Origin of the sequence: Gottfriedia solisilvae (assembly GCF_002128405.1) — a bacterium.
GTDB classification, from domain to species: Bacteria; Bacillota; Bacilli; order Bacillales; family Bacillaceae_G; genus Gottfriedia; species Gottfriedia solisilvae.
On the sequence record NZ_NETJ01000002.1, the window covers coordinates 461,151 to 516,654 of the forward strand.

Consider the following 55,504-nt stretch of genomic DNA (forward strand, 5'->3'; position numbering starts at 1 on the left):
GAAGGCATAGTGAAATGGTTTAAAGAGGAAAAAGGATATGGTCGAATAATGCTTGATGGAAAAGATGGTATTCATGTCTTTGTTCATTTTAGTTCTATAATGCCAGACCTTATTCGTTTTCCTGATGGATATCGATTTCTTAAACAAGGTCAAAGGGTATTATTTGATTTAATTGAAATACCGACCTCAACAGACCAGTCTTTAGTTGCAGGAAATGTTGTAATTATTAGTGATTAAAAGGATTTCTTATTCAAAATAACGCTCAGCTTTAGTTTAATAATACAATTTCTTTATAAGAGCTGATGATCGATTAGCTCTTATTTAAGTATTTAGGAAGTATAGTTGAATACAAAATTGAATTGTTACATAAAGAGAGGGGCAATCAAATTGTCAGTTTTTAAAAAAATAGTGATTGTTTTAGCTATAGTTATTTTATTAATTTTGATAGGAATCAAACCTATTATGAAGCGAAACCCACCATTAGAAATTGGTACTATCGCTTGGCTTGAAAAGAAAAATGGAGTAGTTATTCAAGTAGGTAATAAAGGTTGGAAAAAAATTGATATTACAGAAGTATCAGTAAATACCAATGAACGTCCTTTAAATGTAAAAATTCAAGTAAATAATGCACTCAAACCATTGATTGTAACAGATTCATTCATTAACAAAGAAGCGAAAAATTATGTATTTAAGAATATAAACTCAATAAGTATTGAACCTAATACGTCACCATCTTATATTTTAGAAAAAGAAAACAATGGTACTTTAACAGGAAAAGATAAGATTTATGGTATTAGTGTTTTACATGACGAATCAATAAATAAAATAATTATTAAATATCGTTATTTGAGTTTGCAATTTGAAAAAGAACTTTCTGTTAGATGATATAAAAATTTACATTTCCTAATGTAACTAACTGGCGCGTTAGTTACATAACAGTTCGGCCGCCTTCGCAGTCTTCTTTGTTTTGGAAGGAAGTTTAATATAACTATCGAACAGAGGTATAAATTTCCAGTGTTTATCATGTAATAAATTCTTTATGATTGAAATACTGAAAAGGTTAATTTTAAAATGGAGGAAAATCTGTAATGATAAAAAGAAGTAAATTATATATTATAGGAATTTCTGCATTAATAATTCTATCAACATATATCTCACCTAGTTTATCAATAAGAAGTTACATGTTTATAAAGGGACACCCTATTGTTGCCTTTAGCAAACTGGAATATATAGGTAATGATAAAATGTATGGTAAGGGTTATTACTCTGAGGGTTGGGAAGATAGACTTACTGGAAGTGGCGTAAGTTACTTTTACGCTAAGAGATCAATTATTGGAATGTACTGGGTTTCTTCTGGTTCAGGTCCATAATTAATGAATTAATCTAATATGTAAAAGAATATACTAAAGAATCCTATTTAACTAACGAGAGCATTAGTTACACAAGAGATATATTTTTTGTAAAAGTTTGTAGGTGGTGGGAAGATGACTTTAAAAGAGTTTATTGAATTCCAAGAAGGTATAGCAATTGGGGAAGAATACTCCTTTACATATCAAAATGAAGAATATTGGGTAAGCCAAAATCCTGGAGCATATTATTTTACGAGAGTTAGGGATTCTTATACTCAGGAGTTTGAAACCTCTGAGGCTCTATTTAAAATTGGAAAAATCGAAGGAAGACTTCTTTCAGAAATTTATATGGATATTGAATGGTAATATACATCTTTAAATATAATCTTCTTCAACTAACTGGCGCGTTAGTTCAACATCGGTCGACTGCTTCGGTGGTTTTTTTTATTGCACAAAATGTCAGAAATAGAATGTAAAACTACATTACATCTAAAGGGGAGTCTAATTTGAAAAATTGGATTGAGCTAAACGATAAAGAAAGAAGAAATGTATGGGATAATTTTGATAAAAAATTCAATTTTGAACCAAGTATGAAGAAGTTTCCTTCTTATAGCCCATCAAGACCTTTTATTACTTATGATATTTCCTCAATTTGGGGAGCAATTGATCATGAAGAATTATACTTTGATTTAGAAACAAAATTTTTAGAATGTTTTAAGTTGTTAACTAAGCCAAATGAATATTTCTATGCTTTAGATTGGCAACATGATTGTTACTCGGTTAATGCATTTTTAGAATTTCCAAGAGATGAATTAAATAGATGGATAATCCCAGCAATCCCCGATGGAGATTATTATTTCTTTATTCAAGAAAATTTTAAATGGGGAGTCTTGACTCACCCTTGGGAACAGACAATTACTGTTTTTGGGAAAGAAATAATTGAGGTAATAAAAGATAACAAACCGAAAATTTTTCATACAGTTTTACGTGAAAAATAAGGGAAGTTATTCAACTAACGGATGCGTTAGTTCAATATGAGATCGAGTCGCAATTGCGGCTCTTTTTTTATTAACTGAGAGTTTAGTTGTTGAAGGTTATAAGTATGAAAGAGGAGAATTAGTACTTATCCGATTAAGTAAGAAAGTCAAAATTCTCTTTATGCTTAAAAATAATGTCTCTATTTTTGAAAGGAAGTATGTTATGAGTGAAGTAACGAGTACGATTTTAATAAATCAATCAAATCTAAGAACAAAAGATATTGAAAAAATTATAACTAAAAAAGGATTTATATTTCCTGTTAACGATAAATGGACAGCAGTAGTTATCCAAAAAGGTTTGAAATTCAATAAAGAGTGTTGTGAGAAATTATCCTCCCATCTAAATAACACTGGCATTGTTTTTGAATATAACGCGGATTATTTCTGCCGAATAAGTGTATATATCAAAGGCGATATTAAAAGCTATTTTGAGGTTCATTTTGAAGAAGACGAAATTCTGTATAAAAATTTAGAAGAACTACGTGACTTAGCAACAAATCCAAAGAAATTGCAGTTGTTTTATCAAGCAATAGAACAAGAAGGATACTATGAAGCACTGGATTTATTTAAAGAGGCATTTGAATTCAATAAAGTAGAATGGATTACATATGAATATTTAAATGAATGGTCAAGTGATGATTACTTAACTTGGCACATAGAGATGATTAACCAGAAAAAAAGGAGAAAGAAAAGTTTAAGAGATTCAATTTATAGTGAGCTCAATGAATTGTTAGAAAGTAACGGATTTAAGTTAGATAGCGAATCAGATGAGGAAAATGTGTCATATTCTAAAATGTACCGTAGTTTTATATATAAGCTAGTATTTAGAAAAGAAAATAAAAATCAATTATATCTAGGCGTGAGTATGCCATTTAGGAATGAAGAAATTAGTGATGAATTAAGGATTAAAAAAAATGTTTTATTAACATTAGAATATAAAAATCAAAAGGACTTGAAGACATTACTAAATACTAAGGTAAAGGAATTTATCTTTCAGGCATATGAATTTATAAAAAAATACACGATAGATATACCAAAGGGTAGTTTATATGGAGAGAAATCGGACCCACTTTTCAAGGCCGTTAATTTAAATAAAATATATGTAGATCATGAGATAGAGCAAGGTGGTCGTGCTGTTTTTGAAAATGACTTGTATAAAGTAAGCTTTTATCATAACAAAGGTCGAGCAAGTATTGCTAGAGTTTATATACTGAACAAAGAAAACAATGAAGAAGTTGAATTAACAGATTTAGTATATTGTAACACTCGATACTTTGGATATTCAGACATTAGATATGTGACTTTTTCCTTTAGTAATTTTATGCAATTTCAATCTATTTTAGAAAAAATCTTAAGTTTTTATCAACAATACATTAATGAAAAAGAATACATATTTAAAAGATGACTATCTAATTATAAAATTAGCTTATACAACTAACTGGCGCGTTAGTTGAACAACCACGAACTGCTTCGGCAGTTCTTTTTTAATGCACTAAATGGCAGTTTAGTTCAATAAGAAATAAACAATTTTTATGAATAATTGTATAATTTATTTGAGGTGAACTAATGAAATATGAATATAAAATAGTAGACATATTTAATGATACATTAAATAATACGTGTTATTTTGTGCCTTATAGTGACACTGATTATGGCATAGTGCAAATGGATGTTATTTTAGAACTAAAATCACCATATTCTGAACAAGAGTTAGAAGAATATGCCATTAAAGCCTTAAATTTATGTCATACAGCTGAACCTAGTCAAGATTCGAAAACCCCATTACAAAAATTATTAAAAATAAAAAGTTATAAAAAATCTACTGAAAATATGAAATGTATCTCTTTTATTTGGAGAAAAAAATCAGGTTATTTTATTGGAGTTATGGAAAGAGAAAAAGGTGGAGGTTACTCTCTTTTAGAAGAAATTCCTTTAGGTAAAAAATTAACTACTGAAGTTTTATCAAAAGGAATTGAAACAGGGTTCGAAAAGGCAACTGTTTAAATTATAAGTCCTTATGTAACTAACTGGCGCGTTAGTTACATAAAATCAAGAGTCGCAGATGCGACTTTTTTAATTTTGATAAGGGTCGTTGTCCGATTAATGAATACTATAAAGGTATTTAATGAAGGTTGTAGAATAAAATTCATTAAAGAGATTCTATTCACATTTAGTAAGGAGGGTTCACTTGAATACCAATGAAAGTATTACATTTGCAGGGAAATTAACATTTGATGAATTTAAAAAATATAATTTCTATCATACAAAACGTAAACTAGTTTATTCATTTTTAGTTGTTTTAATTTATCTCACTGTATGTTTTAAATTTATCTTTCCACAATTTAGATTAGTTGTCTTATTTATTGTATGCGTGATCTTAGCAATATTAATAACTGCGTTATTTCGTTTTATTATTTACCTTCGTGTACGAAAAGAGTTTAAGAGTGATAATCTGATTAAAAACGAGATTAATTTCGTCGCTGATAATGAGGGGATACATCAGAAAGTAAAAAGCTCAAATTTATGCATTGAATGGGATGACATTATTTCAGCTTTTGAAAATGAAGATTTGTTTAGGCTGTACATATCGAGAAACAAGGCGATAGTTATTCCTAAAAGATACTTTTGTTCTGAGGATGACGTAACTACATTCAAGAAACTTATTAATGAAAAATTAGCTATAAAACAAGTAAGTTTATTATAGTTATAAAAAATTTGCTTATATACTAACTGGCGCTTTAGTTGAATAACTGGAGTCACTTATGTGGCTCTTTTTTTTATTAAAGTAGAAGGCAGTATAGTTCAAAAAGAAAGTGCTATTTTTATGAAATGAAAGAATATAAAATTCTTCCAATTTACTGAAAATTAAAAAATAGGTACACTAATAACATAGAATTCTTTAAGAATTAAATTGCAAAAGATAAAGGAGTTTGTATGATTAATTACAAAGGCGCACCAATGATTGAAACAAAAAGACTTATTTTAAGGAAAATGGAAATGAATGATGCAAATAGAATGTTTGACGTCATATTCTCAGACCATCGCGTAATGGATAATTTAATCAAAGGACCACATAAAACGATTTCCGAAACAATCAATCGACTGACTGAAATTACTAAACAATATGTAAGCGATAAGTTTTGTTATTGGGGAATTGTCCTAAAGGAAAGTGGTGAATTAATCGGAACGATTGACCTTTATAATATCAATGAAGATACCGAAAATTGTGAGGTTGGATACGACATAGGTTTTAATTGGTGGAATCAGGGTTATGGTACAGAAGCATTGCATGCAGTTGTTGAATTTGCATTCCGCTTTATGAATATTCATAAGATATCGGCTACACATGGTATCGATAACCCTGCATCAGGTAAAATTATGTTAAAAGTAGGGATGAAACGAGAAGGCATTATTAGAGATATGATTCGGAAAAATAATCAATACAAGGATTGTGGAATCTACGGCATTCTTCAACAGGAGTACTTAGAAATGAATTTGCCTAATCAAATATCAATATTAAACAAAATAGAATAAACGTCTATTCCACGAAATTTCCGTTTCAGGCGAAGTAGCAACTTAATACTATTGAGGAATTCTTATTGAACTAACTGGCGCGTTAGTTGAAGATATGAGCTGCTATGTTGCGGCTTTTTTTTATGAAGTTATTGTAGCTTTAAAATAGAATATAAATATGGTTTATAAATCAAATAACATCACAAGGAGCAATTGAAATGACACTAAGGGAAGTTGAACAAGAAGTAAAGAAACTAATAAAGGATATTAAATTGTATGATCTTCAAGCAATTATTGAAGAAAACAACGATAATCAACCTGAAGACGAGGATGGCTTTATTTATCATGTCAAAGTACATTTGTATGTTGACGGTAAATTACAAGAAAGTTATTATTTAGAAAGTCTTGAAGACGAATTTGTTGCAAAATTACGACTTAAACACGTACAGAGTAAAATTTCAAAATGGTGAAAGAAACTTACTGAACTATATTTGTGGTTGTTTAGAAAAGTCAACCGATTTATGCAACTAACTGGCGCGTTAGTTCAATAACATGATCGACTTTTTAGTCGGTTTTTTTATTGCGCTAAATGGCAGTATAGTTCAACTAGGATTTAAATGGAAACAAAGAAAAATGGTATATCCTCTAACAATTAATTTTTTATTATAGTGTAATATAAAAATATATATAAGATATCAAAACCTTGTTTAAAGGAGAAATGTAATGAGCCTTGCGACGTATCTTGGGTGTAATTTTAATGTAGAAATAACGGACAAAGTAACTAATGAACCAATTGAAATTGGTTACATTTTTTCAGAAGAAAATAACAGAAGAGATGTTCAAAGTAAGCACTTTTCTACTCAAAATGTTTATGAAATTGAATTACCGAATCCAATTTGGCAGATCAATCATTATCAAAAAAAGAACTATCCACGAAATTATAAAAAATCACAAAGAGATTTTATTTCTTTATGTGACCTTCTAAAACAGTATCTTAAGCCAGGGGAGTATTGTGAAATCTATCCCTGCTGGCTAGGTGAAGAGCTTGAGCCAAATGAAAGTGAATGTACAATTCAATTAGACAATTATAATATCGATAAAATTACAATTTATGAAAAATGTCTAGTTAGAATAGAGAAATAGTAAATAGCACCAATTCTATATGGAACTACAAGTTTTCTTATTGAACTAACTGGCGCTTTAGTTAAATAAGATAACGAGTCGCAAATGCGACTTTTTTTTAATGAATTAAATGTCAGTTTATTTGAATAGATTAGTAAAATTAGTAGCAAAGAATGTCTTATGGGGTGGGTTATATGGAACAAGTAAGTTTCTCTGACAACAGTCTTTTTTTCGAAAAGGTAGAGAAAACTTTTCTCTTACACAAAAAGTTAATCAAGAAACTTTTACCAGAAGCTGATGTCCAGCACGTTGGAAGTACGGCTGTCCCTAATAGCCTTACAAAGGGTGATTTAGATATACAAGTTCGTGTTACTTCTGAACAATTCTCAATATCTGTTCAGACTCTTTCAGCCTTATATGAACTAAATGAAGGCAGTGTCAAAACTGACAGTTTTAGGGCATTTAAAGACGATTCAACTGATCCTCCAATAGGTGTACAATTAACAATAATAAACTCTGAATTTGATTTCTTTTGGAAATTCCGAGATGTCCTACTAATAAATGATAAATATCGAAAAGAATACGATGATTTAAAGAGGAATTTTGAAGGTAAAAAAATGCATGAATACAGAGAAGCCAAAAATGAGTTTTTTCAAAGAATTATTGAAACTCCAGAGTTTAAAAAACTATGAACCTTATTGAACTAACTGGCGCGTTAGTTGAAGGTCATGAACAGTTAAAGTTGAGGGGTAATAAAGCTAAATGAAAAAAATAAGACTATTATTAGAATATAAATGTTACCCATTGTGGATCTATGATGAAAATGGTGAACTCCTTGACAATGACTTAGTTGACGAGTTAAGAAGTGAAAAAGAGATAGTTGAAAAGCTTATGGAAATTCAAAGAGTGCATGACTCATTGTTTATAGATGACTCTATAACCTTTGAGTATAAAGGCTTTGCTGAAGATTCAATAAGAGCATCATACATAGAGAAAATAGAAAACGTTCTAATTTTATTAAAGGAAAAATTAGGAGAAAGATATATTATTGAAAATGATATTGCCATCTAGAGTAGTAATGCAACTAAATGGCGCATTAGTTCAATAGCATAATCTTAAGTATGGGGGATGATGAAGATACTATTTAGAGATGTTTGGAATCCTACTTCATTAGAAATAAGTGAATGGGCATATAGTAATGAGAAAATTCCTGATCAAGATTGGGAATTAGCTGTAAATAATTACGAAAACATACCAATGATTTGTACATTTATAGAAGATGAAAAATGTTGCCATACTGCATTTTTTCTTAGCAGCCTTTACGTTTTCACAGGTGATATCGTAAGGTCAAATGACGTCAAAGAAATAGAAAAGCTTTCCGTTTTACTAAGTAAATTAGAGATGCGTGCTAAATCAGAAAAACTTAAAGATTGGATCAAGCGTTCAAAGTATCTTTTACAACATCCAAAGAGCTATGATTATGCCTATTGGGGTCTTAGCTCAAAATATGTTTATTAAACTAACTGGCGCGTTAGTTCTATAGCACGAAAGGAAAATAGCAAAAATGAGTTTAGAATTCTGTATTTCAAATACAATTAATGGAGCAGCTTATGCTGATAGATACGTAGCTTTTGAAGATGAACTACACGATTACCTAATTAAAGAAGAGAAGTTTTATGTTAGACAAAAGATTAAAGAATTTAAAAGAATAGATTTGATTCTTGGACTAGACCCGTATGGAGATAAAATATTTAATGAACAAGAAATCATAGAATTGATAAAAATATGTGAATATATAACTAATAATTACAAGAAGGACTGTAATGATTTAAAAATTTTTTCGAAGGAATTAAAGGAACTTTGCCTAGATGCCTTAGAAACAGGGAAAAAAATTGTTGCAGCAGGAGATTAATAAACAAAATTAATTTTAATTGTGATATTTAAAAATATTAGATTTTACATAATAAGGAAAAGTAGCAATTGAACATGGCCTAAGTAATAATGTTTGAAAAATAAAGGTATTTTGTCCTTTCTGTCGAAATATGAAATATCATAAAACAGGGATGTGAAAAATACAAGTGAACTATAACGCAAAAGCAGTTTATGATTCCGCAAACAATTTTCTTGTTGCCTCTAATGCTTTGAATGAAAAATTATCAGAAACAAATGATATTGGCACTTATATTGCACCAATAATTGTGAACACCGCATTCAGTATTGAATTGTATTTAAAATGTATATATATGATTGAAAATGGCCAACCAATACAAGGTCACTTTCTTGATAAGCTATATCGTAAATTAAGCAAAGAAAGTAGAGAAATGATTGAGGCAATTTATGATATGCTAGTACCACAAAGTCCAACTGTAATGATTTTAAAGCAGAAAATACCTGATATGAAGACGGACTTGGATACTGTGTTAAAAGACATGAGTAGTGCTTTTATAAAATGGAGGTATAATTTCGAAGGCAGCATAACTGGTTTTCCGGCAAGTGGCCCAATAATTGATGCTTTAAAAGCTAGAATTAAAATCTTAAAACCAGAATGGTGAGCCAACTAATAAAAGTTGGTTTTTTTATTTCAAAAAGTTACGATAGGCATTTATACGCTAGGTTTATCAGATATTTAGAATGAATTAGATAATGATAAGATAATGATAAGATAATGATAATTGAGTATTGTTTTTATAGATTCTCTTATTCAACAAACGAGAGCGTTAGTTGCAGATTACAAGCTTTAGCTGGAGGGTGAAAATGGATAATCCTATAGAATTGGATGGTGCTAGGGTAATTTTACACACGATAAATTCCGAAGCCAATAACTATGGATCGGTTGGCATACTAGGTGATGATAATGAAATAATCGATGAATTGCCAATTACTGCAATGGCTATATGCCATTATGAAGGAAGTAGTGAATATTATTTATTTTCTTGCGACTTGAATTGGGAAGTAATTGGTGATTTTGATCACGATTCTTTAGAAGATGCAAAAGAAAGTGCAAAGATTAATCACAATGTAAAAGATGAAGATTGGAAGATTGTATAATCTTGTTGAACTAACTGGCGCGTTAGTTGAAGAACTTATGTCTGTTTAATCAGTCATTTTCTATTTGGTTAACGGTTAATAATGTGAAAACGAGAAAGGTTGTATCAGTGTTCATATAGAATCTTATTTATGAGATTATTCAAAGAATACTTTTTATCATTTAATCTTATTTAATGATACATCTTAATATATATAGTTAGTAAAAATACATGGGTCGGTGGAATGTATGAATGTTTTTATATTATTTCCAATTTTATTTATTATTTGGGGAGTTATAGGAGTACTTTTCCCAAGAATTTGGTGGTATGTGGGTGAAGGGTGGAAATTCAAAAATGTTGAGCCAAGCTCTGCAGCACTAATAATGGCCCGAATAGGTGGTATTTTAGCCCTTATTGTAGGATATTTCCTATATAATTTTATTGCGACATCATTTGTTTATTACATATAGTTTATTGAAAAACATTTAAATAGATAAAGTTTGATTTAATTAATTCATTTAACTAACTGGAGCGTTTGTTTAATAAAAATAAAAATAAAAATATGGAGGTAGTATTTTGGGAGCAGGAACGGGGATAAGTTGGTCAACTACTTTATTTGAAGTCATAGGCTTTTGGTTAATAATATTATTAGTAATCTTTTTATTTATTAAAGGTATTCTAAAAGGTACTGCACAAAAGCGATATGATAAATTAATAGAACTTGAAAAGAGAATTGAAATGCTTGAGAAGCAGATTGATAAAGAATAAAAATAAATTTTGAAATTATTCCTTAAGCAACTAACTAGCGCGTTAGTTGAAGATCATTAAGTAAACAAATATTTAAGGAGTCATAATTTGAAACGAATTATTGTAAGAGTCCATTTGAATTTTTAGGTATTTTGTATAATATTTGGAAATTCCTATTGAATGGTAAATGAGAACACATTACTATTAAATACCAAATAGATTGATATGTAACTAACTGGCGCGTTAGTTGAATACTTAGGAAGAAATTTATAGAACTCTATAAAAGAGTTTTTTTAAACAATAGAAATGTCATTTGTTTGAGGAGAAAGCAATTATGAAAGAAACAAAGATTGAGAATAAAATAAATGAATTATGCAATTTAGCAACCGAGTATGCAAGTTCATTTAATAAAACTTTAAACTACTCTGTTGAGAGTATTACTGATTTAGAAGATATACTAGACTTCTATTCAAAAGACCTTAATGGGAATATTTTAAACAAGATTATTAGGAGGGTAAAAAAATCTGGACCAACTGAAAATCAAATTAATTCAATGGCTCATATCTGGGGTGCTTACTTAGGAGAAGTAATTATTAGAAATTCTGATTGTAAAATTATATGGTGTAATGAAAATGTTTTCGGAGATGGTGAAATAATTCATTTAATACAAGATGAAACTAGACTGTTTCCAATAGACAAAGTCTATAAAAGATTGATAAATGGTAAAGAAGACAATGTTGTTTTCTTTTATGAAATTGCAGTAGGGAGTCTTTAATAAAATATTTCATATATAAAAAGTTACTATTCAACTAACTGGCGCTTTAGTTGAACAACGATCGACGGATTCGTCGGTCTTTTTTATTGTTCTAAATGCCAGGATAGATCAAAAAAAGGAAGGTTTGTTATTTATATAGAATAAATTAGTAAATAAATGAATTGTAATTAAAAAGGGAGAAACTTAATGAAGAAATTTTTAAAAGGAAAAATGAGTATTTCTCATATATTCTTTATGGCCGCCTTTTCAGCGATTGTAAATACGATAATAAGTCATAATGTTAATTGGGACAATCGATATATTACTGGTTTAATTGCCGGATTAGTCACTTTTATAGGAGGAATTTTAGCTATATTTATTATTAAAAATGACTAGTACCTTAATCAACTAACGGATGCGTTAGTTCAACAACGATAGACTGCCTCGGTAGTCTATTTTTTTGTTCAAGTAACTGGCAAAATAGTTCAATAATGAAGGGTTAATTTTTATAATTAATGTTAGATGAATTATGTTACAATTCAGATAAATACAAACATCCTAGGAGACTCTCATGCGAACTTTTTTAACAAAATAAGGAAACAATTTTTAAAAAATGGATTAAAACCATTTGTCATTATAGGAATAATATTTGCCATTCTATTATTAAGTGGAAATGACATTAATATAAAAGACTCATTTTTTTATTTAGTGGTGTATTTTATTGGAAAGAACACTATTCATTACTTTGAATCCAAAAAGATAAATTTGAAGCAAAATTTTAAAGATATTTCTATATTTATTTTTTTAGCATATTTATATCACATTATTTATCTAACTTTAGTGGCAATTGGTTATAAGCCTATTAAATTTTTATCAAATGGAATTGGATTTATGGTGACGACTTTAGTAGTTATATCATTATTTTACATTACATTTGTAGTTCCTTTTGAAATTCTTAAGCAAAAGAGAAGGAGTAGTGAAAATTAATCGGTCATTAACTGTTATGAGACTCTTTTAATTTAATTAAAAGAAGAAACTCTTCTGCAACTAACTGGCGCGTTAGTTAAACAACAAAAAGAGGATGATCACTATTCGATCATCCTCTTTTTGCTAACAGGCAGTTTGGTTTAATAAGGGATGTTATAATATTAGTAATAAATTTAAGAGAAGAGGTCTATTTGAATTGATAATAAGGATTTTTGCATTTGTAGCAATCGTTTATGTTGAATATAAAATTTTAGCGTATATAAGTCAGATTTTTTATAGTAGTGTACCTATCAATTTATTATTATTGTTAATACTTGTAATCCTCATTTTCATCTCGTATCTTAAAGTTTTTCCTGATAAGAATAAGTATAAAAATTACTAAATGATATTCAACTAACTGGCGCGTTAGTTATATAGCTTGAGTTACTTCGGTGACTCTTTTTTTGTTTCACTAAATGGCAGTTTAATTCAATAAGAAATTAAATATGAAATAGAAAAAAATTGTAAATATATCTGCTAAAATGATATTAGGAACCCAGAAGAAGGTGAAAGAATGAAGTTTTCAATTAGGTATAAAATCATAGAAGATAAAGAATTAGAAGATATCCAAAATTTAACTCAATTAAAGAAAGAGGATGTTTTTGATATCCATGGCATTATTGAGGTGACATATAACGATTATACTTTTGGCTACTATTTTGAAGATTGGGAATGGGGAGACGAGTGGTTATTAAATAACTTTATTCTGCTAAATCAAGTACGTATATATTTGCAAGAACATAATCAAGTCTTCTTGGCTGTGCCTGAGAGTGCTCAAGAAAAATGGATTGAATTTAATAAAGTGGGAACTATTTTGCATATTAATATTTTCAAAATTGAAACAGTATATACAAAAATAAGTGAAGATATATCTTATGCACCATTAGTTGATGACATATTACTTAACCCATTAAATGAATTCTTAGGTAGAAAAATAATTCATCAAACTCAAATTCATTTTAGTGCTTTTCAGTTAAGTACTAAAAATGAAGCTCTAAAATTACTAAACGATATAAAAAAATTAAATCCTATATTATGTAATATAGATAGGTATATTGTTCTTGAAAAATTACTGTAAATAAAGAAGTCTTGTACAACTAACTGGCGCGTTAGTTGAAGAAAAAGAGTTACCAAAGATCAAGAACAGCTATCGGCTGTTCTTTTTTATTGAAGTATTGGCAGTTTAGATGACAAGGAAAGGACTTTATTAACTATTAATCGAATACATAATTACAAATAATATTTGAGGTATAAATAATGTATAACTTTGAAAATGAGATTAAACAAATTAATAATAAACAATTGGATGATTTTTTTGGAAATGACTATTTTCATGATGGATTTATTCTTTTCCTTGATTTAACTGAAGATAATATACTAAAAATGAAATTTGCTTGTGAAAGAGAAAAGAGTAACGTACAGGATAAAGCTGAACATTGGTATTTAAACGAGGATTACCAATATAATGTTTTCTTTAAGGACTGTACCTATTTAAATATGGAAATTATTGATTATCCAGTTGAATATATAAATGGTAGATTTAAGAATAGTGTTAAATTGAAACAAATGAATAAAGAAAGTGGTAAATCAAATTATCACTTAAGAATGCAAGTAGCAGGTGGTGGCTTTATTGATATTATTTTTAGAGATTTTTTAATTCAAAAATTGACGGGTAGCCTCCCAAAATTTGAATATAGTACATTAAGTCATTTTGAACATATTTCTAAACGTTTTGAACATTCATTAGATATTTCAGAAATTCAAAAGTTAAGTGTTGATGAGGATAATATTAGTAGAGATTGGGCTATTGTACATCTTTTTATTTTAAAGGATACTTTTACATATGAAGCAGCAGTTAAAGCATTGGATTCTACTGAAGACGATGTAGTAATTGCTTCAGTTTTTGTTTTAGGAGAAATTGCTGGTACTGAATTAATTTCTAATTTATTTACGCTTTGGTCAAATAACGATTTTCCAATAATGAAAAGACACATATTAGATTCAATTGAGAAGATTATTGAACGAAGTAAATAGAAATCCTTATTGAACTAACTGGCGCGTTAGTTATATAAGTTCAAAAGACGGCATGAATTCATACCGTCTTTTTTATTTGGTAATTTCATAATGATCTGAGAATGTGTAAAACCTATTGGTTGAGGTGATTTTAAAAAATGTTATTATTAAAAATATTTCTATCTTTAGGTTTATTCACAGATTACGCAACACTTATTAACCAAGAATATTCAAAAGTGCCGAATATAAAAAACTTAAAAACAAATTATCCAAAAGAAGGTACCTGGGTAAAAATCCCAAAAGGAGCAAAGATAGTAACGTTGCAGGTTGAAGCAGAAAATACCGAAACAGTTTTATTCTGGATCATACCGACTGGAACACAGACCTGGACCGAAAGAAAACTAATTGGCTATGATATAAAGGAAGGTGAAAATGATACTAATTTTTCACTAACATGGAAAATAAATAAACCCTATTTACATGACCATATATATATTCAAGCATTAGGTGATGGTATTGCAAATGAGTTAATAAATTTATCAATGAATTGAAGTCAAAATAGAATTCTTATTTTCGTTCAATAAAAAAAGAACTGCGGTAGCAGTCCATTGTTGATCAACTAAAACATTCAATATGTTTTTATTCATTACACACCCATAGCAGCCATAACAGCTATTGGCCATACAATAAAAATGAATGATATTGTTAACCAAAACGAGTTTGTAGCAATAGGTAAATCATCTTTAATTTTCTTCATTATTTCAACAAGATTAACACAAAAAATAGTTGCTAAAATCGGCATTAATAAAAAACTAATAATGAAAAAGATAGTTTCCACTGAAATTCACATCCGTCTAATATTTACATTATGTTTTCTAAAATTTTCTATGACCTTTTAAAAGATACACAAATACAAATATAACTTAGAAACTAAAAGTATACAATGGCTGAATATTGAAATTCTTAATTAACTAACTGGCGCGTTAGTTCAATAAGACATTAACTTTGATTATAAATAGTTGGAGGATTTTACTTGGAAAGTATAAGAAAAAAAGCATACAAAGTATTAGTTCACCAATCATTATTAGATATAAAAAATTGCAATGATTCTGCTGATGAGATTTTTCATATAGCCCATACTTTTCATCACCTTACAGAGGCTTTGGTTGAAGATTTTAAAGGATATAATGAAGAAGAGTTTTGGAGAAGAATAAGTTTCCTCGAAGAAAAGTTTGGATTAATACATTATAAAAGTATATTTAAAGATGCAGTTAAAAGAGATATTTAAAGATTTTTTATGTTCCTCATTCAACTAACTGGCGCTTTAGTTGAATAGGAATAGTAATCGAAAGACATCTACATGAAATAGATAACCAAGGAGACTAAATTTGAAGAACAAACTAAAACTTCAACCATTAAGAATACCATCTGGTTGGGAAGTAACATATAATACATTTTTAGAAATAGGCCCTTCAAATATAAAACAAGATGAAGAGTGGTTAATGATTTTTACTGAAAGTTTATTCCAAGCAATTCATAAGAGTAGAAATATACTAATTGATTTAGGGTGGTACCCAGAAGGTGATCCTAAAGGTAATTTTGGTATAGAATTAATCAAGAATTATGAATGGGAAAAGCCTCTAGAATCAATTAATTCGAAAGATAAGGATGAAATTATAGAAAAGCTTGAATTATTAATGTCAATGGTTGAAGAAGGAGACATCTGCTAGTAATTGTTTGATTTGAAGAAATTAGTTATTGAACTAACTGGCGCGTTAGTGAACAAAACTTGGAGCTGAATGATCGGCTCCTTTTAACCATTGGGAGTATATCAAAATAAGATTAAAGGATATGAATCTACTTTGTTGAAATAAATACGAATAACGTACAATGATATTCTGAGGTGAAAATATTGAATTATAAAATGACAAGGTTTATGTTTTTGTGTGTAGTACTTTTAATTTCAAATGGTTGTAATAAAGTAGAAGTTTCTAAAGAAATTAAAAAGAAAGAATCTTCTGCTTCACTAATAAGTTTAAATACATTTGAAAAGAAATCATTAAGATATACTGAGCAACAAGATATCCTTTCACAATCTGCAATAAATAACATAGGTTACGAAATCAAAGAATTATCAAATAAGAATACTAAGAAATATTATTATGTATTAAATTTGAGTAATAAATCATTATCTAGTTTGGATAAAAAAAATGGAATAGTTCCTTATGATGTTATTAAAATTTCAATTGGAGCAAAATCAGTAAAGAATTCTAATATATTTAGTAAATCGGCAACATCTCCAGTATTTATTAATTATAAAAACTCAAGATTAGAGGAAAATTCTTACTATCTATTTGAAAGTAAATTACCAATAAATAAAGATGATTTTAGAATAGATGCATTTTTTGTAAATGCTGAACCTTTTACATTAAAAAATAATACTGTGAAAAAAGGGTCTCAAACCTACCATTTTATTGAAGATACAAAGGATAAAAGGGGAGTTATATCAGAGTAATCTTGTTTTAAATATATATCACCTTCTTCAACTAACTGGCGCGTTAGTTGCATTCACGAGTTGTATTTTGCAACTCTTTTTTTATTGAAATTACGATAAAGAAGAAATGAAGTGTTATAATTTATATCAAAAAGCAAACTATTTTGGAGATAAAGTAGTTTTATAGTGAGGTTAAGTATTAGTGGTGAAATTAAAGAATAAGCATTTCAATAAAATGGTTTTCTTACCTTTTTTAATTGTATTTTCTATTGCGATTGGTACTTTGGGTTGGTATACAATTTACCAACGATTTTTCACCGATCAAGGAGAGGTGTACCAAAATTGGAAAGTGGACATTGGTAAACCAACGCAGTCTACCATTATCATTGATGAGCTCGGAGGCTTGGGTTTAGATGGAGAACTCTATAAACAGTACAAATACGATAGTGAATCTATAAAAAGATTAGAAAAGAAACCATATTGGATCAAAGTTACAAATAATAATATCAAAATTGTTAATCAAAAAGTCACTGATTTTACAGACTTATTTATAGAAAATGACATCCATGCTAAAAAAAATAAACGTACCTTGTTAAGACATCCAATAAATCTAAATACAAACTGTTATTACTACATAAAACAAAATAAAAAAAAACCAGATGAATATGCAATTTTTGTTCTGAATCCGATTGAGAAGAAACTTTATTTATTTGAAAATTACTTATAAGAAGTGTGAAAGTTATTCAACTAACTGGCGCGTTAGTTGAACAAATTCAGGAGTCGATTATGTTCAACTCCTGTTTAATTATTTGGCAGTTTAGTTCAGTAAGATTTATTTGAAATTCTATGGAAAAAGAAAAAACAAAACTACTGGTTACAAATATGTAGATGCTTAAGTCTACATTATTGATATGCCGGGAAAATACTAAGTTAACTAATTTTAGTATTCAATAGAAATTTGAAGTTTTGTATTTATTTATCTAAATAATAATAGACAAGGTGCAATTTATCTGAATTGCACCTTGTCTATTATTAATGAACTTAACTTTTGAGTTATGATCTTAGAACCATGAATTTACGACTTTTAACGCTTTATTATACTTAGCGATATATGAAGTAGCTTTTCCTGTTCGTTCATAACCACCAACACCTTTATTGTAAGCACTTAAAATGGCTTCTGTTAATTTTACGCCACGATATCCTTTTGCTTTATACTTCTTTTGTAAAGAAGAGAGCATATATGTACCCCATTTGATATTAATGTAAGGATCTGTTGGTTTGTTTGCAGTGTGTAGAGTTTTGGCCAGACTTTTATGGTTTACTTTTGCAATTTGGAAGTAACCGTAGCTTTCCATATTTCGAGCGTTTGCATGAAAATTACTTTCTATTTTAATGATTGTAAGTGCCGATCGATATGATAACCCACGTTGTTTACACAGATTATATAAATACTCTTGGTGAGCTTTTGGTAATGGCACTTTCGAATTATATTTAAATGCTGTATTAGTATTTGCTGATACATGTAATGTAGAAAATGAAGTAAGACTTAAAAATAGTAAACATACTGTAAGGAACCCCTTTATGATAGTGGTAAAAGGGAAATTTATGTCGGATCTGTTCATGATAGTTCCTTTCTATTCTGCTTTTATTTAACTTTGTTCAATTTATCACTTTTAACATTGATGTGGAGCAATAACATCATCTATTTATGGTTTTGTAATGAAAATATCATCTTGCAATATTTTTTGTAATAAAACAAATAGAATTAATAGATTTTGACAAAATTAAGCTGAAATGTTGGCGGAACACTATAAAATGGATGAATGTATCGAGCAAAAGATTTGTAACGGGATAATTTATAGTTTTGATTTGAAATAGTAAGTTTTCCTTATTGAACAAACGAGAGCGTTAGTTTTACAGTGATAGGCTACTTCGGTAGTCTTTTTTTAATGGGAAAAGGGGATTTTTACCAAATTATTGAATATAAAAGTAGAACCATAAAATATATTAGAAATAAATATGGTTTCTTAATTAGAGGAGGATAATTATTTGACACTATTTGGATATTTATTTTGGGGAATTGGGATTTTAGCAATCGCACTAGGCTTCTTTATGCAAAAAAAGTATGGTACAAAAGCGCCTGTTAAAAGTGATAAAGATATAATGAATGAAGAAATTGCAAGAAATACACATAGTAATGATCGTCCGAGGATTTGAAGTCATTATTGAGATAGATAAATCCTTCTTCAACTAACTGGCGCGTTAGTTGAATAGCGCGAGTCACTAATGTGGCTCTTTTTTTATTGGACTAAATGGCAGGATAGATGAACAAGGAAATCTGAAAAAAATGTCGAATATTATAAGTTGTATTAAATCTAAAGGGAGAATTTTATGATAACTAATTTATACTTTGTACGTCATGCACATTCTACTTATACTCCTGATGAATTGGGACGTCCATTATCTGAAAGAGGTTTTTCTGACGCGAAAATTGTTGCTGGACTACTTTTAAACGAAAAAATTGACTATGTTGTTTCAAGTCCATATAAACGTGCTATCCAAACAGTTGAAGGGATTGCCAAATCGTTAAACCAAGAAATTTTCATTGAAGAGAATTTTAAAGAACGCGAACTCTCAAAAAAGCCTGTTGAGGACTTTAACCATGTTATAACTCAGGTATGGAATGATTTTAACTTGTCTTGGGATGGTGGAGAATCAAACATCACTGCACAGACAAGAGGTATCGAAGCTACAAAGAAAATATTAAAAGATTTTGAAGGGAAAAACGTTGTAATAGGAACACATGGTAACATTATGGTTCTAATCATGAACTATTTCGATCAGAAGTACGATTATAATTTTTGGAATGAACTTGCTATGCCAGATATCTATAAATTAACTTTTAAAAATGAATCATTAATTGACGTAAATAGAATATGTAATTAATGCAACTAACGCATGCGCTAGTTAAAGAACACGAGTTAATTAATGTATATTAAATTTTATATAAGTGTACAATTAATAAATTTTATAAGGAGTTACTAATGGACACCTATACAAAAAAGAACCTTAAATTAGCTATTTTGGGTGAGAACGATATTGATGGATTAGTATCTTTATCTCAGTCAGTTGGTTGGGATTATGATAGAAATGAAATTAGAACAGTTATGTCTTCGGGTAAAATTTTCGGGCATAAGAATGAATTCGGTCAAATTGTATCAAGTGCAGCAATTATTCCTTATGATACTTATATAGCTTCAATAGGGATGGTAATTGTTAATCAAGATTATAGAGGACAAGGTCTTGGAAAACAAACTACTCAAGCCTGTGTTAATCTTGTATCAGATCAAACATCTATTATGCTAATTGCTACACCCGAAGGAAAACCTTTGTACGTAAAAATGGGGTTTAAAGAAGTTGGTAATGTTCATAAATTCATTTGTAATATCTATGTGTCCAATAAACTACTTTCTGAAGGTTTAGAAGTAGTGGAATTACAGGAATGTGATTTTGATAAAGTTGTTGAATTAGATAAGAATGCCTTTGGAGATTCGCGGCTTGAATTCCTTAAAAATAGAATCATACAGTCGTATCAATCACTTGTCTTAAAAGATGAAATTGGGAGTGTTATTGGTTTTGCACTTTCTATCCAAGGCCCATTGAATTTAATTTTAGGACCGATTGTTGCCCCTGATTACAAAGCAGCTGCCTATCTAATAAATCATTTAGCTATTAACTATAAAGGAAAACTAAGGATTGATATTCCAACAGAGGATGAAATATTTATAAATTGGTTAAGGGATAGAGGTTTTGAGAAAGTCAGTCAACCTCCAATTATGATAAAAAACTTGGACTCAATGCCAATTAGAAACAAAAATTTATATGCTATTGCAGCACAAATTTTTGGGTAAAGTTTATAAATGATTCTAATGTGCTACTTAAGGTAATCCTACTACCTTATTCAACTAACGGACGCTTTAGTTGTTATTTGAAAGGTTTATAATGAGATTTCTTACAAATTATGGTATAATAGATATAAATAGTTTGTGTTTTTAGCCTTGTGCTCAGCGCAGCTGGTTCGATTCCAGCAATCATATTAAGTATATTTATGATTTATTGTGCTGTTAAACTGGAGGTGTTGCCAATGCAAAATAAATATATTGGCTTTAAAACAGTGGGTGTAGGAATTTTAGTTAATTTTACATGTGACACATTAAAGATGGTGGCTCCAGCGCTGGGCTAAAAACATAAACAGATTGACTCTTTCCATATGTGGAGGGTCTTTTTTTATTCACCTTAATTTCATCTAGTATAATTACGATATATGCCATTTTTAATCAGTTATTATGAAGATTATGTAGATGAAGAGGAGTTATGAGTGAATATCTTGTTGAACTTACTGGCGCGTTAGTTAAACAATTAAAGGCTACTTTGGTGGCTTTTTTTATTGGACTAACTCGCGGTTAGTTGAATAAGAATATCTGGTAAAATAAGGGTTGATTAATAAAATCTAAGTTATAAGGTTGTAAACAGGAGGTCATTGTTATGAGAGTTAAACCAATAGAATTTTATATTCAAAATTTACGTTATACTGTAAGGTCTGCAATAGAGAAAGATGCGAAAAACTTGTCTGAAGTAAGATTACAAATAGATGGTGAAACAGAAAATTTAGACAGAGAAAAAGGCGAGGCGTACATAGATGAATCTGGTTTCAAACAGATAATTAAAGATGACACAGAAAGTATTAGTAACCTATTTTTAGTAGCTGAAGTTAATGAAAAAATTGTAGGTTTTTCAAGATGTGAAGGGAACAAATTGAAAAGAACGTCTCATAAAGTGGAATTTGGAGTCTGTGTGTTAAAAGAATATTGGGGATATAGTATAGGAAAAAACCTTTTAAAAGAATCTGTTAATTGGGCAGATTTAAATGGAATTAAGAAAATAACTTTGAATGTTCTCGAAGCCAATGATAAAGCTATTATGCTTTATAAAAAATATGGTTTTGAAGTGGAAGGTGTTTTAAAACAAGACAAAATTTTATCTGACGGGAATTACTATAATACTATCTTAATGGGAAGGTTTAACGGATAAGGTTAAAAAACAATCCATCTTATAGAACTAACTGGCGCTTTAGTTGCACAAGGTTAGGCTGCTTCGGTAGTCCATTTTTTGTTGCACTAATGGCAGTTTAGTTCAATAAAGAAAATTGTTTTGTAGATTAAAAAATATAGGAATTCGAATATTATTTGGAGAAATATATTAAAAGAGGGGGACGGAAAAATGAAAAAGTTAGATATTTTTTTAATAGCATTAGTTGCTCTCATTGGTGCAATACTCTTTACTTTTCTTCAAGGAAAAATAAGCAATAATTATATCTCATTAATAGTTTTAACTATCGGATTAGGTTTAGGCTTAATTTCTAGATACTTAACTACAAGACAAAAGAAATGAACCCTTTTCTTATTCAACTAACTGGCGCGTTAGTTAAATACGAAAGCAGCCGATGGCTGCTTTTTTAATTTAAGTATTAGGCAGTATAGTTCAATAAGGGATGTTATAATAAGGCAGTAAACTTAATGAATTGAGGTAATTTTGAGTTGAATAAGAAGATACATCTAAAGATAAGCATCCTACTAATTCTTTTCCTTTTAACATGTTATACACTTGTCGGTTGTAATAAAGTCGATAATGTAAGAGACCCTATTTCATTTAAAAAATTAGATATGGAGTATGTTAAAAATAATGATCCAAGTTTTTTTATAGATGATTTGCGTGTATATATAAATGATAAACGTATAGGAAAGCAAGTCGATTTAAGTACTACAGACTATAATTGGGTATTTGATTTATTAATGGAAGATAAAAACAAAAAAGAAATTTATGATGAAAAAAAACCAAAAACTTACAAAATAAAGCTAATATTTGCGGAATATGGATGGACATTTGAACACGATCGTAGTAAGTATAATGGAAAACAATCAATTTTTTATATTAGTGAAAATTTAAAAAATCAATTTATAAGGCAATACTTGGCTTCGCATCCTATAAATACAGTATTAACAAAAACAAAATTTAATTGGGATGAAGAGATAAAGGGGTATATAACAATAATGGAGTATGCCTCAGTCGGACAAGGAATAATGCTTGAATTAGAAGGTAATGACGGAGACCTTCCAATAAAAGTTTACGATATAATTCCCAAAAATACTGCTCCATTAAAAGCAGATAAAACTATTCCGTTTACTATTAGGCTATCTGAGTATCGTGAGAAATTAAATAATAGTAGCTATATAGCTCTTAAAACAAATAGTGGAGATGGTATGACTAGATTTGATTATGACAGAGTTCATTAATAAGAAAAAATAAGAACTTTCTTATTGTACTAACTGGCGCGTTAGTTCAACAACAGGAGTTGCTAATGCGGCTTTTTAGAATATTTATAAATAAAAATATTAAATGAATTCTATATAAAAAAAGGGAGAACTCTTATTTGGACGAGAAAAGAATATATAAACCTCTAGAAGAATATTCAAATGATCAAATTAAAGAAATTTTTAAAAGAAACAATTTTGAGGAATTAGCCAGACTTCCTCTTTCTTTAGGAATGATTCATACTAATTGGAAGTTTGCACAAGACATATGTGTTATGTTATCTATGAATGAAAGTGCATTAATAAGGGCAAATGCAGTACTAGGATTTGCCTATATTGCAAGAACTAATGGAAAATTAGAAAAACATATAATTAAACCTATCGTTTTAAAAGAACTTCGAGAAAATCATGAGTATAACTGGAGAATTATTGATGCAATAGATGACATAAACCTTTTTATGAAATGGAGAATTAGTAAAGTTCAAAAGTATTAAATTAATTTTTACTGTAAATTTTCAACTAATTGGCTCGTTAGTTCAAGATCATGAGTTGCTATGGCAGCTCTATTTTTTTTGAAGTAAATAGCTGTTTGGTGAACAAGGACTTAAAGTGATGCTTATGGAATTAATTAATAAGAGCTTGAAAAGGAGCATTTTCAATGATTAATAGATCGATTTGTGTATTTCCACAATTTGATAATATAGAAAAAATTAATGAAGTTAGGAAGAAATATGATAGTTTGCACGATTTAATCCTGCCACATATCTCACTTGTTTTCCCATTTACAAGTTCTATAGTTAAAGAGGATTTAATGAAACATATTAAAGAAGCTGTAACTGACGTGAGTCCATTTGAACTTACCTTAAAAGGAATAACAGGGAATAATAATCAATATTTATTTCTTAATGTAAAAAAAGGAAATGATGAATTAATCGAATTACATGATAGGCTATACACGGGTATATTAAAAGACTTTCTAAATCGGAATGTTAGTTATGTTCCTCATATGACAGTCGGAAGAATAAATAAAAAGGAACAGTTTGAAAAAGTTATTGATGAAACAAAAGATTTTAATTACATATTTAATACGAGAATTTCAGAATTAACGGTTGAAATAATCGAGGAAGATGAAGGTTCAAAAATCGAATTTAAAATTGAATTAATGTAGAATCCTTATGTAACTAACTGGCGCGTTAGTTCATTATTGTTTAAAAGTTGTAGGATCATCCCTATCTCACTATTTGACAGGATAGTAAAAGTAGGGTAGTTAGAATTGGTGGGGTGGAGAAATGGATATTGTAATTAAGGAAATAAATCAATTTTTTCTGACCTTAAAGTTTAATAAAGTAGTCATTAACGATAAGGAAAACTTTGAGTACAAAGGCGAATACTACATGCTCACTAGAGATGGAAATAACTATTATCTCGAATGTGCATTAACATTAGACGAAGCAAAGAAAAACTGGCATGAGGATATGGAAGCATATAATGCGGAATCTCCTCAAGAAGAATTAATAGAATATATTAAGAATGATATTATGAGGTTTGTTGTCAATACTTATTAAACTAACGGATGCGTTAGTTCATCAACGTGATCGACTAGTAAGTCGGTCTATTTTTAATTGTGCTGGCAATATAGTTCAATAAGAAGGACTAGACTAAATAAAAATAGAATTTTGAAAAAGTAAGGGGGAGATCTTATTAAATACGTTTATCATATGGTTCCAAAAAATATGAGTGGAGAGACACTCATGTCCTTAAATAAAATAAAGCTTTTGAATTCAGAACTATATAAACAGTATTCAAAAAAGTACTATGACCACCCTGAAAGACCAAAACTTTTGGAAAAAGAAATTCCAAAATTGAATTGCCTGTGGAATGATGTTATTCATTTATTACCCTTACATCCACATCTTGTATATGATGGCCTAAGTACTGTTGGTGTTAAAGTAAAAACGGATTTAATGTTTTATAAGATCCCGACTAAAAACTTAGTAAATAATAAGAATGTGGTTTATTTATACAGTAAAGAAAAATATATAGGACCTGCTGAGAAAATAAATAGCGAAGATGTTCATTTTAAAGATATAGAGGAATATGAAGAAATGTATGAGCTTCCAATAGATACCCGAAATTACTATGAGGAAGAAAATAAGAAAGGCAATAAGTTTGGGATGTTTCCATTTATTCCTCACATTTTAAGTTTAGGAGAAGTAAGTATAATAGATGCAGAAGTAATAAATTGGAGTGAGAACAAGTAATCCTAATTATTCTTTATTGAACTAACTGGCGCGTTAGTTAAACAACGATTGGCTGCTTTTGGCAGCCTTTTTAATTGTGCTAACTGGCAGTTAAGTTTAATAAGGAATGTTATAATTGATGAAGTAATTTTAGTTGTTTGAGATATAGAATATTAAATAAATTTAAAGTAAAGGAGAGTTAAAATATATGGTTGAAGAAGGAAGTATAGTTAAACGAACCTTAGATTCTTTAAAAAAACGTTTAGAGGAAAATGGAAATATTATTCAAATACAAGTTGAGGAAGGTTATCTATCAAGAGTGGAATGTACATTTAATCCACCAGCAAGTGATGAAGAAATTAAGGATTTTGAGAAGAAAACAGGTTTAATTTTACCAAATGATTATAAAGAGTTTCTTAAAATTTCTAATGGTTGTCGCTTATTTGATGATATTGAATCTGGTGGAGAAATTGAACTGTACAGTTTAGAACAAATTATTGAATATAATGAATACAATGATGAATTTGAAGGTTGCTATGATATAGCCTACATTTATCAAGATAATATAGTTATAAATTCAAAATATGTAATCGAAAAGAAAAAGAACTACCTATTTTGGAAAGGACATATTGACCAGTTTGAAGAGGCAATTCCATTAGAAATGAACTTTGAATTATGGTTGGATAGATTTATCATTAGCTCAGGTACAAAGTTTTGGTCGTGGTCAATTTATACAGCTGAAAATTACTACGAATTGTCATAGTCTAATGCAACTAACTGGCGCGTTAGTTGAATACCGATGGGCTGCTTAGGTAGTCCATTTTTTATTTTGGCAATTGGTAATCTAGTTTAACAAGGAAATGCAAGTGTTTTTGACGAATAATTGTTTAATACACTAAAGTAGATTAAAAATAAAGGAGAAAGAAATGAAGTTTTTCACAGATGATCTTAATGATATAAAAGGTTATTTAGAACAGTTAAAATTGTTAAAAAAAACGCCTTCATAATAAAGTGTTTATGTTCTTTTCAACCGATTCCTTTCACGATGCACACGTTTTTTCTTTAAATGTTAAGAATAAGTTTAATCCTAATGAGGATGAGGATGAAAAAGATCCTACTTTAATTGAAGCTCATTTATTACATAGTAGCGGTGAGGAATACTTGGTTAAATGGGTAGGTGTAAGAAAATTTCTTATGGATTATGATATCCAAAGAAATACTTATGCAGATAGTAATGAAATAGCATTTGATGGTGAAAGAGGTTTAGATGATTGGATTGTAGATGAAATAACTTCCTATGATAGTGAATACCTTTGTCACGAGATAATACTTGCTTCAGATACATCGATTTTAATTCGTTGCAAAAATATAGAAATGGAAAAGCTATAAATTTAACTTTTCTTATTCAACTAACTGGCGCGTTAGTTGAATAAAACTGGGAATCAGATGAATAAATAATTGTAAAATTTTAATAATTAATTAACTGCTTTTGATAAGTTATAATTTAATTAATTAAATTGATTTAAAGATTTTGGAGGTAACAATGGAAGTCGAATTATCACCTTGGTATGGCATTACAATAATATTAGATATTCTTTTAAAACTTGGAGGAATAGTAGCAATAATCTATTTCCTTTACTTACTTCGTAAGTTAGTCAATAAATTATAATTTTTAAAAAAAGGACAGTCATACAAAATTTGACTGTCTTATTTATTATTACTGCTTCTGCAACTAACTGGCGCGATAGTTAAAAAGGAGGATTTATGAAAATTGAAGAAAAAGATGACATAGTAATAATAGATGGTTTTGAAATTGATGGGTTCATAGATGAAAAACTATGTACGATTTGTAAAGTCAATTTAGTTTACTATGAGGATTTTGATGCTTATTTTTGTCCTAAATGTAATTGCTGGACTGAAAAAAAGTGTGGTGATCCAGACTGTCTTTATTGCTTCAAACGGCCTGAAAAACCCTTACCACATAAATAGATTAATTCAACTAACTGGCGCTTTAGTTTAACAACATAATCGACTATTTAGTCGATTTTTTTATTGCTCTAAATGGCAGTAAGTGGAATAAGGAATGATAATTTAATGATATATATCTTAAACTGAATAGCTCATATTTTGAGCCTTGTCTTTGTGTTACTTATTTATATTAATCTTAAAGGATTATCATCAATAATTGTAGAATAAATCAAAATTGAACAAGTTTTATTAAATCTAATTATTGTTATTTATGATTTTTACTCTTAGGGAGGATTAATAATTGATGGATATAGATAAATTAGATGAATGGTCTAACTTTGCTGAAAAAATGGTTCGTGCGGCTGGTAAAAAGGTCGTTGAACTAAAAAGAGAATCCCTAGTTGAAATGACTTATAAGAAGGTTGGAGAACTAGTTACATCAGCAGACTTTGCTTCTGACCAAATCATTCGTGATGCAATTGAAAAATGTTATCCTGAACATCGTATTCTGTCCGAAGAAAATATCACAAAAGAAATTAATAAAGAAACATTTAAAGGTCCTCTTTGGATTGTTGATCCATTAGATGGTACCGTAAACTATTCAAAAAACCTTCCTCATTTTGCAATCTCCTTAGCAATTGCTATTGATGGAGTCGTTTGGGTAGGAGTTGTACACTCTCCAGAACTGAATATTACTTTTATTGGAATTAGAGGTAGAGGTGCATTTTGCAATGGCGAAAAAATTTCGGTTAACGGAATAAAAGCATTATCGGATGCAGTAATTGGCACAGGTTTTCCTCATGATAAAAGCCAGATAAAAGAGGCACTTACAAGAGTAAATAAACTTGCCACTCATTGCAGAGATATTCGTCGTTTTGCTGCTCCAACATTAGATATATGTTATGTAGCATCAGGATTACTTGATGCACATACTGAAAGTTTAGCACCTTGGGATGTTGCTGCTGCCGGATTAATCGCTCGTGAGGCTGGAGCAAAAATTGGACATGTGGGAATAGTCTCAGAAAGTACTCCTTTTGAATTAAATGGCGAAGAAATTGTTTATGCTACACCTGGTATCTTTGAAGACCTCTTAATATTATTACGAAAAAAATAATAATATATCTTACCTTATTCAACTAAATGGCGCGTTAGTTGAAGATTACGAGTTGCTTGCAGCTCGTTTTTTATTGTCAGTAAATAGGATAATAGTGAAATAAGAACACTGTGAATTAGTGGATATATAATTTAAAATTGACTTATGTAACTTTCGACTAAATAAGGGAGTGAAGTTGTGAATGCAAAATGAGCTAAAGCAAATAATCAAAGAAATAATAGCACCTCTGTTTAAGCAAAATGGCTTTAAAAAGAAAGCAAATAACTTCGCAAAGATTTTTCCGGAATTTGCATGGACAGTTAACATCCAGTCCTCCAAGTGGAATTCAGAGGATGAAGTGGAGTTCACCATTAACACAGGAATATATAATGAAAAATTATTTCGAGCAATAAACGAATGGGAACCGTCGAATTTTCCAATGGAAGTAGAATCTGTATTAAGGATTCGAATTAATGAATTAAAAAATTCATCACAGAATTGGTATAAACTCTCTAAGGCTACCAATTTAGATGAAGTAAAAAAGCAGGTTGAAAAAGACATACAAAACGTGATTCTTCCGTATTTTGAACAATTTAAAACTATAGAAGATGTCATTAGAGGATTAGAAAATAAAGAGGAACTTGGATTATATGAAAATCCGCATTACCTGACAATTCTATATGAAATATACGGTGAGCATGATAGAGCCCAAAGAAGAATAAATGAAGTATATGCAAAAACAAAAGATCATTTACAAAAGGAATTCATAATTGAACTTGCTAATAGGTTAGGATTAAACGTTAATTGATTTAAATGTTCTAATTTCCTTGTACAACTAACTGGCGCGATAGTTGCATAACGATTGGGAGTCGATAATCGACAACTTTGTTTAATTAGTACACCAACTCAGGAGGATTAGTATGGATTTGAAATGGTATTTATTTGAACATAGTTATTTGACAGGCATTAATATCGATCCTGTGGGGTGTTCACTAACACTTCATATTGATGCCAAAATAACATATGATCACCCTAATGGAAGAGAAAGTAACGAAGCAAATTTTGAAGAAATAACGATCCGCTTTGTAGGTGTACAATATTTAAGAATGGTTAATAGTTTAAATTTACTTACAAATCCAAACGATGACCTTGGAAGTATTGAGGAATTTGAATTAAAAAGAACAAATTCACAAAGTAGTAGCTTAGATGTTGTTGAGAAAAAAATAATGATTTCAAATTCAAAAAAACTATCTTTTCTCAACTTTGTTTCTGAATTGATAACTTTTGAAATTGGATTTGAAAAATACATTGTTTTATTAAGAGAATAATTGTTCTAATTCAACTAACGAGGGCGTTAGTTGAATAACGATGGGCTGCTTCGGTGGTCCATTTTTTATTGCGCTAAATGGCAGGTTAAGTTGAATAAGGAATGATATAATTTATGCAAATTATGAAGATACTTTTTATAGTCGAGGCAGTTTACCAGCAGTTGTTTGTCCCTTACCAAACTAGTAACTAAAATCGGGGTGTTCGAATGAAAAAGTATAAAGGCGTTGTTAAAGATAATGTTTTTGAACAATTTTCGGAGATTTGTGGGAAAGATTTATACAATCATGCGTTTAATACATTAAGTATCGAACAATACATTTCAGTTGGGAATATTTTATGGCCAGAAGTGATAGAAATAGATGGTTATATCTTTATTTCAGAATTTTATAAATCTAACGCTAGTAATATTGAAGAGTTGGAAGAACGTTTCTCTAAAGACCGAAAGCAAATTGAAATGTACGTTAATAGTTGGTCATTAATTGAATTTGCATCAGGTACAACCGATGAATCATTAAATAATGATAATTTATTCGGAGAATTTTCTGATTTGATCAAGTTTTTTTGGACGATGAGGTTTAATCAACTCTTTCCGGATAAAGAGATTGTAGTTGAAGTCGGATACGCTATTATGGGTGAAAGTGGAGAAACAATTACTGTTTATCAAAATTAGTACGTAAAAACTTGCGATATCATTATGTAACTAACTGGCGCGTTAGTTGAACAATGTTAAAGAAAAGATTAACCGTAGAAAGCCATAACCTAAGGAGGAGTTACTTATGAAATTTATGATGGTTGTAAAGGCTTCAAAGGATTCTGAAGCAGGGACAATGCCAAGTGAGCAAATGGATCTGATGTTTGCTGCGATGAAGAAATATAATGAAGAACTGAAGAAAGCCGGAGTTCTGGTGTCAGTTGGTGGACTCCATCCAAGCTCTAACGGTATTCGTATTACTTACCCTGTTCCTGGAGAACCGCCGACCATTACAGAGGGGCCATTCCCTGAAGTCAATGAGTTGATTGCAGGATACTGTTCATAAATGTGGAATCTCGTGAGGAAGCCATCAAATGGGCGATGCGCGCGCCAGATCCACATGGTCTTGGAGAAGGACAGATTGAGCTTCGCCAAGTATTCGAATAGACCGATATGCTAAACATTGGATTATCAAGGATTCAAAAGAAGTGATTCTAATCATACATAAAGCTAGCAATTAAAGATTTAAATCAATAAGAATTACGGCTAGGGATCCTGTTGTCTGTGAAGTATTCTACTTAAACTAACTGGCGCGTTAGTTCTATAAAGTCCACCGCTTGTATAACTAAATTTAACAACTATAAACACTAATACTGATTTATAAATTAATTAAAGACCGATATAAGGGGAGAAGAAGGAGAATAAATTATGACAGAAAAATCCAAAGTAGCTTTGGCTGAAAAAATATTAAGTAAGCACAAAGAGTTGGAAGAGTTGAAAATTGGTCTTTATGGTACAGAAATTAAATATAAAGGTTCTTATACAATTGTAGACCGTATAGAAGGTTTAGATGTTAGACTGTATGTTCAAGAAGAAGATGGAGGTCTATCAAACTATATTAAGATACCGCTTCAAGACCTACTTCCATATTTAAATTGATATACCCAATTGCACTTTCGGTAATCCGTCAAAATTCGTAGGAAACGCTCCATTTAGTATTATAAGGAGATCAATATTCTTATGTAACTAACTGGCGCGTTAGTTGAAGATCAATAGCAGCCATGAGCTGCTATTTTATTTAGGAATTTGGCTGTTTAACTTTACAAGTATTAGATTGTTGTTCTAGGTCTGCGATATTATACTAAAACAAAATAATAATTGAGTCTTCGATTTATAGGGTAATAACAGGAGGATGAAATGAATAAGTACGAGGATATAAAAAGAATAATAGCTGAAGCTGGGAATTCAGTTGATTTTGCAGACTACGGAGATGGAATTTCAGAAGAATGGATAATAAAAGCGGAAGATCGTTTGGGTTTTAATCTCCCAAATTCATACAAATGGTGGTTAAGTAACTATAGCGGGGGAGAAATCTTTGGTGAGGAGATATTTAGCATTTATGAACAAGATTTTGATACCGTTGTTGGTGGAGATATAGTGTATATGTATGAATTAAATAAGAAAAACAAATATTTCGATGATGATAAAGTTGTAATATGTGAATCAAGTGATGATATTTTTTATTTTGATCTATCAATAAGTTTAGAAGAAGATGAGAACGAAATACCAATCTATTCCTTAAACAATAATAAAAAATATGCAGATGATTTTATCGAATTTTTAAAGAAAAGGATCACAGCAAATAACCAATAGATCTTTACCGTATTAATGAATGAAACTGACATTATGTCGGTTTTCCTTATTGAACTAACGGATGCGTTAGTTGAAGATTAAGAGCAGCCAATTGGCTGCTTTTTTATTTAAGTATTTCGCAGATTAGTTGGATAAGAAATGATAAACTAAATATAAAAATAAACACTAATCATATGGTGCATAGAATTAAGCAAATGAATTATTATGATTAATCCACATACATATTAAACTTAAAAGGGGTCACATATTTATGTTAGAAACTCAAATTATTATTGGAATTCCTGGTAATTGGAAGAATAGAACTGAAATAATTCAGTCAGTTGTTTCTAAAAGTGAAGGTTATTTGATGGCTGGTAATATCATTCATAACTCACAAAAAAACATTGGATTTCAAGTTGAAGTCTATGATCATGATCCAAATCTAAAGGAAGCATTTATATATGCAAGTAGAGATACTTTTCAACATACTTTACTAGATAATATTGAACACCATACCTTTACCATTTATATAATTGCAGATGCAAAAAGTATAGAGGATGTGAAAGAGGTTGTAGATGTAGGGGTTGGCTTATTAAAAGCAGGCGGATTAGCAGTTAAAATTGAGTCTTCTGGTGTTGCTTACACAAAAGAGGATTGGAACGAACTTCATTCGAATAAAGATATATTTCCTCTCTATTCACATTTTGTCACTCTCATTGGGGAAAATGAGTGTTATTTCTCATGTGGTATGAAGGCATTTGGTCTTCCAGACGTTGTAATTTCGTCTACTATTGACCCTGAAGAAGCAGCCGACATTTTAAATAATTTTAATCTCTATAATATAGTTGAGAATCCCACTTTTAATAATGGAGAAACATTTAGTGTCGGCGAAGATACACCTGTATTAAAGATAACCGCAGTTAATGATTTTAGATATGATGAAGTGGATTTGTTTTATAACCCATTTGGATTGTTAGAATTAAAGCCAATATAAATAAAATAATTAATATATTTCTTATGTAACTAACTGGCGCTTTAGTTGAACAAAATGATCGGCTGTATAGTCGATTTTTTTTTTGTACTAATGACAGTTTAGTTGTAAGAAATGATAAAATATAAAGATAAAAATATTATTAATAGGAGTAATACATGAAAAAGCATACTTGTCCGTGTTGTGGGTATAAATCATTAACGGAGCGGAATGAATATGAATCATGTCAAGTCTGTATGTGGATGGACGATGACATCCAGGAGGATAAGCCTTATACAAGTAGAGGTGCTAATCAAGAAACACTAGTAGAAGCTCAAAAGAATTTTATTGAAATAGGCAGAGCCTCTAAAACATTATTTCCTTCACATATTCCGCCATTAACAAAATATGAAAAAGATAAAAATTGGAAACCTTTAGATTAATATAAATGTGTTACCAAACATGCATATGTTATTAATTAAAGGTACAAATTTTAATAGACTTATACAACTAACTGGCGCTTTAGTTGAATAATAAAGTCTGTTTTAGGGCCTTTTTATTATACTAACTGGCAGGAGAGTTAAACAAGGAATTAAGAGAAGATTAAAGAATATATAAGTTATATGAAGCAAAAAAGATGAAAATTAGGGGAGACAAATTTATGTTTCAAACATTTGGTTTTTCTATTGTTTTTGCGATTATTTATATGCTAGTTACACTAAATTTAGGTGAAATTGCAGATAAAGATACAGTTACTCAACTAAATTTCGGATTAATAATTGGTACATTAATATGGATAGGAATAAAAATAACAAATAAATGGGATAAATCTTAGTTAACATAAAACGATTTTAATTCTACTTATTCAACTAACTGGCGCGTTAGTTGTACAATGCTGGACTACTTCTGTAGTCCTTTTTATGTTCTAACTGCGAGAATAATTTAAAAGTAAAAGTAGTAAACAGGTGTATAATAGTTTGAAATAATTTTACAAGATTGGAGAGAAACTTGACATATCATATTAGAGTAAGAGCAGGGGCCGTTATTTTAGAAAATAATTCAATTCTCTTAATTGAATATAATGATGAAAATGGATTGCATTATAATTTGCCAGGGGGTGGAGTTAATCCAAATGAAACAATTTTAGAAGCAGCTCGAAGAGAAGCAAAAGAAGAAGCCTCAATTGATGTAGAAGTAGGTTCGTTAGCTTTTGTATACGAGTATTCTCCTCATTTAAATGCAAATAAATATGGAAAGACAAATTCATTACAACTAATGTTTGAATGCAAATTAAAAGATGGTTTTATTCCAAAGATGCCTAAAAACCCCGACTCGAACCAAACTGGTGTTAAGTGGGTACCATTATCTGAATTAAATAATGTAGTATTGTATCCTAACATTCGAAAACACATAATTGATTATGCAGAAAACAAAAAAAATATCGAAATAATTGAAGAACATTCGTTAGAAGAATACGTTTTAAAATAAATTCTTATTGAACTAACTGGCGAGTTAGTTGAACAAAACTATCGAGCTGAGAGATCAGCTCCTATTTCACTATTTGGCAGTGTAGTTGAACAAGGAGTGATATAATATCAAGTAAAAAAGAAATTATAGTTTTTGTGTTATTAGCCAAATAAGTAAATAAGATGTTAATAAAATAGGGGTGTTTATATGGATTATGACGAACTGATGACTTTTCAAGGTGATATCTATTTGAATTCTATATTTGAGCCTCAAGATAACGCATTAATACTTGATATTGATCGATGTAAAGTCAATGAAACGATGGAAAGTGCTATTAAAAATTATCAAACCATTGATACAGACGAAACTCTCCCAATTCTTCGAATTGAGTTTGATTGGTATATTGCATACTCTGTTAGAAACGAAGGTTTTACTGTAATGGATGAATATGAAGTTTTTGAGGGAAATACCTTTTGTATTTATTCCAAGTCAAGATATTTAGATTTTGTAGAAGTAAGCACCATTGCTTCAGATAGCTATCCAGGACCATTCAAGCACTATGGCATTGTGGCACTAAACCACATTATTGATGTAATATCTCAGGAGCCTCCAACCATTACATTGGTCAACCGAACCTCTTCCAACACAGACATATAATACATTGCCTGGACTTAAAGACTATCCATTAGAATGTTTCCATACAAATCGGTATAAAATCGATGAAATGGCTGGTTCGTCAGAATTTTTTTAAGTATCTTATTCAACTAACTGGCGCGTTAGTTAAACAATAAATAGAGGATGATCATAATTCGATCACTCTCTATTTTGTTATATGGCAGATTAGTTCAATAGTAATCTATCCTCAAATATAGATAGATGATAAGCTAATGAATAGATTAATTATGCTCTTTTCATTGTGATTGATAGAAAGCATAAATTTTAATAAGGGGCGTTCCTACGAAAATGGAAACAGTATATTTTGTAATGTTATTACTATCGTTCTTAATAAGTTTTATTTCAATTTTTCATTCTAAAAAACATGGATTAAAAAAGAATTTTACAGTTGGAATTATTATTTCAGTTATAACTGGCTTATGTTTGATTGTGTATTTAGTTTAAATTCCACCATACGTGTATCAAATCTAAAACAACTTATTTTGGATACAATAATTAATTCTTTGCAAAATATAGAAACGGAAAAGTTATAAATTTAAACTGTTCTTTTTCAACTAACTGGCGTGTTAGTTCAATAGTAGAATTAATGAATTCAGGAATAAAGAAGTGTATTCAGGAGTATGTTATGAAAATTTTAGCACTGGTCATTAGTTTAATATGTATAATAATTCCACTTAGATTATTATATAAAGAACTAAAAGAAACGAAAAAGATAAATGATAGAATGGGAATGATCTTTGGATTCTTTTTTGAACCGTTAGAACCCTGGTCGATGCTTTTTTATGTAGGTTTTCTTGGGTTTCTGTATAGCGTGATATTTCTATAAAACTTAATTTCACTTTAATTTCTTATGCAACTAACTGGCGCGTTAGTTCAATAGAAGATTTTCAGGAGTTGCAATTAAAATGGAATATAAAAATTTAGCTTATATATTTGTTAATCAATTTAAAGAATACAATATAGTTTTACAAGAACACATTGAATTTAATGGTGAGATATTAAATCATGTATTTTTTGGTGAATGTAATGAACACTTTATTAAACTCATAAATGAGGATCAGGATAATTTTCTATTACAAGAATTATTTGATTTCTTTGAATTAATGGCAATAGATGGCGATATCGATATAAAAGATTTACTAAGTGTAACTATACTTGCTCGTTTAGGTGATTCAAAGAAAATACTAAATATTGCATATAAGTATATGAGATTTCATACAAAGCAAGCTTCAAATGAGTATGAAAAAGCTTTGGGTAGATATTAAAACCTTATTCAACTAACTGGCGCGTTAGTTGAATTAAAAGCAGCCAATGGCTGCTTTTTTATTTATGTATTAGGCAGGTCAATTGAATTAGAAATGTTATAATATTATTAAAAAAATCAACCAATAAGGAATATTTGAAAACAAACTACGGAATACGAGATAAGTTACGTATATTAAGAAAGGGATATTAATGAAGAAAGATATTTTAGGAGCTTTTTTTTGCTTAGTAAATCTTATTTTCTCCATTTGGAGATTAACAAATCTAATTTCGCGAGGTAACTTTTTTGACAATCTTTTTTCATATGTAATTTTTATCACCTTGCTATTATTAAGTATAATTTTTCTTATTCTTTTTATAAAAACAATAGCACCTTTTAAGGATTAATAAATTCCTTATATAACTAACTGGGGCGTTAGTTGAACAACCCTTGGAAACCAGTGATAGGTTGCTTTATGATTTATTAATGTAATTTTATAAGTAATTCGAACAAAGGTATCCTTAATTATTGCAGAGAATATAATGAGATATATGGATCAATGAATATGGAGGGCTAACTATGTGGGTAGGGGCTACTTTGATATTTTTATTTATAGGTCTCATTTCGATAACTCAAATAATTCTAAATAGAAAATGGGAATTAATATATACAGCATACGGTTACGAAGACTACTTTAAGTTCATCTCTAAACTAAAAAGTGAAGGTGTAAAATATAAGGTAGAATTACCAGTAAATGCTCGCAGTGATCGTTTTAATGATAATACGCAATATGATATTTATGTTAAAAAGATATAATAACAAAAACCACCACTAATGAAACTAACTGGCGCTTTAGTTGAATAGGAATAGTAATCGAAAGACATCTACATAAAATAGATAACCAAGGAGACAAAATTTGAAGAACAAACTAAAACTTCAACCATTAAGAATACCGTCTGGTTGGGAAGTAACATATAATACATTTTTAGAAATAGACCCTTCAAATATAAAACAAGATGAAGAGTGGTTCATGATTTTTACTGAAAGTTTATTCCAAGCAATTTATAAGAGTAGAAATATACTAATTGATTTAGGGTGGTACCCAGAAGGTGATCCTAATGGTAATTTTGGAATAGAATTAATCAAGAATTATGAATGGGAAAAGCCTCTAGAATCAATTAATTCGAAAGATAAGGATGAAATTATAGAAAAGCTTGAATTATTAATGTTAATGGTTGAAGAAGGAGACATCCGCTAGTAATTGTTTGATTTGAAGAAATTAGTTATGCAACTAACTGGCGCGTTAGTTGAAGATATCGAGTTACTTATGGTAACTCGTTTTTAATTAAGTAAATAACAGTTTAATTGCACGAAGGTTGTTTAAAATAGGTATAATAATTTTATTCTATTAGTGAGGTACACCATGAAATAATATGAAAAAATGTTATTAGCGATTAATGAAGAGGCTCTTAACTGTTTCGCTAATAAAGGAGAATGGTTATATATATCAAGTAAAAAGGATACAAAAAAAGGCCTATTTAGATTACCAAGTAGCTTTCATTACTTTATCTCTTTAAACGAAGAGCCTTCTAAGATTGGAGTAGTAAAGAAAAATGATGGTCATAATGAAGAAATATCCTACGATTACGGCTTTTTGAAATTATAAATACATATTCTTAAAGTATGATCTTGCTTAAAAGTCTTCCTTTAGGTGAATTTCTTGACTTTAAATTACTTTTTCCATTTCAATCTTTCAAAAGCATAGCTTAAACTAACACTTATTACTTCATCATTAATGTATGTAAATGCAAGGTCAATATTATCTTGACGATCTACATATCCAATTACATTAATAGATTGCTCTTTGTCTTCATATTTATAGTAATTCTCTCCATATGTTGAAATTACATCTTCAATAGTTGATCCATTTTTAATTCCCTTAACTGTTGAAAAATTATCGTTTTTATCAAGTGTACCAATTTGTAAAATTTCACTATTAGCTCTATCAACGCTCATAATAATATGTTCATTCCAATATTGGTCGTAATTCCTTGTTGAGGTATATTGTTTATTGTCAGGGAGAGCAGAGAATGGACCATAATTTTCGATAAAACTTTCATCATTTATAGACATACCTAATTCAATACCTTGAATGTTTTCATTAGATAAATCTGTTGATTTAACTTCTTTCATTACTTCTTCTCGACTTTCTGAAGAACATCCCGATAATAATAAATTTACCATTAAAACACATAAAACGATTCGATTTACTTTTCGCAAATTCTCCACTCCATTCATAACTACAAACTTCCATTTTTATCCATTATAGAACAATTTGAACTTTTTAGGTGTAAGTAGGTTCAGAAACGAATAAATTGGACGATCCAAAATTAATATAAATCTGCATTATTTCTTCATTAGTTCTGTACTTTTTACATTAATATGTTTCAAGAAGGTTTAAGAAAGGTGCCTATTGATATAGTCTTTACGATTGTTAAAAGACCTAGGAATAAACAAGTTAGTTATAGTGTAAACCTCATGTTTTCCATAATTTTCTAGTTATTAAGCATGAAGATGGGATTGTATTTTTATGTAGGAAAATTAGGAAATCCGGTGTATATAAAAATAACAGAATATTCTATATTATTTTTATTACACATATTTAACAGTCTCGAAATTTTCTTTCAGACAGTTATAATGTGATACCAAGATACTTGTACACAATTGGTTATTTAAATTATTTGATAGGGAGGAATTACACTGAAAAGAAGAATTTTTGTGACAACTGCTTTGGCAGGAGCATTAGTATTTTCAGGAGGAGGAGCTTCCGTTTTAGCCCATGATGAAATTGGGGGAGGAGTTGAAAAAGGCGATAACCTTGCTGGTGTGGAATTGGCTGTCCCATTGCTTGAAGGTAGTAAGAATACTGGTAATCTCAGGGAAGTTGCTGCTGTTCCATTGAAAGAAATCCGAGAAGGTGTAAAAAACTCAACAGGAGATGTATATGCCCATAAAGGCTTTGCCTATTTAGGAACGCACCGAGCTAATGGCGGAGGAGGAGGCGTCAGAGTTTTTGATATGAAGGATCCTTCTAACCCTGTTGAAGTTTCAGCCTTCGCTGATATTCAAGGTACTTGGCAAGAAAAAGTAATTGTCAAAACGGTAAACACGAAACACTTTAAAGGAGATTTGGCAGCTGTAAGTGTCCAAAAGATGGATCAAAAAGATCCAAATTCACAAGGCGGTTTTGTGCTATACGATGTAACAAATCCACGTGAACCTAAAAAGCTCGGTTTTTGGGAATCCTCTTCATCTGGAGCAAGGGGTACCCATGAGCTGTATTTAACCGTTCAAGGAGATAATGTTTATGTTCTGACAGCTGATTGCTATGCTAACTATTACTCACATGGTAAAAAAATGGATGTTTCCATTGTTGATGTATCCAACCCTACTAATCCGGATACCATTTATGAGTTTAATCCCCGTGACTACATACCTGAAGTCAGTGATGAAAATTATGATGGTTACAATTGGACAGATGAGGAAGGAGTACAACGTGTCGCATTTGCTCATAGTGTAAAAACAGATGAAACAGGAAAAACAGCTTTCCTTTCTTATTGGGATTTAGGAACCATCATGCTAGATATAAGTGATGCAAAAAATCCAGTATATCTCGGAAGAACAGACTTTGCTACTGATGTCCAAGGAGCAGCACATTCCATGGATCTTGCAAAAGGTGGAACTGTCCTTGTTGAGACGAGGGAAATATTCGGCCCAACAAGAGATGGATTCGAATCTGCTTATGGATATACAATGATTTATGATATTAAAGATAAAACCAATCCAAAGTTATTAAGCACATTTAGGACGGAATTTACCGAAACGATTCCTAATGGGGCCACTGTCCACGATCCAAAGGTGCATGGAAATACATTGTATCTTTCACATTATTCTGGTGGAGTTAGAACAGTCGATATCACCGACCCTTCTTCACCACAACAAACTGGAGTGTATATCCCAAGCAGAGCTAATATTTGGGGAGTTTTTGTAGACCGGAACTATATTTTGGCATCCGACATTGGATCTGGATTAAAGGTTTTGCAAAAAAACGGAGGGCACCCATCACCAGCATTAGAGTATTAAGAGTGCATTAGTTTAAGATCAAGAAGGCTGCTTCGGCAGTCTTTTTTCTATTCATTTAATCTGTTTGTTTGCAATTGCCATCTTACTTTTCTGCATATACTATCAGCTAAATAAGATTTGTATTGAAATTCACCAACTAGTTATTAAATAAGGCTTTAATAAGTTATAGGAAACATGCTTTAGTTAAAGATCCTAAATACATTTAGGTATAAAATTATTAATTCCATATTCAACTAACTGGCGCGTTAGTTGAGTAAAATGAACGGGGGGGAAACGATGAGGAAGGCTAGTGAATTTGAAATTTTTTATTCAATTACTTTATTATTGCTAGGATTTTTTCTAATGTTTACAGAATACAAAGAGTGGTCCTCACCAATGGTTTTTAGTGTACTAGCGATTCAGCAATCCAAAAATTATGTACATTTTAGGGGTAGTAATGTTGAAGAGTTGAAAAAGAAAGCTAAAACAAGTCTTTACAGTTCTATAATTGTTAGTTGTTCTACTGCACTAATGATAGTTGGAAACCTTTATAGCTTAACAATTCGTTAGTTAGTTTGTTCAACTAACTGGCGCTTTAGTTGAACAATATTGGGCTACTTCGGTAGTTCATTTTTATTGTGCTAACTGGCAGTTTAGTTGCAGAAGGGATTTTTATTTGAATATAGAAATAGTAACAGAATAACGGAAATGGCTCATTGATAATGGGGAGGCTGCGGTGGGAATTTTTATATGCATTTATTCAAATAAACATATTGGTGCTGAAAAATACGCTAAAAGATTTTTCGATTTAATGAACGAAAGAGGGTTTGAAATAGAAAAAATAGGGTTATTCGAACCAGTAAAAAAACCATTTACAATTAATGATGCGATTAGTATGTGGACAAAAGAAGAACCTGGCATTTATGATGTTGAAACCGACAAAATGATTGGAAAAGCAGGCGGTGTTCTTGGAAAGAGTAAAGGATTTTGGTTTGATACTCATTGGTGGTTGCACCCGACTGAGTTAAGGCTGAACCATATAACTATATACTTGAACAAAAAAATATTTAGTCAAAGAAAGAACGATATATTGCCATTGTTTGAAGAATTAGTAAACTGTTTTGAAGCTACCTATGGCTATGTCACTGAACAAGAGGCTGAGGATAGGCAACATATAACAGGAACATTGAAAGAAAGAATACCAGGTATCTTTTGGGTTAACTACTTTTCTACAGTTTTTGTAGACTACTTAAATAGCGGTAATTCATTTTATGATTTTCCTTGGAAAAAAATAAAGGAATGTAGTAATATGGGAATTTTAACTCAATTAACAGAAAATCCCTTTGATCCAACAATAGCTGATTTGGAAAAAAAGGCACACGAATTATTTGGTGTAAGCAAATTTAATGGGACTGCAAGAGATTATCCCAAGATACTGATGCCGTGATTCTTATTCAACTAACGGATGCGTTAGTTTAACAAAAAGCTGCTTAATTGTAGCTTTTTTTGTTGAAGAAGTGGCAGTAAAGTTCAATTGGAAATTAAAGAAACCGATAAATAATGTAAAGAATATAGCCTATATAGTTTTTTTGGATCCATAAGGGGGCTAGGTATGTATAATGATATAAAAGAGATTATCTTAAAATTAGAATCACACCGTCTTTGGATTGAAACCATAGGAGAACAAGGTGAAAAACTTGGTATAGATGAGATTGATTTGCGAGGTTTTAATTTGTCCCAATATCCAATAGACCAAGCATATATTACAGCTTGTGTTTTTGATGGAATGAATTTAAATCATAAGGATATCTCGTCATCTTTACTATGTTCATCTACTTTTATATCTGCAAATTTAGAAGGTGCAGATTTCTGTAAATCTAATATCTCATATGTGGACTTCACAGATGCCAATATTAAAGATGCTAGACTTGCAGATACTGAATGTATTAAAACGGTATTTGTTAAAGCTGATTTATCAGATGCCAATTTAGTAGCAGGTCTTTTTGATAAGACGGATTTTAGTAACACGATTTTAATTAATGCTGATATACGATTAGCTACCTTTGAAGGGGTATTATTAAACGGAGCTAAATTAACTGGTATTCGAGGAATAGAAGAAGCTTTTATTAAAAGTATTAACATTGGTACATTAGAACAACCTGTAATTCTAATAGGTGAAGAAGCGAGGAATTGGTTAAAGGATAACAGTTTAAATAATTAAGAGATAAACTAGTAAGTAATATAGATATCAAGTGTCAGGTTCAAGAAGCATAAATTTATGTTTGATTCTTATGCAACTAACTGGCGCGTTAGTTGAACAGTTGATATCAAAAAATCCTGTATCTATCTTTTTCAAGTAATCATAGATACAGGATTTATATTATTTTAGTTAATTTGTGCTTTGGTACTTTCTAGTGACCATTTACCATTCTTATATAGATAATTAAAAGATATTGTACGTTTATCTTCTTTATTTTTTGAACTAATAATGATCTGAAGTTCTCTACCTTCTACGAGACCGCTAACTTCAACATCATTCCATCCTTCCATTCTACTTGTCTTATTAATTTCTATTAATTTACCTTCTATATGCATTCTTTCTTCAAAAAGAGCTATCGAACGCTTTGTTAATGTCATTTTTGTTTCTTTCGTAAAATAAATTTTATTTTCGATTGGTTTGTAAACTTTAGCTGAACAAATTAAAAATAACACTATCAAAATGATTGTTCCAGTAAGAGCTAGAATGGTGTGACTACGTTTTTTAGAGTAGTATTTTCCAACAATTATAAAATAAAACCAGTAAGGAAAACAAAACAACACTATTGGAATACCAAACCAAAAAATAGAAATGAATAACCAACCTGTAACAAATTCAAGAGTTTCGGGTATTCCGCTAAAGAGCATAAGAATTACTGTTAATAGAAATGGTGCTGCGTAAAATAATATTGATTTAAACTTCATAACTACTCCTCTATTTTAAAAATTAAAAAACCTATATAAATTTTTTTATATGTTATTACCACTTGATAGGATTTATTTATGATTAACTAAAAGTTTATCAGATTCTATATAATACATATATAATTCTTAATTAACACTTAGTATAGCATTCTTTACTATACTAAACTGACAATAGGGAATCATTTGCATAGAGAAAAAACTAAAGGCTACTTCGGTGGCTTATTTTGTTGGAGTTTTTGGGATAATCAATAATTATAATATTGTAAGTCTTGATATGGATTTACCTTAGTTTATAGATGTTTCGTTTATATTAATTTTAATCCCAAGTTATTAGCTGTTTATAGTTAAGAACAAGAAGGGATTAAAAAAGAAAAATAGAAGTATTGTTGTAAGAAACTGGTTTTTAATAAGAAGGTGTATAAATGAAATATGTTGTGCGAACAGAGATAAATTCTATACTTAATGAAAATATGATTCCAAAAGAGTTACTAAGTGAAGTCGGAATACATCATTGGGAAAATATCATACAAAATTTTGAACAGACCTTTATTAAAAAGCCTCATTATACTTCTCAAATATCTTGGTATTGGCAATTTCTAAAAAATGATGGCTATTCCCTTCATTTCATAAATGATGATGCATATAAATATCTTCATAAGTTAATTGATGAAAATGAAAAAATATTTTTTATGGTAGAGGAAAATAGTGCTAAGCCCAAATTCTGGATTTATGAGGGGAACATAAAGATGATTCAAAAGGTAATTGAAGAGTCTTTTGCATTTGAGTATTATATCTTTTCAAAGAAATTTGATTGGCTTATTTGTGAAAATCACCATGGTATTCTTAGTGGAGTCGGAGAAAAGGTTATTGGAAAAATGAAATTATGCTTATTAAACTAACTGGCGCTTTAGTTGCATATCATAAAGTACTGTTAAACAGTCCTTTTGTTGTGTAAACGATTAGTTTGGTTTTTGAAGGATGGTTATTACTTACATTGAATATATAATGTATACAAAAGGAATGTTAGGAGATAAAAACAAGTGGATAATCAAAGGTTTAGAGATACAGGTGAAACGATTATAGATTTTCTTGATAGTGTTCTTGTGGAATGTCCTCGCTGCCAAGAATGTGCTAATATAACTGGAAATCCGATAAAACAAAGACCAAAATTAATTTGTTCTAAGTGTGGATTAATAAGTACTCCTGAAATAGTAAGTTATGGTGGTAGTTCAGGCGAGTATTGTGGATTCTCATTGTGGCTAAAGTCCAATTGTTGTGGCAATATCTTATGGGTTTATAATAAGAAACACCTTGATTATTTGGAAAGTTATGTTGGAGCAACTTTAAGAGAAGAATTTACTAATATAAATCAAAGTTTAGTTAGTAGGCTTCCATATTGGATAAAGAAATCTCAAAATAGGGAATCAATTTTAAAGTGTATTCTTAAACTAAGACAAAAATTGAATAATTGAGATCCTTATATAACTAACTGGCGCGTTAGTTACATAGTAAGAGCTGCATAAATTGCAGCTTTTTTATTTAACTATTTGGCAGTTTAGTTGAATAAGAAAATAGATGATTTTATAAAGATTGTAACAATCGATTATTCAATTTAGTTATTAGACAGACGAGATTTTGCAATTGTTTAAGTCTCTAATTTCATGGACAACTATATTTCACATTTTTGCAGGTTTAATGGAACCCCTAGGTGATTTGTGTAAAAGCTATAGGAGCTTCCATCAATTGCTTGGAAAGTAAAGGCTTCCATATAGACTCCATTGGTAAATTAGTATGTTAAACAATTTTATAATTTTTCCTAGATAAAATGAATGAGCCCCTAGTACACTAGGGGTTTCATTTAAAGCTTGAGAAAGGCTTATTTTAATATATTATACTTGGGGTATGAAAAATAACTTTTCAGAGGAGTTATTTAAAAAAGTTCGTGCCATTATTATTTGAGAGTGTAATTGATTAACAGAGTATTCACTTTAAGAATTTCTTTTAAAAATTTCAACTAAAGTTTTATTATTTGCATTAATCTCAACCAGTTCTGATTTTATGTGGATAAGCTCATTGTATATTTTTTCTAATAGCTCATTGTTCAGGGGCAACTCTAAATTTTCTTTTTTTGGAGCAGATTTTGGAATTGAAATTGAATTAGGTTGATTGATCTTTCCAAGATCCTGTACAGATTTCATTAGCGAATCATCTTTAAAAAGATTTTGTGCCATCCTCATAATTGAACTCATATCTATAGTAGTTTCATTTGCCGTAAGATTATTTGCTAGTTTTATAATACTTTCTTTTTTAAAATCATTAATATCACTTGATTGAGGGAGTGTTTGCTCATTATTCGATTTATCATTATTCATTTAAAAAGCCCACCTTCATATAAATTTAAAAATTTTGATTTTCCTAAAAATAACCTAGAAGATTATTAAATCATATAAAAATCTTCTAGGTGCAATCTTCTAGGTGCTTTGCCCACATTTAGATGGGCTCGTCTTTATTTTTAGTGCAATTGATTAACTGCATCCAAGTGTTTCACAGATAGCAGCTAAAATAGGTGCTTGCTCAGCACCCAGTAATGATGCTAAAAGCAATGCAACCAAAAGCACTACTACAATAAGAAAAGTTGCAAGGTTGAATGGCATTTTTTTCCCCCCTTTCATTCGAAATATGAATCAAATGATATCCTAACAGGACTATCATATTTTATACATATGTTTAATAGGACAAGCTTGTCTATGACTAAGACCTATCATTAAACTTGGTAATTTTTTACATTTATTGCTATTGATGATGAATCTATCTTTATTGTGTATATTGCTAATGTTATTTGATAGTTTTAGAACCAACTCATGCAATAGTCGATTTTTTTATTGAGCTAAATGGCAGTTTAGTTCAATAATAAAAACAGAAATTAATGTGATATATTAATAATAATTGAATATGATACAGGTATCGATGAATTATATTGTTTAGACTTTAATAAACTAAATGGAGAAAACGAACCTGCTGTTGTATCTATTAATTTGGGAATAGACTTTAGTGAACAATCAATAGAACTTATTGCAGATGATTTTGGCGATTTCTTATTAGAACTAATTCAAGAGGAATTAGAGTAATTTAAAATTTTGCTATGCAACTATACCAAAAGAATTCTCTTAAATGAACTTATAGAGCTTCATGAAGAAAAGAGCTCATGTATGGCATACGAGGTTATAGAGATTGAAGATTCTACGTTGAAGCAAATTCCTAGCATTATTAGAAGATACTAATACAAAAACTCTAGATAACTAAGGATAAGTCTAGTATTTAGAAAGAAATAGGGTAGAAAAAGGGCTATACAATAGCTCTTCTAATTCAACTAACGCATGCTTTAGTTCAAAATCGAGAGTATCTAGTGGAAGGTGGAAACATGAATAATATAGAACAAAAAAGTGTATTTAATATTTTTCACGATGGTACTATTATTCAATTCTTTGAAAGTACTAAAAAGATATCAATTGAAATCGAAATCGAATATTTAGCTGAGCTAATTAATCAGAACTTTAGATCTTTTATATGTGAGTTAATAAACTGCGAAGAAATCAACTTCAAATTTTGGGAAGAAAATAATAATACAGTTAATGATTTAGAGATACTGAAAAAGTATGAATTAGAAATTTTAGAGGCAGAAGAAATGGATGATAAAATCGTTGTAAAATGCTTAAGTAATATAAATACAGGTGGTAATCTCTACATAAAAACAGAAAGCATAAAAATATATGATAAAGATAAGCGAGAAATTTCAATTAGTAAACTTGCAGAAGTAAGTCATCAATATTGGAACACAAGATAATCAGTCCTTATGCAACTAACTGGCGCGTTAGTTGTATTACTCCTGAGAACCTTCATAGGTTCCTTTTTTATTAAGCAGATTTGCTAAATAAGAATCAATTATTTTAAAAGATAATGTTATATAATTTAAATTAATACTTAACATTTGAATGTAGGTGAGGGTTTTATGATAGAAGGTGTTGGTGGAGGATTAATAGCATATTCAGACTTGATTCTCGTTCAGTGTCCTGAATGTAGAAGTTGCGCAAGAATTACTACACCGAATAATGCAAAAGGTCTAATTAATCCAAGATATATGGGACATGAATCAAAACGCTTACAATGCATCAAATGCGGATTAACTAAAGAAGTTCATCCAAAAAGAAGGTGGGATAATCTTTGGGCTTATACCCATGAATTGTTTGATGAAAAACAGGGCTTAGATTGGTACTTTGGTTTACCATTGTATCTTCAGATTCAATGTTGTGGGCACAAAATGTGGTTCTTTAATTTTGACCATCTTTCTCTAGTCGAAAAATATATAAAAAAAAATATCAGACCTTCTGGTTTATATTATCTTAGTATTGAGAGTAGACTTCCTAAGTGGATGAAACTTTCGAAGAATAGAGAAGAAGTTCTTAAAGCAATTACAAAATTAAAACAACAATAATTTTATTTTTTTATTTCTTATTCAACTAACTGGCGCGTTAGTTGTACTACTATAGAGGATGATCATTATTCGATCATCCTCTATTTTACTAACTGGCAGGATTGTTGAACAAGGGCATATAAATTATAAATAAACAATAAATATACAAGGATGTGAACAAATGGAACAAGCTGGTTTCTATTGGGTAGGACTCGTCTTCTGGGGATTAATTGGTACTGGATTGTTTCTTTTTGCATGGGGTCTTTGGAAAAAATCTTGGAAGTCTTTTCTAGTAAGTGGAATGGCGTTATTTCTTCCAATGTTATATTTCGGTGGTGCCAATAATTGGTTTAGATTGCTTGCCCTTATTCCTTTAATTCCTTTCACACTAGCTTTTTACACAAAAAAAGAATTTAAGAATACAAAATATTGAGTGGAGTGTTGTTCAACTAACAATAGTATTATTTAAGTATTTTTCCTTCATAATATTTTATTAGAGCGAGGTAATGTATGAGAGAAAAAAAGATTAGGGGTATAAAGAGAAAATCGAATAAATTAATTAAACGAATTATAGAAAATACAGCTGTATTCCCAAAAGATTTTTATAATGAACGATACTGGCATATGCATTTACCTGTATCTCAAAGCTTTATTAATTCAAAAAAGACTCCTCTAAAAATTAAACGTTTATGCATTCAAACATTGATTGATCAAGCATCAATGTTAATTGAAAATAAACCTAATAGTTCTGAAACATTTAGAGTTGTTGTAGCGATTGATTTACCAGACCTATTTAGCTCTCAAATTATTGTGTTTAAGGGTGATAGTTATTTTAATAGTTTTTTTGATAGGGATGATGAATTTCAAAAATGGATACCACTAACAGATAATAGAAATTTGAAATCAGAATGGAATCTCGTTATTCCAAAAGAAATGCAAACCATTGGATATAACGAAATTATTTCAGATTATGTTGAAGATACAGATGATATTGATGTGACTCATGAAGGTGAGATTTGGTTTATTGGTGAATTAAATTAATAAAATCTTATTCAACTAAATGGCGCATTAGTTACAAATGAAGGAGTCGATAAAGATCGACTCTTTTTTTAGTATTTTTCAATTTGATAGATAAGAAATTAAAAAACAAAACATGGAAAACAAATGATAAAATGGAAATATATTACAATTAAGGTGGTTAGTTATTTGAAGACTAAATTTATATCTATTATGTTTTTAATTCTCTTATTATTAACGGGATGTGTGAAAGAAATTAAATTAAAGGATATCGAGAAGATAAAAGTAGTATTAGTTAAGAAAGAAACAAGACCAGGTATTATTATTTACAAAATGAAATTAATTAATGGTAGCGATTTTGTTATAAAACAAAATAATAAATATGTATCATTTCCAATCGAATTAAACGAAAACGCGCATAAGGGTAATGAATATAAAATCGAGGTTAAAGGCAACAAATTAGATATTCAGCCTGGAGAAGAATATACATTAAATGTAATAATGCCGATGGAAGGCATAGATAAATCTGTGTTGGCACTGGATACTCCAAGCTATGAATTAAAAGGATATTTAGAAAAAGTAGACAATAAACATCTTTTTAGCGTCGGTGGTGCTTTAATAAATAAGTAAAACACTTTTCAAACTAACGGATGCGTTAGTTGAATATGTAACGCTCTCTTCGAATAATAATTACTAAAAAGTAATAGAAAGAAAGGGAGAATTTAATGAATAGCAAAAATTTAATTATTGCCTCAGTAATTTTATCTTTAGGAATAATTATCGGCTGTTTACTCCTATCTCTTAAGTTTAGCTCAAGTATTAAAGTACCAAATAATAAAATAGTTGTAGAAAATAAAGTATTGATGGATATTAATGAGGCATCAAAATTTCTCGGACTATCTGTTGATGAGATAAAAGAAATTATTAATGCTGAACAAGAATCCCTCGACAAGTATGGTGGTTTTAATGGAATAAGATTACCCTTTATAGTAATAAATAGAAGTTACTTTTTTGAAAGAACTTCACTTATGATTTGGGTAAAAGATAGTTTCGATAATCATAGAATTTATAATGATGGAAAAATGAATTAATTAAAAGGAATTATTTAACTAACGCATGCGTTAATTGAAAATCACTGAGTTGCTTCGGCAGCTCTTTTTCTTGTAACTGGCAATTTAGTTGAACAACGATTGATATATTAAGGTTAACAAAACTACTTTGTTAAAGGATGAAAAGAATATAGGAACCTTTAAACTAAATTCCCCCAAGTTTATGTCTAATAGGAATTTCATATATATAAATTGAATATTTTATTAAAGATTCTGACTGATTAGTTTCTGCAAATTCTTGGCAAATTGCAATTTTAGGGGTGAGAGGTTGAAAAAAAAATCAATCATAATAATTGTATTTACTTCATTCCTATTACTTGCGGGTGTTGTTTTCTATACATTTGTTCAATACAGTAACCCAATTCAAATTGATGGGGGTTCTTGGACAACAGAAGGAAAAAAGGAAATCGTTTATCAATTTTATAACAAAGGACTTAGACGGATAACCATAAAAGAAGTTACTGTAAATCATGGGAAAAAACCAAATGGATTGGCACTAGGGATAAGTTATGGTGGACGTTTAGTGCAGCCTGTTACGGATGATCCGGATGATCAATGGGGGAGGATTAAGTTTGTGAAAATTGACGCAGTACCCGTTTATCCCAGATTAAATCCAAACGAAATAAATGAAGCGATTCATCGAAAAGATAATACACTTATTTATTATGGAATTAAAATGGAGTATAAGGAACCAATCCAAAGTATAACGGTTAAATATACGTATTTTGGGTTACCAGTTACCAAAAAAATCAAGTTAGAATCCTGGGGATTTTGGAATGTAGAAAACTAACGAGCGCGTTAGTTTAAGATCAAAAGCTGCATTTAAGCAGCTTTTTTGTATTATAAAGCAGGGTAGAAATAGATAAAAGTTGTATTTAGTAATTAGATAGAAAGTAACCAACTTTAATTGGAGGAAATTATAGAATGAATGAAAAACAACAGTTACTTTTGCAAAACTTAAAAAATATAAAGGATTACTGGACAAAAACAGCAGTTGAGAGCTTAAATCCGAGATCAGACTTAATTTGGTCTGAACATGAAGACGAGTATAAGAACTTACAGACTAAACTCACCTCTAAGGAAGATTTAAATGATTATACTAAAGTTCAAAGTGAAATCATAAAAGGTGTTATTCACTCAATTTTAGTAATGATTGATGGTGGGGATGAACTTGCGGATAATTATTTAATTGATTTAGTGGATAGAGAAACAAAAGAATCACTACAAAAAGAGTTTGCACTACACGAAGAATTTGAAAGTTTTTTACTGGATAATGAGGAGGAGTAATCTAAATTCCTTATTGAACTAACTGGCGCGTTAGTTGCATAAGATTAGGTAGAATTTTTTTCGAAATCTGTGTTCATTTTTTATTTTTAATAAGTATGTAAGTGTAATTTCTTCGAATCCCACTCTGCATAACAAACTTGTATTAACGATAGGTTTGCCTCGGAAAGCAAATTATGTACCCAATTTTCATCTTTATTTAAATCTAGAAGAGCTCGTATTCGAATCTGGCCATCACTTATTATGATTAAAGGAAGGAACTCTTCTTCTAATTTAATTTTTAAATCTTGCTTCGTAGGACTTAAAAAATTTGATTTTTTAAGTACGCTGACGGTACCATCATTTTCTAATATCGCATAGGCTACTTCATTTACCGAAAAAGTTTTCTTAGCCCTAAGTAATTGGAGAAGTTGATCAATATCTAAGCGATTTCTTTTTAGCTCCTCCCATTGTATACGTCCTTTTTTTATGAGGATAGAAGCATCTCCTTCAAAAACTTTTCTAGCAAATATCGATTTTTGTGTAATCAATAATGTTACAAAGCTTAAAGCACCCCAAGTAAAGATAGCAAAAAGTATTTTAGGCATAGTTGCTTCTCTATTAAAAATTCCACCAATTAAAATATTCCCTAGGACAAGTGAACAAACCAAATAAAATGGGGTAATCATAGTGATTTGCATTTTACCTAATACTTTAATGACAATATAAATAGCAATATACCCAAATATTAATTCAAGAAAAATTTCTTTTAAAATCATATAAAATGACTCCTCAATTTTTATTACTTATTAAATTTTCTTACAATCGTATTTATTTTATTCAATTAATAAGTAATCTCAATGTTACTTAGTTTTTTTATTTGCATTATTTTTTCAACCATTTCAATTTTAATGTTTGTTGAAAATTAAATCCTTATTCAACTAACTGACGCATTAGTTGAACAAATTGATCGACTGTATAGTCGATTTTTTTTAGTTTTACAAACTGGCAGTTTTGTTGAACAAGGATTCTAAAGAAAGGAAGGCGAACAATTATATTATGATTGGTTTTGAGGCAGAAAATTAAGGAGAGATAATTAATGATTTTAGGAACTCCAATAGCTAAAGGAAATACGGCAAAAGTCTATCTTTACAAAAACAGGATTGTAAAAGTGTTTAACGACTATTTACCTGAATCGGAATCTTCAAATGAAGCATATAAGCAAAAATATGCTTATTCGTGTGGACTTTCTGTACCTAAAATACTGGATGTCACGAAAATAGATGGGAAACAGGCTATCATAATGGAATATATTAAGGGTAGAACAATTGGTGATATTCTATCCGAAAACAAAGAACAAGTAGACTATTACATGAATATTTCCGTAGATATACAACAAAAAATTCATCAGGTTGTGGCTGATTCACTTGAACCCATGACCGAAAAATTAAAGCGCCAAATCGAATCAGCAAATAATTTAGATAATAGACATAAGTCTGCTTTAATACAAAAATTAGATACGATGAAATTTGAGAATAGGCTTTGTCATGGAGATTATCATTTGTTTAACTTGATTATGTCAGATAATAACGTGACAATAATAGATTGGGTAGATTCCAGTTCGGGGGATATACGTGCAGATGTATATCGTACATATCTTTTATATTTAGAGTTTTCAAAAGAATTAGCCGATATGTATTTGCGTCTTTATTGCGAGAAAAGCGGTTTGTTAAAAGATGAAGTTTTTCAATGGGCCCCTATAATTGCAGGTGCGAGATTGTCTGAACGTGTGTTGTCTGAGAACTCAGAGCGTCTTATTGACATAGTAAATCATTATTGTCCTTTATAGCTTTCAATTAAGGGAATGTTAATACTATCATTTCAAATAACTGGCGCGTTAATTAAATTATAATTGTTGATTTGGAGTGTTAAATCAATGAATTTGAACAGTCAGATTAAAAATATAGTAGAAGGTATGAGTGAATTATCAAAGAATGATATCCAAGCTATAAATGAACTCTTAGTGCATGATGAATGGGGAGTCGCTTTAGAACATTTATGCGCCTCCTTAATTGAAGATAACATAAATATTTCGAATGAACAGTTTATTGAAATTAGGAATATCGGAGAAAAAATGAAAATGGAAAGTTCTTTATGGGAGGAACTGAACTATTTTATAAGATAGTCCTTGTTCAACTAACTGGCGCATTAGTTGAACAAGTAAGGAGCCGATTGGCTCCTTTTTTCTATGATGCTGGATAGTTGAAGAAGGAACAATGGCAATTAAGTAGAATTTAATTCTAATTACAAAATTAATAGTTTGAAATTAGGAGTGAAAAAGGTGTTAGACCAGAAAAAATATTTATTTAATGGCTTCAATTTTAATAAATCTATTTCTAAGGAAGAAATAGAAAAGGTGGAAAAAGAATTGAACGTAAAGTTCCCAGCAGATTATGTTGAATTTATGATTATGACAAACGGTGGTGAAGGGAATATTGGAGAAGGTTATCTAAGACTGTGGAAAATCGAACAATTAGTTGGAGTTAATGAGGATTATTCAGTGAGTGAGTTCGCACCTGGGTTTTTAATTATAGGATCAGATGGTGGAGGAACTGCTTTTGGTTACGATTTTCGAGAAGAAATCCCGAATTTAGTTGAGGTTAATTATATACCAATGGATATTGAATATCCGAGTTATAGTAATAAATACTTCTATGAGTTTATTGAATACCTATACAATTACCAAAATTCCTAATGCAACTAACTGGCGCGTTAGTTCTTTAAGCAACAAAAAAAAAGGGACCTTCCAGCAATGAAGTTTTAAAACTAAAATAATATTTGGGTAGGAGAGAAAAAGATGACAACCATAAATGAATTAGTTACTAAAATCTCGTTTGCATTTTCTAAATTGGAAGAAGTGGAAGGTGTTGTTCTCTCTGGTTCTCAAACAACAAATTCTCAAGATGAACACTCTGATATTGACTTATACATCTATAGTGATGTTGAAATTCTACCAAGTATAAGAAAGGAGTTATTAGAACCTTTCTCTGATTACATGGAAATCAATAACCTGTACTGGGAAACAGAAGATGATGGTACTTTAAAAGACTCTAATATTGGTATTGAAATTATTTATCGAAATTATGAATGGATTAAAAAGGAAATGGAAAGTACCTTAATTGACTTTCAAGCTCATGTTGGTTACTCTACTTGTTTTTGGAGTAATTATTTAAATTCCAAAATTTTATATGATAAGTCTGGAAGATTACAGAATCTACAAGATCAAGTTAAAGTATCTTATCCATACGAATTAAAACAGAACATCATTGCTAAAAACTATCCATTATTAAGAAAGAGTATCACTTCCTATTTTCACCAAATTGAAAAAGCCGTAAAAAGGCAAGATTATATCAGTATTAACCATAGAATTGCTGGATTACTTGCAAGTTACTTTGATATATTGTTTGCACTTAACGATTTACCTCATCCAGGTGAAAAGAAATTACTTAAGATAGTAACTCAAAAGTGTGAATTCATTCCATTCAACATGGAAGAAAGTATTATCAAGATTTTAAATAACAATACGACTTTGCTCATGGACATTAATGATTTGGTAGACAATTTAGACGTATTATTAGAAAAGCAAAAGTTCATGGATTATTAACTAAAAAGTTAATATAGTTACCTTCTAATCCAAAGTCATTGTTTGAAATAGTAGGTAAAGTTTCTTCAACTAACTGGCGCGTTTGTTCAACAAAAGTAAGTAATAACTACAGTTTAGAATGTAGAAATTTGATTAGT

General features: G+C 29.9%; 83 protein-coding genes and 1 pseudogene (1 of these 84 running past the window's edge). 77 read left to right on the forward strand and 7 right to left on the reverse strand.

Translation table 11 applies throughout. The annotated features are described in order from the left end of the window. The 25 genes from CAB05_RS06765 to CAB05_RS06885 form a co-directional block, all read left to right on the forward strand. Positions 1-237, forward strand: the 3' portion of a protein-coding gene (locus CAB05_RS06765; protein WP_087999061.1) for a cold-shock protein. Its footprint begins 15 nt before the window's first position; the window shows 237 of its 252 coding nt (coding positions 16-252); the start codon falls outside the window, past its left edge; it ends in the stop codon at positions 235-237. A gap of 150 nt (positions 238-387) precedes the next feature. Beyond that, complete coding sequence (locus CAB05_RS06770) at positions 388-885, forward strand: hypothetical protein (RefSeq protein ID WP_087999062.1); 498 nt, start codon at positions 388-390, stop codon at positions 883-885. A 203-nt stretch (positions 886-1,088) separates the two neighbouring features. Beyond that, positions 1,089-1,370, forward strand: a complete 282-nt coding sequence (locus tag CAB05_RS06775; protein ID WP_087999063.1) for a YjcN family protein — start codon at positions 1,089-1,091, stop codon at positions 1,368-1,370. A gap of 114 nt (positions 1,371-1,484) precedes the next feature. Further along, on the forward strand, positions 1,485-1,715 hold the full coding sequence (locus tag CAB05_RS06780; protein ID WP_087999064.1) for a hypothetical protein: 231 nt from the start codon (positions 1,485-1,487) through the stop codon (positions 1,713-1,715). Positions 1,716-1,855: 140 nt separating this feature from the next. After that, positions 1,856-2,347, forward strand: a complete 492-nt coding sequence (locus CAB05_RS06785; protein ID WP_087999065.1) for a DUF2716 domain-containing protein — start codon at positions 1,856-1,858, stop codon at positions 2,345-2,347. A gap of 202 nt (positions 2,348-2,549) precedes the next feature. Then, positions 2,550-3,791 carry a hypothetical protein gene (locus tag CAB05_RS06790; protein ID WP_087999066.1) on the forward strand — a complete coding sequence of 414 codons (1,242 nt, stop codon included), beginning with the start codon at positions 2,550-2,552 and terminating at the stop codon, positions 3,789-3,791. Between the two features lie 161 nt (positions 3,792-3,952). Further along, entirely contained in the window at positions 3,953-4,390 is a 438-nt protein-coding gene (locus tag CAB05_RS06795; protein ID WP_087999067.1) for a hypothetical protein, read from the forward strand. Positions 4,391-4,574: 184 nt separating this feature from the next. Continuing rightward, complete coding sequence (locus tag CAB05_RS06800; protein ID WP_087999068.1) at positions 4,575-5,090, forward strand: YcxB family protein; 516 nt, start codon at positions 4,575-4,577, stop codon at positions 5,088-5,090. 230 nt (positions 5,091-5,320) lie between these two features. Next, the gene (locus tag CAB05_RS06805; RefSeq protein ID WP_087999069.1) at positions 5,321-5,920 is read left to right on the forward strand and encodes a GNAT family N-acetyltransferase; all 600 of its coding nucleotides are present in this window, start codon (positions 5,321-5,323) and stop codon (positions 5,918-5,920) included. A gap of 197 nt (positions 5,921-6,117) precedes the next feature. Continuing rightward, entirely contained in the window at positions 6,118-6,369 is a 252-nt protein-coding gene (locus CAB05_RS06810) for a hypothetical protein (RefSeq protein ID WP_087999070.1), read from the forward strand. A 253-nt stretch (positions 6,370-6,622) separates the two neighbouring features. After that, complete coding sequence (locus CAB05_RS06815; protein WP_087999071.1) at positions 6,623-7,042, forward strand: hypothetical protein; 420 nt, start codon at positions 6,623-6,625, stop codon at positions 7,040-7,042. 173 nt (positions 7,043-7,215) lie between these two features. Next, positions 7,216-7,713, forward strand: a complete 498-nt coding sequence (locus CAB05_RS06820; protein WP_087999072.1) for a GrpB family protein — start codon at positions 7,216-7,218, stop codon at positions 7,711-7,713. 70 nt (positions 7,714-7,783) lie between these two features. Next, positions 7,784-8,092: an immunity protein CdiI family protein gene (locus CAB05_RS06825; protein WP_087999073.1), complete on the forward strand. Its 309-nt coding sequence runs from the start codon at positions 7,784-7,786 to the stop codon at positions 8,090-8,092. 60 nt (positions 8,093-8,152) lie between these two features. Beyond that, positions 8,153-8,539, forward strand: coding sequence for a hypothetical protein (locus CAB05_RS06830; RefSeq protein WP_087999074.1), 387 nt, complete (start codon positions 8,153-8,155; stop codon positions 8,537-8,539). A gap of 46 nt (positions 8,540-8,585) precedes the next feature. Continuing rightward, complete coding sequence (locus tag CAB05_RS06835; protein WP_087999075.1) at positions 8,586-8,933, forward strand: hypothetical protein; 348 nt, start codon at positions 8,586-8,588, stop codon at positions 8,931-8,933. Positions 8,934-9,099: 166 nt separating this feature from the next. Next, entirely contained in the window at positions 9,100-9,573 is a 474-nt protein-coding gene (locus CAB05_RS06840) for a hypothetical protein (protein WP_087999076.1), read from the forward strand. A 202-nt stretch (positions 9,574-9,775) separates the two neighbouring features. Next, positions 9,776-10,069: a hypothetical protein gene (locus tag CAB05_RS06845; RefSeq protein WP_087999077.1), complete on the forward strand. Its 294-nt coding sequence runs from the start codon at positions 9,776-9,778 to the stop codon at positions 10,067-10,069. A gap of 226 nt (positions 10,070-10,295) precedes the next feature. Further along, entirely contained in the window at positions 10,296-10,517 is a 222-nt protein-coding gene (locus tag CAB05_RS06850; RefSeq protein WP_087999078.1) for a DUF6199 family natural product biosynthesis protein, read from the forward strand. Positions 10,518-10,623: 106 nt separating this feature from the next. Further along, positions 10,624-10,815 carry a hypothetical protein gene (locus CAB05_RS06855; protein WP_087999079.1) on the forward strand — a complete coding sequence of 64 codons (192 nt, stop codon included), beginning with the start codon at positions 10,624-10,626 and terminating at the stop codon, positions 10,813-10,815. 313 nt (positions 10,816-11,128) lie between these two features. Then, positions 11,129-11,569 carry a hypothetical protein gene (locus CAB05_RS06860; protein ID WP_087999080.1) on the forward strand — a complete coding sequence of 147 codons (441 nt, stop codon included), beginning with the start codon at positions 11,129-11,131 and terminating at the stop codon, positions 11,567-11,569. A 186-nt stretch (positions 11,570-11,755) separates the two neighbouring features. After that, a complete protein-coding gene (locus CAB05_RS06865) occupies positions 11,756-11,944 on the forward strand; it encodes a hypothetical protein (RefSeq protein ID WP_087999081.1) in 189 nt (62 codons plus the stop codon). 369 nt (positions 11,945-12,313) lie between these two features. Then, positions 12,314-12,535 (forward strand): hypothetical protein, encoded by a 222-nt coding sequence (locus tag CAB05_RS22065; protein WP_158093197.1) that lies wholly within the window; start codon positions 12,314-12,316, stop codon positions 12,533-12,535. Between the two features lie 553 nt (positions 12,536-13,088). Next, positions 13,089-13,652, forward strand: a complete 564-nt coding sequence (locus tag CAB05_RS06875; protein WP_087999083.1) for a hypothetical protein — start codon at positions 13,089-13,091, stop codon at positions 13,650-13,652. Between the two features lie 179 nt (positions 13,653-13,831). Further along, entirely contained in the window at positions 13,832-14,608 is a 777-nt protein-coding gene (locus CAB05_RS06880; protein ID WP_087999084.1) for a hypothetical protein, read from the forward strand. Between the two features lie 137 nt (positions 14,609-14,745). Further along, positions 14,746-15,138, forward strand: a complete 393-nt coding sequence (locus tag CAB05_RS06885) for a hypothetical protein (protein ID WP_087999085.1) — start codon at positions 14,746-14,748, stop codon at positions 15,136-15,138. A gap of 95 nt (positions 15,139-15,233) precedes the next feature. Here the strand turns inward: CAB05_RS06885 and CAB05_RS06890 are convergent, their stop codons facing one another. Next, complete coding sequence (locus tag CAB05_RS06890; RefSeq protein WP_087999086.1) at positions 15,234-15,425, reverse strand: hypothetical protein; 192 nt, start codon at positions 15,423-15,425, stop codon at positions 15,234-15,236. 195 nt (positions 15,426-15,620) lie between these two features. Between CAB05_RS06890 and CAB05_RS06895 the strand changes: the two genes are divergently transcribed. The 4 genes from CAB05_RS06895 (at position 15,621) to CAB05_RS06910 (ending at position 17,808) form a co-directional block, all read left to right on the forward strand. Next, on the forward strand, positions 15,621-15,875 hold the full coding sequence (locus CAB05_RS06895; RefSeq protein ID WP_087999087.1) for a hypothetical protein: 255 nt from the start codon (positions 15,621-15,623) through the stop codon (positions 15,873-15,875). Positions 15,876-15,975: 100 nt separating this feature from the next. Continuing rightward, positions 15,976-16,317 (forward strand): hypothetical protein, encoded by a 342-nt coding sequence (locus tag CAB05_RS06900; protein WP_087999088.1) that lies wholly within the window; start codon positions 15,976-15,978, stop codon positions 16,315-16,317. A gap of 182 nt (positions 16,318-16,499) precedes the next feature. After that, on the forward strand, positions 16,500-17,102 hold the full coding sequence (locus tag CAB05_RS06905) for a hypothetical protein (protein WP_087999089.1): 603 nt from the start codon (positions 16,500-16,502) through the stop codon (positions 17,100-17,102). 184 nt (positions 17,103-17,286) lie between these two features. Next, positions 17,287-17,808 (forward strand): hypothetical protein, encoded by a 522-nt coding sequence (locus CAB05_RS06910; RefSeq protein WP_142283058.1) that lies wholly within the window; start codon positions 17,287-17,289, stop codon positions 17,806-17,808. 334 nt (positions 17,809-18,142) lie between these two features. On the opposite strand, the gene CAB05_RS06915 is transcribed toward CAB05_RS06910, so the two are convergent. Further along, positions 18,143-18,703 carry a transglycosylase SLT domain-containing protein gene (locus CAB05_RS06915; RefSeq protein WP_087999091.1) on the reverse strand — a complete coding sequence of 187 codons (561 nt, stop codon included), beginning with the start codon at positions 18,701-18,703 and terminating at the stop codon, positions 18,143-18,145. 427 nt (positions 18,704-19,130) lie between these two features. Between CAB05_RS06915 and CAB05_RS22070 the strand changes: the two genes are divergently transcribed. The 30 genes and pseudogenes from CAB05_RS22070 to CAB05_RS07050 all read left to right on the forward strand — a co-directional run bounded on the left by CAB05_RS22070 (position 19,131) and on the right by CAB05_RS07050 (position 38,426). After that, positions 19,131-19,298: a hypothetical protein gene (locus CAB05_RS22070; protein ID WP_158093198.1), complete on the forward strand. Its 168-nt coding sequence runs from the start codon at positions 19,131-19,133 to the stop codon at positions 19,296-19,298. A 174-nt stretch (positions 19,299-19,472) separates the two neighbouring features. After that, positions 19,473-20,027, forward strand: a complete 555-nt coding sequence (locus CAB05_RS06920) for a histidine phosphatase family protein (RefSeq protein ID WP_087999092.1) — start codon at positions 19,473-19,475, stop codon at positions 20,025-20,027. Between the two features lie 98 nt (positions 20,028-20,125). Then, entirely contained in the window at positions 20,126-20,992 is an 867-nt protein-coding gene (locus CAB05_RS06925) for a GNAT family N-acetyltransferase (protein WP_087999093.1), read from the forward strand. Between the two features lie 634 nt (positions 20,993-21,626). Beyond that, positions 21,627-22,172, forward strand: coding sequence for a GNAT family N-acetyltransferase (locus CAB05_RS06930; RefSeq protein ID WP_087999094.1), 546 nt, complete (start codon positions 21,627-21,629; stop codon positions 22,170-22,172). A gap of 189 nt (positions 22,173-22,361) precedes the next feature. Next, positions 22,362-22,532: a hypothetical protein gene (locus CAB05_RS22075; protein WP_158093199.1), complete on the forward strand. Its 171-nt coding sequence runs from the start codon at positions 22,362-22,364 to the stop codon at positions 22,530-22,532. 146 nt (positions 22,533-22,678) lie between these two features. Next, positions 22,679-23,434, forward strand: coding sequence for a hypothetical protein (locus CAB05_RS06935; RefSeq protein WP_087999095.1), 756 nt, complete (start codon positions 22,679-22,681; stop codon positions 23,432-23,434). 137 nt (positions 23,435-23,571) lie between these two features. Then, complete coding sequence (locus tag CAB05_RS06940; RefSeq protein WP_087999096.1) at positions 23,572-23,946, forward strand: hypothetical protein; 375 nt, start codon at positions 23,572-23,574, stop codon at positions 23,944-23,946. 164 nt (positions 23,947-24,110) lie between these two features. Next, on the forward strand, positions 24,111-24,620 hold the full coding sequence (locus tag CAB05_RS06945) for a 2'-5' RNA ligase family protein (RefSeq protein ID WP_087999097.1): 510 nt from the start codon (positions 24,111-24,113) through the stop codon (positions 24,618-24,620). A 121-nt stretch (positions 24,621-24,741) separates the two neighbouring features. Then, a complete protein-coding gene (locus CAB05_RS06950) occupies positions 24,742-25,017 on the forward strand; it encodes a hypothetical protein (protein WP_087999098.1) in 276 nt (91 codons plus the stop codon). A 153-nt stretch (positions 25,018-25,170) separates the two neighbouring features. Continuing rightward, positions 25,171-25,713, forward strand: a complete 543-nt coding sequence (locus CAB05_RS06955) for a group-specific protein (RefSeq protein WP_087999099.1) — start codon at positions 25,171-25,173, stop codon at positions 25,711-25,713. A 187-nt stretch (positions 25,714-25,900) separates the two neighbouring features. Next, positions 25,901-26,455, forward strand: coding sequence for an SMI1/KNR4 family protein (locus tag CAB05_RS06960; RefSeq protein ID WP_087999100.1), 555 nt, complete (start codon positions 25,901-25,903; stop codon positions 26,453-26,455). A gap of 254 nt (positions 26,456-26,709) precedes the next feature. Continuing rightward, on the forward strand, positions 26,710-27,081 hold the full coding sequence (locus CAB05_RS06965; protein ID WP_235821389.1) for a hypothetical protein: 372 nt from the start codon (positions 26,710-26,712) through the stop codon (positions 27,079-27,081). Between the two features lie 154 nt (positions 27,082-27,235). After that, positions 27,236-27,361 (forward strand): hypothetical protein, encoded by a 126-nt coding sequence (locus CAB05_RS22600; protein ID WP_268876387.1) that lies wholly within the window; start codon positions 27,236-27,238, stop codon positions 27,359-27,361. A 95-nt stretch (positions 27,362-27,456) separates the two neighbouring features. Continuing rightward, positions 27,457-27,681: a hypothetical protein gene (locus tag CAB05_RS06970; RefSeq protein WP_087999101.1), complete on the forward strand. Its 225-nt coding sequence runs from the start codon at positions 27,457-27,459 to the stop codon at positions 27,679-27,681. A 283-nt stretch (positions 27,682-27,964) separates the two neighbouring features. Beyond that, positions 27,965-28,774, forward strand: a complete 810-nt coding sequence (locus CAB05_RS06975; protein ID WP_087999102.1) for an inositol monophosphatase family protein — start codon at positions 27,965-27,967, stop codon at positions 28,772-28,774. A 181-nt stretch (positions 28,775-28,955) separates the two neighbouring features. Beyond that, positions 28,956-29,561 carry a DUF4304 domain-containing protein gene (locus CAB05_RS06980; RefSeq protein ID WP_087999103.1) on the forward strand — a complete coding sequence of 202 codons (606 nt, stop codon included), beginning with the start codon at positions 28,956-28,958 and terminating at the stop codon, positions 29,559-29,561. Positions 29,562-29,673: 112 nt separating this feature from the next. Further along, complete coding sequence (locus CAB05_RS06985) at positions 29,674-30,081, forward strand: hypothetical protein (protein ID WP_087999104.1); 408 nt, start codon at positions 29,674-29,676, stop codon at positions 30,079-30,081. Between the two features lie 206 nt (positions 30,082-30,287). Beyond that, the gene (locus CAB05_RS06990; protein ID WP_087999105.1) at positions 30,288-30,752 is read left to right on the forward strand and encodes a hypothetical protein; all 465 of its coding nucleotides are present in this window, start codon (positions 30,288-30,290) and stop codon (positions 30,750-30,752) included. Between the two features lie 106 nt (positions 30,753-30,858). Continuing rightward, positions 30,859-31,220 (forward strand): annotated as a pseudogene (locus tag CAB05_RS06995) (YciI family protein). 261 nt (positions 31,221-31,481) lie between these two features. After that, entirely contained in the window at positions 31,482-31,712 is a 231-nt protein-coding gene (locus tag CAB05_RS07000) for a hypothetical protein (RefSeq protein ID WP_087999106.1), read from the forward strand. A gap of 258 nt (positions 31,713-31,970) precedes the next feature. Then, positions 31,971-32,426, forward strand: a complete 456-nt coding sequence (locus CAB05_RS07005) for an SMI1/KNR4 family protein (RefSeq protein WP_087999107.1) — start codon at positions 31,971-31,973, stop codon at positions 32,424-32,426. Between the two features lie 250 nt (positions 32,427-32,676). Further along, a complete protein-coding gene (locus CAB05_RS07010; protein WP_087999108.1) occupies positions 32,677-33,399 on the forward strand; it encodes a DUF4261 domain-containing protein in 723 nt (240 codons plus the stop codon). Positions 33,400-33,554: 155 nt separating this feature from the next. Further along, positions 33,555-33,818, forward strand: a complete 264-nt coding sequence (locus CAB05_RS07015) for a CPCC family cysteine-rich protein (RefSeq protein ID WP_087999109.1) — start codon at positions 33,555-33,557, stop codon at positions 33,816-33,818. Between the two features lie 218 nt (positions 33,819-34,036). After that, positions 34,037-34,210 carry a hypothetical protein gene (locus CAB05_RS22080; RefSeq protein WP_158093200.1) on the forward strand — a complete coding sequence of 58 codons (174 nt, stop codon included), beginning with the start codon at positions 34,037-34,039 and terminating at the stop codon, positions 34,208-34,210. Positions 34,211-34,383: 173 nt separating this feature from the next. Beyond that, on the forward strand, positions 34,384-34,863 hold the full coding sequence (locus CAB05_RS07020; RefSeq protein WP_087999110.1) for an NUDIX domain-containing protein: 480 nt from the start codon (positions 34,384-34,386) through the stop codon (positions 34,861-34,863). A gap of 186 nt (positions 34,864-35,049) precedes the next feature. Beyond that, on the forward strand, positions 35,050-35,499 hold the full coding sequence (locus CAB05_RS07025) for a hypothetical protein (RefSeq protein WP_087999111.1): 450 nt from the start codon (positions 35,050-35,052) through the stop codon (positions 35,497-35,499). Between the two features lie 923 nt (positions 35,500-36,422). Further along, positions 36,423-36,782: a DUF7674 family protein gene (locus tag CAB05_RS07035; RefSeq protein WP_096777891.1), complete on the forward strand. Its 360-nt coding sequence runs from the start codon at positions 36,423-36,425 to the stop codon at positions 36,780-36,782. A gap of 557 nt (positions 36,783-37,339) precedes the next feature. Next, complete coding sequence (locus tag CAB05_RS07040; RefSeq protein WP_087999113.1) at positions 37,340-37,576, forward strand: hypothetical protein; 237 nt, start codon at positions 37,340-37,342, stop codon at positions 37,574-37,576. A gap of 100 nt (positions 37,577-37,676) precedes the next feature. Further along, complete coding sequence (locus CAB05_RS07045) at positions 37,677-38,018, forward strand: hypothetical protein (protein WP_087999114.1); 342 nt, start codon at positions 37,677-37,679, stop codon at positions 38,016-38,018. A gap of 183 nt (positions 38,019-38,201) precedes the next feature. Continuing rightward, entirely contained in the window at positions 38,202-38,426 is a 225-nt protein-coding gene (locus CAB05_RS07050; protein ID WP_087999115.1) for a hypothetical protein, read from the forward strand. 65 nt (positions 38,427-38,491) lie between these two features. Here the strand turns inward: CAB05_RS07050 and CAB05_RS07055 are convergent, their stop codons facing one another. Beyond that, entirely contained in the window at positions 38,492-39,040 is a 549-nt protein-coding gene (locus CAB05_RS07055) for a hypothetical protein (RefSeq protein ID WP_142283059.1), read from the reverse strand. Between the two features lie 498 nt (positions 39,041-39,538). Between CAB05_RS07055 and CAB05_RS07060 the strand changes: the two genes are divergently transcribed. The 4 genes from CAB05_RS07060 to CAB05_RS07075 all read left to right on the forward strand — a co-directional run bounded on the left by CAB05_RS07060 (position 39,539) and on the right by CAB05_RS07075 (position 43,103). Next, a complete protein-coding gene (locus CAB05_RS07060; protein ID WP_371870368.1) occupies positions 39,539-40,903 on the forward strand; it encodes an LVIVD repeat-containing protein in 1,365 nt (454 codons plus the stop codon). Between the two features lie 276 nt (positions 40,904-41,179). Then, positions 41,180-41,452, forward strand: coding sequence for a hypothetical protein (locus CAB05_RS07065; RefSeq protein ID WP_087999118.1), 273 nt, complete (start codon positions 41,180-41,182; stop codon positions 41,450-41,452). Between the two features lie 166 nt (positions 41,453-41,618). Then, positions 41,619-42,329: a hypothetical protein gene (locus CAB05_RS07070; RefSeq protein WP_087999119.1), complete on the forward strand. Its 711-nt coding sequence runs from the start codon at positions 41,619-41,621 to the stop codon at positions 42,327-42,329. A 165-nt stretch (positions 42,330-42,494) separates the two neighbouring features. Beyond that, a complete protein-coding gene (locus CAB05_RS07075) occupies positions 42,495-43,103 on the forward strand; it encodes a pentapeptide repeat-containing protein (protein WP_087999120.1) in 609 nt (202 codons plus the stop codon). A 164-nt stretch (positions 43,104-43,267) separates the two neighbouring features. Here CAB05_RS07075 and CAB05_RS07080 read toward each other — a convergent pair whose 3' ends face one another. Further along, positions 43,268-43,843 carry a hypothetical protein gene (locus CAB05_RS07080; RefSeq protein WP_087999121.1) on the reverse strand — a complete coding sequence of 192 codons (576 nt, stop codon included), beginning with the start codon at positions 43,841-43,843 and terminating at the stop codon, positions 43,268-43,270. Between the two features lie 422 nt (positions 43,844-44,265). Between CAB05_RS07080 and CAB05_RS07085 the strand changes: the two genes are divergently transcribed. Both CAB05_RS07085 and CAB05_RS07090 read left to right on the forward strand, forming a co-directional pair. Further along, positions 44,266-44,742, forward strand: coding sequence for a DUF6756 family protein (locus tag CAB05_RS07085; protein ID WP_087999122.1), 477 nt, complete (start codon positions 44,266-44,268; stop codon positions 44,740-44,742). A 141-nt stretch (positions 44,743-44,883) separates the two neighbouring features. Then, positions 44,884-45,315 carry a hypothetical protein gene (locus tag CAB05_RS07090; RefSeq protein WP_087999123.1) on the forward strand — a complete coding sequence of 144 codons (432 nt, stop codon included), beginning with the start codon at positions 44,884-44,886 and terminating at the stop codon, positions 45,313-45,315. A gap of 516 nt (positions 45,316-45,831) precedes the next feature. Here the strand turns inward: CAB05_RS07090 and CAB05_RS07095 are convergent. Further along, entirely contained in the window at positions 45,832-46,215 is a 384-nt protein-coding gene (locus tag CAB05_RS07095) for a hypothetical protein (RefSeq protein WP_087999124.1), read from the reverse strand. A 153-nt stretch (positions 46,216-46,368) separates the two neighbouring features. After that, the gene (locus tag CAB05_RS22605) at positions 46,369-46,497 is read right to left on the reverse strand and encodes a hypothetical protein (RefSeq protein WP_268876388.1); all 129 of its coding nucleotides are present in this window, start codon (positions 46,495-46,497) and stop codon (positions 46,369-46,371) included. A 767-nt stretch (positions 46,498-47,264) separates the two neighbouring features. Between CAB05_RS22605 and CAB05_RS07100 the strand changes: the two genes are divergently transcribed. The 8 genes from CAB05_RS07100 to CAB05_RS07135 all read left to right on the forward strand — a co-directional run bounded on the left by CAB05_RS07100 (position 47,265) and on the right by CAB05_RS07135 (position 51,727). Continuing rightward, positions 47,265-47,687, forward strand: coding sequence for a hypothetical protein (locus CAB05_RS07100; RefSeq protein WP_087999125.1), 423 nt, complete (start codon positions 47,265-47,267; stop codon positions 47,685-47,687). Positions 47,688-47,852: 165 nt separating this feature from the next. Continuing rightward, complete coding sequence (locus CAB05_RS07105; RefSeq protein ID WP_087999126.1) at positions 47,853-48,335, forward strand: hypothetical protein; 483 nt, start codon at positions 47,853-47,855, stop codon at positions 48,333-48,335. Between the two features lie 160 nt (positions 48,336-48,495). Continuing rightward, on the forward strand, positions 48,496-48,747 hold the full coding sequence (locus tag CAB05_RS07110) for a hypothetical protein (RefSeq protein ID WP_087999127.1): 252 nt from the start codon (positions 48,496-48,498) through the stop codon (positions 48,745-48,747). Between the two features lie 77 nt (positions 48,748-48,824). Next, entirely contained in the window at positions 48,825-49,355 is a 531-nt protein-coding gene (locus CAB05_RS07115) for a DUF3916 domain-containing protein (protein WP_087999128.1), read from the forward strand. A gap of 165 nt (positions 49,356-49,520) precedes the next feature. Next, the gene (locus CAB05_RS07120) at positions 49,521-49,961 is read left to right on the forward strand and encodes a hypothetical protein (protein WP_087999129.1); all 441 of its coding nucleotides are present in this window, start codon (positions 49,521-49,523) and stop codon (positions 49,959-49,961) included. Positions 49,962-50,056: 95 nt separating this feature from the next. Then, positions 50,057-50,422, forward strand: coding sequence for a hypothetical protein (locus CAB05_RS07125; RefSeq protein WP_087999130.1), 366 nt, complete (start codon positions 50,057-50,059; stop codon positions 50,420-50,422). Positions 50,423-50,708: 286 nt separating this feature from the next. Further along, complete coding sequence (locus CAB05_RS07130; RefSeq protein WP_087999131.1) at positions 50,709-51,230, forward strand: hypothetical protein; 522 nt, start codon at positions 50,709-50,711, stop codon at positions 51,228-51,230. A 134-nt stretch (positions 51,231-51,364) separates the two neighbouring features. Beyond that, positions 51,365-51,727, forward strand: coding sequence for a histidine kinase (locus CAB05_RS07135; protein ID WP_087999132.1), 363 nt, complete (start codon positions 51,365-51,367; stop codon positions 51,725-51,727). Positions 51,728-51,813: 86 nt separating this feature from the next. On the opposite strand, the gene CAB05_RS07140 is transcribed toward CAB05_RS07135, so the two are convergent. After that, positions 51,814-52,482: a DUF421 domain-containing protein gene (locus CAB05_RS07140; protein ID WP_087999133.1), complete on the reverse strand. Its 669-nt coding sequence runs from the start codon at positions 52,480-52,482 to the stop codon at positions 51,814-51,816. Between the two features lie 320 nt (positions 52,483-52,802). On the opposite strand from CAB05_RS07140, the gene CAB05_RS07145 reads away from it, so the two are divergent. From CAB05_RS07145 to CAB05_RS07160, 4 genes are all read left to right on the forward strand, one after another. Beyond that, complete coding sequence (locus CAB05_RS07145; protein WP_087999134.1) at positions 52,803-53,552, forward strand: aminoglycoside phosphotransferase family protein; 750 nt, start codon at positions 52,803-52,805, stop codon at positions 53,550-53,552. 87 nt (positions 53,553-53,639) lie between these two features. After that, positions 53,640-53,888 (forward strand): MafI family immunity protein, encoded by a 249-nt coding sequence (locus CAB05_RS07150; protein ID WP_087999135.1) that lies wholly within the window; start codon positions 53,640-53,642, stop codon positions 53,886-53,888. Positions 53,889-54,044: 156 nt separating this feature from the next. Then, positions 54,045-54,458: an SMI1/KNR4 family protein gene (locus CAB05_RS07155; RefSeq protein WP_158093202.1), complete on the forward strand. Its 414-nt coding sequence runs from the start codon at positions 54,045-54,047 to the stop codon at positions 54,456-54,458. Between the two features lie 102 nt (positions 54,459-54,560). Further along, positions 54,561-55,367 (forward strand): DUF4037 domain-containing protein, encoded by an 807-nt coding sequence (locus tag CAB05_RS07160; protein WP_087999137.1) that lies wholly within the window; start codon positions 54,561-54,563, stop codon positions 55,365-55,367. Positions 55,368-55,504 lie beyond the last annotated feature (137 nt).

What these genes read in the sequence shown, in the direction of transcription:
- CAB05_RS06775 (WP_087999063.1), top strand. Translation starts at nt 1,089, where the DNA reads ATGATAAAAAGAAGTAAATTATATATTATAGGAATTTCTGCATTAATA.
- CAB05_RS06780 (WP_087999064.1), top strand. Translation starts at nt 1,485, where the DNA reads ATGACTTTAAAAGAGTTTATTGAATTCCAAGAAGGTATAGCAATTGGG.
- CAB05_RS06790 (WP_087999066.1), top strand. Translation starts at nt 2,550, where the DNA reads ATGAGTGAAGTAACGAGTACGATTTTAATAAATCAATCAAATCTAAGA.
- CAB05_RS06795 (WP_087999067.1), top strand. Translation starts at nt 3,953, where the DNA reads ATGAAATATGAATATAAAATAGTAGACATATTTAATGATACATTAAAT.
- CAB05_RS06805 (WP_087999069.1), top strand. Translation starts at nt 5,321, where the DNA reads ATGATTAATTACAAAGGCGCACCAATGATTGAAACAAAAAGACTTATT.
- CAB05_RS06810 (WP_087999070.1), top strand. Translation starts at nt 6,118, where the DNA reads ATGACACTAAGGGAAGTTGAACAAGAAGTAAAGAAACTAATAAAGGAT.
- CAB05_RS06815 (WP_087999071.1), top strand. Translation starts at nt 6,623, where the DNA reads ATGAGCCTTGCGACGTATCTTGGGTGTAATTTTAATGTAGAAATAACG.
- CAB05_RS06820 (WP_087999072.1), top strand. Translation starts at nt 7,216, where the DNA reads ATGGAACAAGTAAGTTTCTCTGACAACAGTCTTTTTTTCGAAAAGGTA.
- CAB05_RS06825 (WP_087999073.1), top strand. Translation starts at nt 7,784, where the DNA reads ATGAAAAAAATAAGACTATTATTAGAATATAAATGTTACCCATTGTGG.
- CAB05_RS06830 (WP_087999074.1), top strand. Translation starts at nt 8,153, where the DNA reads ATGAAGATACTATTTAGAGATGTTTGGAATCCTACTTCATTAGAAATA.
- CAB05_RS06835 (WP_087999075.1), top strand. Translation starts at nt 8,586, where the DNA reads ATGAGTTTAGAATTCTGTATTTCAAATACAATTAATGGAGCAGCTTAT.
- CAB05_RS06845 (WP_087999077.1), top strand. Translation starts at nt 9,776, where the DNA reads ATGGATAATCCTATAGAATTGGATGGTGCTAGGGTAATTTTACACACG.
- CAB05_RS06850 (WP_087999078.1), top strand. Translation starts at nt 10,296, where the DNA reads ATGAATGTTTTTATATTATTTCCAATTTTATTTATTATTTGGGGAGTT.
- CAB05_RS06860 (WP_087999080.1), top strand. Translation starts at nt 11,129, where the DNA reads ATGAAAGAAACAAAGATTGAGAATAAAATAAATGAATTATGCAATTTA.
- CAB05_RS06865 (WP_087999081.1), top strand. Translation starts at nt 11,756, where the DNA reads ATGAAGAAATTTTTAAAAGGAAAAATGAGTATTTCTCATATATTCTTT.
- CAB05_RS06875 (WP_087999083.1), top strand. Translation starts at nt 13,089, where the DNA reads ATGAAGTTTTCAATTAGGTATAAAATCATAGAAGATAAAGAATTAGAA.
- CAB05_RS06880 (WP_087999084.1), top strand. Translation starts at nt 13,832, where the DNA reads ATGTATAACTTTGAAAATGAGATTAAACAAATTAATAATAAACAATTG.
- CAB05_RS06885 (WP_087999085.1), top strand. Translation starts at nt 14,746, where the DNA reads ATGTTATTATTAAAAATATTTCTATCTTTAGGTTTATTCACAGATTAC.
- CAB05_RS06915 (WP_087999091.1), bottom strand. Translation starts at nt 18,703, where the DNA reads ATGAACAGATCCGACATAAATTTCCCTTTTACCACTATCATAAAGGGG.
- CAB05_RS06920 (WP_087999092.1), top strand. Translation starts at nt 19,473, where the DNA reads ATGATAACTAATTTATACTTTGTACGTCATGCACATTCTACTTATACT.
- CAB05_RS06925 (WP_087999093.1), top strand. Translation starts at nt 20,126, where the DNA reads ATGGACACCTATACAAAAAAGAACCTTAAATTAGCTATTTTGGGTGAG.
- CAB05_RS06930 (WP_087999094.1), top strand. Translation starts at nt 21,627, where the DNA reads ATGAGAGTTAAACCAATAGAATTTTATATTCAAAATTTACGTTATACT.
- CAB05_RS22075 (WP_158093199.1), top strand. Translation starts at nt 22,362, where the DNA reads ATGAAAAAGTTAGATATTTTTTTAATAGCATTAGTTGCTCTCATTGGT.
- CAB05_RS06945 (WP_087999097.1), top strand. Translation starts at nt 24,111, where the DNA reads ATGATTAATAGATCGATTTGTGTATTTCCACAATTTGATAATATAGAA.
- CAB05_RS06950 (WP_087999098.1), top strand. Translation starts at nt 24,742, where the DNA reads ATGGATATTGTAATTAAGGAAATAAATCAATTTTTTCTGACCTTAAAG.
- CAB05_RS06955 (WP_087999099.1), top strand. Translation starts at nt 25,171, where the DNA reads ATGGTTCCAAAAAATATGAGTGGAGAGACACTCATGTCCTTAAATAAA.
- CAB05_RS06960 (WP_087999100.1), top strand. Translation starts at nt 25,901, where the DNA reads ATGGTTGAAGAAGGAAGTATAGTTAAACGAACCTTAGATTCTTTAAAA.
- CAB05_RS06965 (WP_235821389.1), top strand. Translation starts at nt 26,710, where the DNA reads ATGTTCTTTTCAACCGATTCCTTTCACGATGCACACGTTTTTTCTTTA.
- CAB05_RS22600 (WP_268876387.1), top strand. Translation starts at nt 27,236, where the DNA reads ATGGAAGTCGAATTATCACCTTGGTATGGCATTACAATAATATTAGAT.
- CAB05_RS06970 (WP_087999101.1), top strand. Translation starts at nt 27,457, where the DNA reads ATGAAAATTGAAGAAAAAGATGACATAGTAATAATAGATGGTTTTGAA.
- CAB05_RS06975 (WP_087999102.1), top strand. Translation starts at nt 27,965, where the DNA reads ATGGATATAGATAAATTAGATGAATGGTCTAACTTTGCTGAAAAAATG.
- CAB05_RS06980 (WP_087999103.1), top strand. Translation starts at nt 28,956, where the DNA reads ATGCAAAATGAGCTAAAGCAAATAATCAAAGAAATAATAGCACCTCTG.
- CAB05_RS06985 (WP_087999104.1), top strand. Translation starts at nt 29,674, where the DNA reads ATGGATTTGAAATGGTATTTATTTGAACATAGTTATTTGACAGGCATT.
- CAB05_RS06990 (WP_087999105.1), top strand. Translation starts at nt 30,288, where the DNA reads ATGAAAAAGTATAAAGGCGTTGTTAAAGATAATGTTTTTGAACAATTT.
- CAB05_RS07000 (WP_087999106.1), top strand. Translation starts at nt 31,482, where the DNA reads ATGACAGAAAAATCCAAAGTAGCTTTGGCTGAAAAAATATTAAGTAAG.
- CAB05_RS07005 (WP_087999107.1), top strand. Translation starts at nt 31,971, where the DNA reads ATGAATAAGTACGAGGATATAAAAAGAATAATAGCTGAAGCTGGGAAT.
- CAB05_RS07010 (WP_087999108.1), top strand. Translation starts at nt 32,677, where the DNA reads ATGTTAGAAACTCAAATTATTATTGGAATTCCTGGTAATTGGAAGAAT.
- CAB05_RS07015 (WP_087999109.1), top strand. Translation starts at nt 33,555, where the DNA reads ATGAAAAAGCATACTTGTCCGTGTTGTGGGTATAAATCATTAACGGAG.
- CAB05_RS22080 (WP_158093200.1), top strand. Translation starts at nt 34,037, where the DNA reads ATGTTTCAAACATTTGGTTTTTCTATTGTTTTTGCGATTATTTATATG.
- CAB05_RS07025 (WP_087999111.1), top strand. Translation starts at nt 35,050, where the DNA reads ATGGATTATGACGAACTGATGACTTTTCAAGGTGATATCTATTTGAAT.
- CAB05_RS07035 (WP_096777891.1), top strand. Translation starts at nt 36,423, where the DNA reads ATGGAATATAAAAATTTAGCTTATATATTTGTTAATCAATTTAAAGAA.
- CAB05_RS07040 (WP_087999113.1), top strand. Translation starts at nt 37,340, where the DNA reads ATGTGGGTAGGGGCTACTTTGATATTTTTATTTATAGGTCTCATTTCG.
- CAB05_RS07050 (WP_087999115.1), top strand. Translation starts at nt 38,202, where the DNA reads ATGTTATTAGCGATTAATGAAGAGGCTCTTAACTGTTTCGCTAATAAA.
- CAB05_RS07065 (WP_087999118.1), top strand. Translation starts at nt 41,180, where the DNA reads ATGAGGAAGGCTAGTGAATTTGAAATTTTTTATTCAATTACTTTATTA.
- CAB05_RS07075 (WP_087999120.1), top strand. Translation starts at nt 42,495, where the DNA reads ATGTATAATGATATAAAAGAGATTATCTTAAAATTAGAATCACACCGT.
- CAB05_RS07080 (WP_087999121.1), bottom strand. Translation starts at nt 43,843, where the DNA reads ATGAAGTTTAAATCAATATTATTTTACGCAGCACCATTTCTATTAACA.
- CAB05_RS07085 (WP_087999122.1), top strand. Translation starts at nt 44,266, where the DNA reads ATGAAATATGTTGTGCGAACAGAGATAAATTCTATACTTAATGAAAAT.
- CAB05_RS07095 (WP_087999124.1), bottom strand. Translation starts at nt 46,215, where the DNA reads ATGAATAATGATAAATCGAATAATGAGCAAACACTCCCTCAATCAAGT.
- CAB05_RS22605 (WP_268876388.1), bottom strand. Translation starts at nt 46,497, where the DNA reads ATGCCATTCAACCTTGCAACTTTTCTTATTGTAGTAGTGCTTTTGGTT.
- CAB05_RS07100 (WP_087999125.1), top strand. Translation starts at nt 47,265, where the DNA reads ATGAATAATATAGAACAAAAAAGTGTATTTAATATTTTTCACGATGGT.
- CAB05_RS07105 (WP_087999126.1), top strand. Translation starts at nt 47,853, where the DNA reads ATGATAGAAGGTGTTGGTGGAGGATTAATAGCATATTCAGACTTGATT.
- CAB05_RS07110 (WP_087999127.1), top strand. Translation starts at nt 48,496, where the DNA reads ATGGAACAAGCTGGTTTCTATTGGGTAGGACTCGTCTTCTGGGGATTA.
- CAB05_RS07115 (WP_087999128.1), top strand. Translation starts at nt 48,825, where the DNA reads ATGAGAGAAAAAAAGATTAGGGGTATAAAGAGAAAATCGAATAAATTA.
- CAB05_RS07125 (WP_087999130.1), top strand. Translation starts at nt 50,057, where the DNA reads ATGAATAGCAAAAATTTAATTATTGCCTCAGTAATTTTATCTTTAGGA.
- CAB05_RS07135 (WP_087999132.1), top strand. Translation starts at nt 51,365, where the DNA reads ATGAATGAAAAACAACAGTTACTTTTGCAAAACTTAAAAAATATAAAG.
- CAB05_RS07140 (WP_087999133.1), bottom strand. Translation starts at nt 52,482, where the DNA reads ATGATTTTAAAAGAAATTTTTCTTGAATTAATATTTGGGTATATTGCT.
- CAB05_RS07145 (WP_087999134.1), top strand. Translation starts at nt 52,803, where the DNA reads ATGATTTTAGGAACTCCAATAGCTAAAGGAAATACGGCAAAAGTCTAT.
- CAB05_RS07150 (WP_087999135.1), top strand. Translation starts at nt 53,640, where the DNA reads ATGAATTTGAACAGTCAGATTAAAAATATAGTAGAAGGTATGAGTGAA.
- CAB05_RS07160 (WP_087999137.1), top strand. Translation starts at nt 54,561, where the DNA reads ATGACAACCATAAATGAATTAGTTACTAAAATCTCGTTTGCATTTTCT.